Below are 57,671 nucleotides of genomic sequence, written 5' to 3'. Positions count from 1 at the left end.
CGTTGCAAGGATAGACTGCCATTAGCCGTGATCTGCCACGGATTTGTGGGGAATCGGATTGGCGTAGACCGGATTTTTGTGAAGGCGGCTCGTGAGCTGGCACAAGAGGGATATATGGTTATTCGTTTTGATTATGCGGGCTGCGGCGAGAGCAGCGGGAATTATGGCGGCGAAGACATGGAATCGATGATCGCTCAGACTAGAGCAGTACTGGATTACGGAATTAGCTCTACTGATGTGGACCCACAGCGCGTGACGCTGATTGGCCATAGCCTGGGTGGCGCGGTGGCGCTGCTGACAAGTATTCGCGATCGCCGCGTGAAGAATCTCGTGTTATGGGCCTCTGTTGGTTATCCTTTCAATGATATTGTGAAAATTGTAGGGCGGGAGGCTTATGATCGTGCTGTGAAGAATGGATCAGCCGATTATGTGGGCTACTCGTTTACGCCGGTATATTTTAATTCTTTGGCGGCTTTTCAGCCCTTCCAAGAAGCGAGCAAATTTAGCGGCGATGTACTCGTCATTCATGGCACCTCTGATGATGTCATTCCGGTGGATTACGCTTTTCTTTACCAGAAGCTGTTCTGGACACGTCCCGAAGGACGTTGCGATAAAGAGATCATTTTTCAAGGGGATCACACCTTTTCTTCTGGACCGGCACAGCAGCAGCTGCTTAAGCGGACTATAGAATGGATGAACGAACAAGAGCATCTGCAGACAGAGTGGCAGAATTGGATGATTTAGGAGAAGGTTTTTATTCGCATTAACTTGCAATAAGCGGTAAAATAAAGATGCACACCATATACTGGGTTATGGAGGTTGGCATCCTATGAAATTACCGTCATTTTTTATTGCGCACGGTTCTCCGCTCCTCGCACTGGAGGATAACGAGTATACCCGTTTTCTGGAGCGGCTTGGTCAAGAACTTGAAGCGCCACGCGGTATAGTAGTTTTCTCAGCGCATTGGGATAGCCCTGAACAGCTACTTACCGTTGATGAACTGCACGAGACACAGCATGACTTCTACGGATTCCCTGAAGAAGTTTACACGCTGACCTATCCGGCCCCGGGCGATCCGGCCCTAACAAGACGGATTTCTGAGCTCTTCAAGGATAACAATCTATCACATCAGCCCGTTCTGGGGCGAGGACTCGATCATGGAGTCTGGGTGATACTGAAAAAAATGTTCCCCAACGCCGACATTCCGGTAGTCGCTTTATCCGTCGATTCCCTGCGCTCTCCCAAGGAGCAGTATAATATCGGGCGGATGTTAGCACCGCTTCGTGACGAAGGCATACTGCTGATTGGAAGCGGTGGACTTGTTCACAATTTGCGGATGCTAAGTGAAAGTGAGCAGCCTGAGGATTGGGCACTTGAATTCGATGCCTGGATTGCCAAGGGACTAGAAGCCTGGGATTTGCCTTCACTTTTTGCGTATGAGAAAAAAGCTCCACATGTACGCGATGCGGTTCCTTCTTATGGAAGAGAGCATTTTGCACCTCTCTTTTACGCGATGGGAACAGCGGATGGCAGCAGGAAGGCAGAGCGGATTTTTCAGGCTTATCAGTATGGGACATTAAGTCTGAATTGCTGGAAGCTAGACTAACTGAATGAATAAGAGACCCGCAGGGTGCAGCCGCAATGGCTGTACCCTTTTTTTAATATAAGAATTTATCTATTCCATGCTATAAAATTTCCTTATGCTTGCTATGAAAAAAGGGAGAAGGTGATCAAGACAAATGGGACTGACTGTGATTAAATGGAAGGAATCAGTGAGTTTCATAAAACGTTTAGGAGGAACTACAAGCTTATGAAAGTAAATTGCTCTTCTTCCCGTCTGTTATCTGCCATTGTACTGACCACACTATTGCTCTCCGCTTGCGGAACACAGAGTGCAAATAATGAGATCACCCCGACACAGCAGCCTACCGCAGAGCCCACGCCTATCGAAACGATTCAACCCTCACCTACTATTGATCCCGCTGCTGAGCTCGTATCCGGATTAACAGGTCTTCCAGTTTCTGAAGACAGTCTTCCACGTCCCTTGGCCGTAATGATAAATAATGCTCCTGCCGCCCGGCCGCAATCGGGGGTTAGTGAAGCAGATATTTTGTATGAGATTCTTGCCGAAGGTGGCATTACGCGGTTGATTGGTATTTTTCAGAGCCATACAGGTGTGGTGAAAATCGGACCGATTCGCAGCATCCGCCCCTATCTACTGGATATTGGCGAGAGCTATGGTGGTGTGACGGTTCATGCCGGTGGGAGTCCGGCGGCTTATGCCATTTTGCAAAAAGAGAAAAAAGAAGATATGGACGAGATCGGCCGTGCCGGAGCTTATTTTTGGCGGGATAAAGCGCGAAAAGCACCTCATAACCTGTACAGCAACGCAGCCAAACTGCGGGAAGGTGCCGAGAAGCTTGGGTTTGCGCAAAGTGTGAAGGTGCCCGGGTATCTTTTTAATAATCCAGACTACATACCGGCAGACGGAGAGAAAGCCGCTGAATTTAGCATAAACTATCTGCTCAAAAGTTATAAAGTTGACTATAAATATGATCCTAAACGTCAGACCTATCAGCGTTATGTGAATGACAAACCTCATTTAGATCTAAATAACGATAATCCGGTGGAAGCGGCCAATGTGATGGTTATAGGAGCCGATCATAAAGTGCTTGATGATGTCGGAAGACTTCAGATTGATGTGGAGCTTGGCGGGGAAGCGTTGCTTTTTCAGCGGGGACAGGTCACCAAAGGCAGATGGTCGCGTGAACCAGGGGATGTGATCCGCTTTGTGAGGGATGGAAAAGAAGAGCTGATGTATCCAGGAATTACCCATATTTTGGTGGTCCCTAATGCGCCTTCATTTAGCAGTCATGTGGTATATGGCGGGGCGGATGGTACAACATAAGAAAGTCGGAATATCCAGTGTTATACAGATTTGTGTTCGGAATAATGGGTATGTGTTAATAGAGTGTAAAAAAGTTCATTTCTATAGCTTCTATACCTTGTACGGATATGATAAGATAACAAGGGTTGTCATTCATTTTCATGCTTTTTACATATGAATGGCTCTGTATTCACGGTAATTTTATGTAAAGGGGTTTAAAACAATGAAGTTGAGAAAAAAGGACATATTCTTTGAGACGCTGGAAAATATGGCCGATACTATTGTCCAAGCTGCAGATTATTTTGCTCAGAATATCACTGATCTCCGGAATAATGTCGATAATTTCGCTGCAGAGATGAAAAAGTACGAATCCCAATGTGATACTTACACGCACACCGTCATCAAAGAATTGAACAAGACGTTTATTACGCCGCTTGAACGTGACGACATTATGGACTTGATCACAAGCATGGATGATGTCATCGATGGTCTGGAGGCATCCGCCTCACGTTTCTATATGTACAACCTTCTTGACCCGGATGAATACATTGTACAATTCGCCGAAATCCTTCGTCAGTGTGCTTATGAAATCCAAAAAGCGGTTCATTTGCTCTCCCAGAAGAAATTGTTGGCGATCCGTGAATATACAATCCGTCTGAATGACCTTGAGAATCAAGGGGACGAAGTGCTTCGTATTTGTACTAAGGTCCTGTTCGAAACTGTAAAAGACCCGATTGAGCTGATTAAACGCAAGGAACTGTATGAGCGGCTCGAGACCACTACAGACAAATGTGAAGATGTAGCCAACATGTTGGAATCGATCATCATGCGCAACTCATAAGGGGTACTAGAATATGGAAACATCTATATGGATTCTTGGAATTGTTATATTTCTCGCGCTTGCGTTTGACTTTATCAATGGATTCCATGATACGGCCAACGCAATTGCTACCTCTGTCTCAACACGTGCCTTAAAACCGCGAACAGCAATTATTATGGCAGCACTGATGAACTTTGTTGGGGCCTTGATGTTTACAGGTGTGGCCAAAAAAATCGGCGGAAGTATCACCGACCCGACCTTGCTTGAAAATGGGTTGGATATCATAATCGCCACGCTGATTGCTTCGATTATTTGGAATTTGATTACTTGGTGGCTCGGGATTCCATCCTCATCGTCTCACGCACTGATCGGCGCTTTAGCGGGTGCAGTATACGTGGGAGCAGGCTCAGCACACATCAATTGGGGCGGGTTTGTGGAAATTGTCGAAGGACTGATTTTCTCCCCAATCATTGCGTTTGTTATCGGTTATATTATCATGACCATCCTGAAATGGATCTTTGCTAAGCGTAGTCCACATACGGTCAACAAGGGCTTCCGCTCTATGCAGGTCCTTACGGCAGCGTTACAGTCGTTCACACATGGTACAAATGATGCGCAAAAAGCGATGGGGATCATTACTTTTGCACTCGTTACCTCAGGACGTCAAGAAACTATGGATGTTATCCCTTTGTGGGTTAAGATAGCTGCAGCTACGGCTATGGCGCTCGGTACCTCCATTGGCGGTTGGAAAATTATTAAGACTATGGGCACGAAGATTTTCAAAATCGAACCTATTAACGGTTTCGCGGCTGATATTTCCGCGGCATCTGTTATTTTCTCAGCAACGCTGCTGCATTTGCCAGTAAGCTCAACGCATGCGATCACATCAGCGATCCTCGGGGTTGGCTCTGCCAAACGTTTCTCTGCAGTGAAATGGGGAGTAGCCGGACGTATTGTGGTCACTTGGTTCATCACGATTCCAATCAGTGCGGTATTAGCAGGTCTGATTTTCAAAATCATTTTTTAAACACCCTTTAATAAAGATGTCAGTTAGCCATTGGGCTGCGGACATCTTTTTTTGTTGTTTGGACATGAGGAGAATGAAGAATATACGGTATAAATCCCGTAGAAATGGTGGAATTCGGCGAGGGGGAGGAATATACGGTATAAATCCCGCAGAAATGACGGAGTTTGGCGTCGGAGGGAGAATGTACGGTATAAATCCCGTAGAAGTGACGAAGTTTGGCGTTGGAGGGAGAATGTAAGGTATAAATCCCGTAGAAATGACGAAGTTTGGCGTTGGAGCGAAAATGTACGGTATAAATCCCGTAGAAATGACGAAGTTTGGCGTTAGAGGGGAATGTACGGTATAAATCCCGTAGAAATGACGAAGTTTGGCGATGGATGGGGAATGTACGGTATAAATCCCGTTGAATTTACCAAATTCGGGGATGGTGACAAAAAGAAGAGCATTATTGCCCTAGAATTGGAGACACTTCGTCGAAGAAGCAGAAAGAAAGGCATAAATGCCTTAGAATTGGTGAACTAGCGTCGAAGAAGCAAAAAGAAAGGCATAAATGCCTTAGAATTAGTGGAACAGCGTCGAAGAAGCAGAAAGAAAGGCATAAATGCCTTAGAATTAGTGGAATAGCGTCGAAGAAGCAAAAAGAAAGGCATAAATGCCTTAGAATTGGTGAACTAGCGTCGAAGAAGCAGAAAGAAGGGCATATATGTCTTAGAATGACGGAACCTGAATTGTATGAAGTTGGACCAGCCCAACTTAACACATTTCAAGGGAACCCAGCGCGTCTTTATCCAGTTCATCGTAACGTAACCTAGCCTAGCCCAGTCCAACTTACCTTATTTCAGCAAAAATCCAGCGCACCGAAGTCCAACTCTGCACAAAGTAACCTAGCCCAAATTAACTCAGCCTAGCCCCACGTAACACATTTCAACGGAACCCTGCGCACCTAAATCCAGTTCATCGTAACGTAACCTAGCACAAATTAAATCAGCACAGTCCAACGTAACACATTTCAACGGAACCCTGCGCACCTAAATCCAGCTCATTGAAAAGTAACCTAGATCCAACTAACTCAACGCAGCCCAAATTAACTCAACCCAGCCCCACGTAACACATTTCAAAGGAACCCTGCGCACCTAAATCCAGTCCATTGTAAAGTAACCTAGATCCAACTAACTCAACGCAGCCCAAATTAACTCAGTCCAGCCCCGCGTAACACATTTCAACGGAACCCAGTCCAACCCAACCCAACCCAACCCAACCCAACCCAACCTCTTCCTTTCTCCCTGCTTTTCTGCCGCCAATGAGTACCGATATATTCACAATTCCTGCCCGGAACTTCACAGTTCCGATGCAAGGATTGCATCCCAATCCCACAAATCTACTACCAGCCCAAAGTAAAACATATGTTACTTACGGTAAATGAACGCTAGGCGATGGATTCAACCTTTTACGAATTCAAGTTCAGTCTGCTTACGATCGAAGGGTTATTTACCATCCCTAATGAGCACTTTTTCACCAACTAATTAGTAAAAATAGCGATAGTAATTCACAGCTATGAATTCATCTCACTCATAAACCCGATACCGACAGCAGAGAATAAGGACAGCTCGCCCCCAGCGCAACCAACCTTACACAAATGAATCGAGCATTAACGAACGACGTAGCACCAAATGTTTCTTAGTCTAGCTTGAGCGGTGCTGCTGGCTATGTTTTTTGCTTTTTGGAAGACTTGTCTTCTTGCTGTACAATAGAGGCGTGGAAGAAGATGAAGCGGAGGAACATTTATGATACGTACACTTGTTGTCACACATAAAGGTGAGGTGCTGACAGAGATCCCTCTGCAAAATATCCGGCTGGAGGATTATGCTTGGATATGGGCAGATTTTGCTACGCCTACGCCAGAAGAAACGCTTTTGCTGGATCAATATTTTCATTTTCACCCCTTGGCGATAGAGGACTGTATGCATGTATTGCAGCGGCCGAAGCTGGATCATTACGAGAATGTGCAGTTTTTTGTGCTGCATGCGCTGAATGAGCGGACGTTGGATGCTGAGGAGGTTGACCTATTTTTAAGCGCGAACTTTCTTGTCTCCTATCACCATCAGGAAAAAGCAGAGATGAATGAAGCGTGGGAACAAGTGAAGAGCGAAATACATAGTCGAAAAGGCTGGTCGGGTGGGCCGATGGCAGCTGCGTATACGGTGATGGACAAGCTGGTGGATAAATATTTTCCATGTCTCTACAGTTTAGAGGACGAGCTTGCGGATCTGGAGAGCAGCGGTAGCAGTGAGTCGGTGGAGGAATTGATGAGCCAAGTGTTTGGCGTGCGCGGAAGGCTGCTCAAAATGCGGCGGACGATTGTGCCAATGCGCGATTTGATGTACCGGATCGTGAATTCACAGCATGTCCAGAGCAACGGCGAGGAACGGATTTATTTTGGCGACATTTATGATCATCTGCTAAAGCTCTCCGATATGATTGAGGCTGATCGGGAAATGACCGCGGATTTGCGTGACAGCTACATTTCACTCAATTCCAACCGGATGAATTCGATTATGAAAACACTAACGGTAATCACGACCGTATTCATGCCGCTGACGCTTATCGCCGGGATCTACGGGATGAACTTTGTGAAGATGCCTGAACTAGAGTGGAAGTATGGTTATTTTGGTGTGCTGCTGTTTATGCTGGTAGTTGGTTTTGGGATGTTCCGATGGTTCCGACGGAGTGGCTGGTTTAAGTAAGAATAGAGCAGAAAGCGCCAACAGCAAATCTCTTTCCCGCGAGAATTGCTGTTTTTCTGGTGCATAGCTAGAAAACGTCACCGCTATTTGCGGCGACGTTTTCCGGTGGAAGAAGTAGAGCGCCGGCGAGTAGTTGTAGTAGATTTGCGACGGGGTGAGGTGGAACGCTTTTTTTTGCGGCGATTAGGACTGTACAGGGCGGCATCCTCTTCGGCGGCTAGTGCGCCTGCTGCGCCTTTGTTTTTACCGAAGCTACCCATGAACAGCTTAACCATTGGAGCCATCTGCTGGAAGCCGGACATCACCTTTTGTACTTTACCCATAGAGTTTACGATCCCGTCAATGCCGCCCATACGATCGATGATACCTTTGATTTGCTCCATATTCCCACCAATTCCGCCACCGCCTCCTAAGCCGCTGAGCAGTCCGGCAAGCCCGCCGCTTGCCTTTGTTGCAGCTTCAGCTGCAGGGAGCGCCAGCGCAGTTTCGGTGGCAGCTTCTGCTCCTAAAGCAGGAAGGATTCCGGTCTCACCTGGGAGAGCTGAGGGCGCATATGAACTGAGGCCAGGGTAGGCAGAGGCATTATACGAATCGCTCAGTGAACGCTGATTCCGGCGGGAATGATTATAGTAATGATCAGGCATAATATCACATTCCTTTGTTAGTGGTCTGCTATACTGTATGTCATGGGCGAACATACGGTATAGACGAATGCCCGGGTAATAGGGATAGGAGCGGAAAAGGGCGTATGCCTATAAACAGGCTAAAGTAGTGAAGAAACCGTGTACGAGCTTGATTTTCGGCGCTTTTGTAGTACTATAGTGTAGGCGATAATTCTTATGTAGAGAAAAATACTTGTATTGGGGTACATAAATGGTGTGCGCGTGGGGTGGACGTTTGTCCATCATTTTCGTTCTTTACAGCGTGAAATCGTTAATGCTTGAAAAATGCGCTCCAGTGCAATATAGTAAAGGCAGGATAGTGACATTAGGTTGATGTTTCCGGAGCTAGTTTTGTACGGAGCTTAATCAGAGAAACTAATGCTGATAGAACTTTTAGGGGATGAAAAATTGATGCAACTTAAGAAGTTAAATGATAAAAGTATAGACCAATTATTTGAAGCCATTTTAACATTAAAGAATATGGAAGAATGTTATGTTTTCTTTGATGACTTGTGCACCGTGAACGAGATTCAATCGCTGTCGCAACGACTGGAAGTAGCGCGTATGCTCGGCAAAGGCTCGACCTACAATCAGATCGAAGCAGAGACAGGAGCAAGTACAGCTACTATTTCCCGTGTAAAACGTTGCTTGAACTACGGAAATGATGGTTATAAATTAACGCTGGAACGTTTGGGACGCTAATTTATGGTACCGGGCGTACTTATTATCAGTCACGGCTCCCGCGACGAGGTTTGGGTGTCGATCGTGGAAGAGGCCGTAAGCGAATTATCGCTAGATGAAGAGATGCCAGTGGTGGTCTCTTTTTTAGAGCTGGTAGAGGGCCGTCTGATTCAAGATGGAATAAATGAACTGGAACATGCAGGGGTCACAGATATAATTGTGATCCCATTGTTCGTTTCCTCGGGAAGCACACATGTCGATGAAATAGAATATGCACTTGGGGCTAAACCTGAACCTGAACGTGAGACCGATTTAGAGCCGTTCCACGTGAAGGCTAAGGTTCACTATGGTTATCCTGTCGACGATGACCCGGACATCGCTGTGATGATCTGGGACAAGCTTCGTAAGCTGTCTACGGAACCTGAACGTGAGACAATTCTGCTGGTGGGTCATGGCAGCATCTATGAGGGCTTCCGCCAGCGTTGGCAGCAGGGTATCTCTTCACTGGCAGGACGTGTACGTGAGGTGAGCGGCGTAGCGGCGGCCGATTACGGTCTGCTGAATCCGGACAGTGTAAGAAGCAAAGTGGAGTATTGGCAGGAGCAGGGTCACGAGGTGTTGGTGGCGCCGCTTTTTTTGAGTGAAGGTTATTTCACTAAACATGTGGTTCCGAACAGACTTAAAGGGTTAACCTATAAGTATTCTGGCCAGACGCTTTTGCCGCATCCGCTTCTTCCGCATTGGATTGAGAGACAGGTAGAGACACTCCTCGAACAGATTCGAAAAAAGAGTTAAAAAGCTTCCTTTTTAGTCCACTTAATCATGAAAAATAGTGCCCATTTCCGTGGATAATACGGGATTTGCTGCATAGACATATATATAGTTGTTTTTGCCTAATAAGGTGTCGTGAATTGTTGTATAATGGAATATTTACGATTAATGTCCTCTGACATTGATTGTAGTGGTCCGAATTAGGTATAATCAATTAGGTTATTCTATTATAAAAAACAGGTGGCGTTCCGGTAATGAAAACTGCGAGATTGATTTATAATCCCACTTCTGGACGGGAAGAAATGAAGAAGCGGCTCGCCGACATTTTGGACCGGCTGGATACGGGTGGCATTGAAGCCTCCTGCCATGCAACGACCGGAGAAGGCGATGCTATGTTAGCTGCTGCGGATGCAGTAGAGCGCGGTTATGATCTAATCATAGCAGCCGGTGGGGATGGCACTTTAAATGAGGTTATCAATGGTATGGCGGAGAAACCTAATCTCCCCCCGCTTGGCGTATTGCCGCTTGGGACTACCAATGATTTTGCACGTGCGATGGGGATTCCGAAGAATTGGGAAGATTCCGTTGATTTGATCCTTCGTCAAGAGTCGCGTCCGATTGATATCGGTAAAGCCAATGATCGTTATTTCATTAATATAGCAGGCGGTGGCAGTCTAACCGAACTGACCTATGAAGTTCCCAGTAAGCTGAAGACCATGATAGGACAGCTTGCGTACTATTTAAAAGGTATTGAAAAAATGGTCAGCCTATCTCCTCAGGAACTAATCATTCGTGCCAATGGGCAGGAGGTTATTCATGATGAGTTCATGCTGTTCCTGATTGCAAATACGAATTCTGTCGGCGGCTTTGAAAAGCTTGCTCCCGGCGCTCGAATCGATGACGGTCTGTTAGATGTTATTGCGGTTAAAAAATGCAACCTGGCAGAGTTTGTCCGTTTGGTTAGATTGGCCCTTCGTGGCGAGCATTTGCAGGATAAAAAGGTTGTGTATTTCCGTACGGATGCAATGGATGTAATTTCTCCAGGGCATGTCCAATTGAACTTGGATGGAGAACTTGGCGGAGAGCTGCCGGGTCGTTTTCGGATTTTGCCGCAGCATCTGCGGATTTTTGCTCAGAATAATTAGGTTATTTGAAAGTAAGAGTGTGGGATTATACAGTGATGATAATGAAAGAAGTGAACAATAAATAATGAGTAAACACCGCAGTGGACGCAGCACCAGCCGCCCAGCCGGCAAGGCGCCTGTCGCCGGACTGCCTGTGAATAAAAATGATGAGGTTATGCTCGATATTATCGGCATGACCCATGAAGGTGAAGGGGTAGGCCGCGTAGAAGGCTTTACCCTTTTTGTGCAGGGAGCCCTTCCCGGAGAGAAAGTCTGGGCAAGGGTGCTCAAGACCAAAAAGCAGTATGGCTACGCCAAACTGCTGAATATAGTAGAAGCGAGCAGCGCCCGCATCGCGGCGCCTTGCGAGATCTATGACCAATGCGGCGGCTGCCAGCTGCAGCATATGGACTACACCGCACAGCTGGCGTGGAAACGGCAACTGGTGGTGGACAACCTGGAGCGGATTGGGAAGCTTCGGGTGGCTGGTGGCGGGAACAGCGGAAAGAGCAAAGAGAATGAAGCTGGTAGAAGTCAGACGGACAGTGCCAACGATGTTGGCATCGCGGATGGTACGACTGATGGCGCTGGAGTGGCTCACTCGGATGGGATTTTTGTCCGCCCTACACTCGGCATGGACGAGCCTTGGCGCTATCGCAACAAGGCTCAGGTGCCGATTGGCGTAACAGAAGGCGGCCTTGTGGGCGGCTTCTACGCACGCGGAAGTCACCGTATCATCGATATGGAAACCTGCTTGATTCAGCATGAAGATAATGATGACGTTGTGCGCAAGGTGAAAGATATCGGCAGAGAACTTGGCATCTCTGCTTATAGTGAAGAAACCGGCCGCGGCCTGCTGCGCCATGTCGTCGTGAAGAAAGCTTTTCGCACCGGTGAAATGATGGTCGTTCTTGTAACCAACGGCCGCGACATCCCACACCTGGACGCCTGGATCGGCAGCATCCGCGAACAGCTACCGGATGTAGTCAGCATCTGCCAGAACGTCAACACTCAGCGTACGAATGTCATCTTCGGTGGCGAAACCCGCGTCCTGTGGGGCAGAGATGTTATCTATGACTACATCGGCGATGTACAGTTCGCTATCTCAGCGCGTTCGTTCTATCAAGTGAACCCGGCACAGACCGAAGTGCTGTACGGTAAAACCGTTGAATATGCCGGACTGACTGGCAATGAAACGGTTATCGATGCCTATTGCGGCATCGGTACGATCTCCCTCTTCCTGGCGCAGCATGCAGCTAAGGTATATGGTGTGGAGATTGTACCGGAAGCTATTGAGGATGCCCGGGCGAATGCGAAGTTAAATGAGATGAAGAATGTAGTGTTCGAGGTTGGTGCCTCTGAAGATGTCATTCCGAATTGGAAAGAGCAAGGGATTACGGCGGATGTTATCGTGGTCGATCCACCGCGGAAGGGCTGCGACCCGCGGTTACTTGAAACGATCCTTGCAATGAAGCCGGAGCGTGTGGTGTATGTGTCGTGTAATCCATCGACACTAGCAAGAGACTTGCGGGTGCTCGAAGATGGCGGATACAAGACAGTGGAGGTAACTCCGGTGGATATGTTCCCGCATACGGTGCATGTGGAGTCGGTGGCAGTGTTGGTGAGGAACCCTTGTCAAGTAGACACTAAATAATTGCTATAGTTTTAGTGATAGTACCAGAAAAGAAATGGGCAATTTTAATTCCACTAACAGAGAACTATAAAAGAGCCGCGAGTTAGACGAGCGTAGCCCCTAGGCTCCACCATAAATAAACCGCCCTGTTCGCAATGTTGCTAACAGGGCGGTTTGCTATGTCATAGAGGGCAGCATGAAAGTTAGCAGTCAACCGGCACTCTACAAGTTATCTTGCACGTTTTTAAGGCTAACTTATTAATAGAGCAGTTACACAAAATTACTCTGCTACAACTTGTTTGCCTGCAATCCGGCCGAATGTGAAGATATCAGCGATGGCATTACCGCCAAGACGGTTTGCACCATGAATGACCCCTGTTACTTCACCTGCAGCGAACAGCCCAGGGATGACCTCGCCTTTTTCATTCAATACGCGAGTCTTCTCGTCGATCACCAAGCCGCCCATTGTATGGTGAACGGAGGGTACAGCTTTTTCGATGTAGTAAGGGCCTTTTTCAAGAGATTTCAATCCTCCGCGATGTTTGAAATCAAGGTCTTTACCTGTTTTCGCATAATCATTTACTTTATTAATCGTTTCTTTCAAAGTGTTCACGTCAATTTTGAAAAAATCAGCCGCCTCTTCAATCGTATCGGCTTTAAAGAGCAAGCCTTGTTTAACGAGTTGATCGTATTCGTCTTGATGAACTTCGATCGTTTTACCAATATCCTCAATGCCTTGATTCCATAATTGATACGTATATCCACCCGTTTGGGCAAGAATTGCTTTAGAAATAACGTCACGACGTTCTAATTCCTCAACGAAGCGCTTGCCTTCTTGGTTAATCAGGATCGCACCATCGAAGCGGGAGTCTGCAACCAGGGAAATAACACCTGTCTCAGGATTACAGATTGGATACGTTTGAATACTCTCCATGTTTGTCAGTTTGGCGCCAATCGTTTCTGCCATAACGATACCGTCACCTGTAGATCCTGGTGTATCGGTAGTCATATATTTTTCATCCATTGTAGGGTTATACTTCTTACGCATCTCTACATTGGATCCAAAACCACCGGTAGCGATGATGACGCCTTTGTTCGCATGGAATGTGATCTTGTCGCCAGTACCCGAAGTCGCAGTTACACCTGTTACTTTGCCGCTTTCGTCCTTCAGCAAGGTTTCGGCTTTCATATTCGTTTTGATCGTGATTTGATCAGCGTCTGTTTTGGCTTTTAACTTAGTAATCAATTCAACACCTGTATGACCTACAGGAATCAACGCACGTTTTCTGGAATGGCCTCCAAATTGGAACAGATGATCAGGCAAGAACTCTACCTTGATATCATCGCGCAGCCATTCGGCAGATGCTAGAGCATTGTCGGCAAGAATACGAACCATCTTTGGATCCCCGAGGTTGTCTCCGCCTTTCATCGTATCATTATAGAACAAGTCAGCCGTGTCATCTGTGATGCCAAGAGCACGTTCAACCCAGTTGTCAGGCGCATTCATCTCACCACCGGAAATCAATGTGTTGCCGCCAACAGCTGGCATTTTCTCGAGCAGAACTACATTAGCTCCAGCGCTCTTCGCTTCGATAGCCGCACTAAAGCCAGCACCCCCGGCACCGATGACGACAACATCATAGGTTTGCTCGACTTCTTCTTTGTCTTTGCTTCCACTGACTGCAGCGCCAGCGACAAGGGTAAGTCCAGACTTCGTAATTGCATCTTGAATGGCTTCGAGATATCCTTTGCTTGTAACTGTAGATCCGCTAATGGCATCAACTTTTGCGCTGTTAGTTGCCATGACATCTTGCTTGAGCTGCGTATAAACAGGTTCTGCAAGTACTTCATTTTCCTTATGCTCTGTCACTTTAATGTCAGTGATCTTGTTATCTAATAAGGAGACTTGTACTTTAATATCGCCATGTTTACCTTGCCCAACTCCTTCAAAGACTTGAACTCCGTTTGCATCTGAAGCGGGCTCTGCATCTTTACTGCCGCAAGCAGCAAGCGTGAACATAAGACTGAGGACTAGTAGAATAGATAACAGCTTTTTCGTGTGAGTTCGCATAATATCTCCTTCATTCTGTTGTGGATTGGTTACATACACTAGGGAGAGGAAGATTTGCTAGGCAAATCCTTTATCTCTAGCCTAGACATGAATGTTATTTCATGTGAAAATATGCACAAGACTTATTATAGATTTAGTACAGCATTATGTATTTGCACAGATTAGTGTTTTTTTGTCTTTTTCGGGCATGTAAGAAACGGATATTGTGAAGGGCTATGATTACAATGAAATCAATTCACTTAAAAATTACGTTAATCGCAGGAGGCTGCTTCTTGCTGCTGTTCGTTGCATTGCTTGTAACAATATATTTGGAGATGAACCATACGGTTGTCCCTTTGAATAAGAACTTAACGCAGCAAGTGGTTACTGCACGCAGCGACCAGATTGATTATTGGTTTAATCAGCGCATTGGAGAGATAGACATGCTTGCTTCTCTAGCTTCGGACCATCAGTGGACACGAGATGAATTGCTGCAAGAGTTCGATAAGTTCGAGGCGAAGAAGAAAGTAGAGTACGAATCCATACGCGTGGTGGATATTCACGGAAATTCCTGGTCAGCAAGGGACAAGCCTTTTTCGATACTAAACCGACCCTACTATCGAAAACTGCTGAATTCAGATTCCAATTATGTGGTGAGCAATCCGATCGTATCCAAAGCGAATGCAGCCGAAATCGTCGTCATTCTTTATCGCGTGAATCCATCGGTGAATGATGAGGTAGCTTATATTGCCGCAGCCGTCTCCGTCAAGAAGATGAGGGAGATTGCTCAAGATGTAATGCTATATGACCAGTCAGGCCAGCTTATCGTCGATTGCAGAGAGCTGGGTGAAGGAGATGGAGCGGAGGATGCAGCAGATAAGAAGAACATGAGTGTGTTTGAGGCTCCAATTCAAAATGTGGAGGGCTGGAAGTTAGTACTCAAAGTACCGAATTCAAGTCTATCGCTCGCGGTGATCAAAACCCAGCGGACTGCATTGCTGGTAGGCGTTCTTATCGGTAGTGCGTTTATCGTCTTTCTGATGCTGCTTGCTTCTTCCATTATTCGTCCAATTCAGTCGCTTCGCCAGGTAATGGAAAATGTGCAGAACGGCAACCAAACCATACGAGCAGATGTTACGCGCTCGGATGAGATCGGCGATCTTGGACGAAGCTTCAATGACATGCTTGTTCAATTATACGCTGTGGAGCAGGACCGAAAGGAGATGGAACTCAGACTGATTCATGAGCAGATCAAGCCGCACTTTTTATACAACACATTGGATACGATCCAGTGGATGGCAACGGAACATGGAGCAGACAATGTGGTGGAGATGGTGGAAGCGCTTAGCGCGTATTTCCGATTAGGGCTTGGCACAGGCAGTCCCTACATTCTACTTGATCAGGAGTTGTACCATGTCGAGAGTTATCTTCATATTCAAGGTGTGCGATATGAGGAGATTCTGGACTACGAGCTACGATATGATGAAAAGCTTGCTCAGTGCCAAGTCGTTCGCTTCATGCTGCAGCCTTTGGTGGAAAATGCGATTTATCACGGGATTAAGCCACTTGGGGATCAAAAGTGCAAAATTTCGATCACAGCATATAAACAGGTAGATTATTTGGTCATTAAGGTTGTAAATAATGGGGTTATGATTCCTGAAGAGAAGCTTGAACAGATAAATCAAGCCCTAATTGATGATAAATATGATCGTTCTGCCACAGGCTTTGGGCTATACAGTGTAAACCATCGCATTCGACTAGCTTACGGGGTGCCATATGGCCTTGCAGTAAAGAGTGAAGATGGCATTACCGTTATGGTCATTCGAATACCTTTGGACGGGGAGTGGAATGAAGATGTGGAAGATTGTCATCGTCGATGATGAAACGATCATTCGCAAAGGCTTGCGACAATACATTGAGGAGAGTCCGTATCTTTTTGAGGTTGCAGGAGAAGCGAAAAGTGCAAACGAAGCATTGAATATGGTGGAGGAAGCCCCACCACATGTATGTCTTGTGGACATCAACATGCCGAATATGAATGGGCTCGATCTGATGAATATATTGCGCGAACGCTGCCCGTCGGTTCTGGTTGTCATCATCAGCGGGTACGATAACTTTGAATATGCGCGTCAAGCCGTGCAACTGCAAGCATTCGATTATGTATTGAAACCTGTGCCGAAGAGTGATCTGAACAAGCTGCTTCATCGGATCGATGAGCATCTTCAGGTAAAATATCCTTTGCATTCACATGAAGGCAGGGTGGATAAGGAGCGGGAGCTTCCCGGGTATACAGGGGATGGAACAGTGCTTATCCAAAAAGTGACCGAGTATATTGACAGTCATTATCAGGATCCGGAGCTGTCTATTACTCGAGTAGCAGCACTATTTCATATCAACCAAACCTATCTTAGCAAGCGTATGAAGCAAGAAATCGGTGCTTCATTCCTTGACTATGTCACCGAGCTTCGGATATCGAAGGCGAAGGAGATTCTGGATGACGTAATGCCGAATATCAAAATCGGGGATCTGGCCGTGAAGGTAGGGTATAAGAGCCAGTACTATTTTAGTCGTGTGTTTAAAAATAGAGTCGGCTCAAGCCCCTTAGAGTACAAAAAGCATCCGTTCGGTTATGGATAGGAGGGCTATTCTCGTCCCTCTGCTGCATGCCATAGATGGACAAGTATGAGAAAAAATCGTTATTGAAGAGATGGCATCATTGCCGTCTCTTTTTTGTTTCACTTTTTTAGTATTGCACTGACTCTGGTTACCGCTACCGAATCCTATGATCACAAGCATAAACGACTGCACGAAAATTAACGTTGATACTTATGTTTAAGCCCTCTCTACTCTGCTGGGTGACGGGAATCATAGACGTACTTGCGTGATGTTGCTACGATGTTCCATGGAAATTAAGTGAAAGTGATCACAAGAAATTACAGAAGGAGTTATTTTATCGTGAAAAGAATTGTAACACTGAGCACACGCAAACTGATGGATACCGCAAAACACGGCGGATGCGGCGCATGCCAGACCTCTTGCCAGTCCGCTTGTAAAACTTCCTGCGGCGTTGCAAACCAGAAGTGTGAAAATGCAATGAACAGATAGGATTCGGAATTTTACCGCCCATTGCTCTGCTGATGGGCGGCTATTTTTAAGAAATGGATGCTACCTCTAAAGGAAGGCAAAGCCGTTTCTACTTGTGTGCAAAAGGAGCTTGATTAGCAAGTATGATTCATCAATATAAACTAAATGGATACAATATCGTGCTCGACACTTACAGCGGCTCAGTACATGTTGTTGATGACCTAGCATATGAAATTATAGCGCTTTATGAGAAAACTTCTGTCGACCAAATCGTGACAATGATGTTGGAGAAATATAAGCATGATTCCACCATTTCTGAGAGTGACATTCGAGAAACCATCGTGGATATCGAGGAGCTTATAAATGATGGACAGCTCTTTACAAAAGATGAGTATGAGAACCTCTCGCTTGATTTAAAAAAACGAAAAACTTATGTTAAGGCGCTCTGTCTTAATGTTGCGCATACCTGTAATCTATCATGCGACTATTGCTTCGCCAGCCAAGGGAAATACAACGGAGATCGAGCGATCATGAGCTATGAGGTTGGACAAAAAGCTATCGATTACCTGCTTGAAAATTCGGGTCATCATCGCAACCTGGACATCGACTTTTTCGGCGGCGAGCCGCTTTTGGCCTGGAAAGTAGTTAAACAGATCGTAGCTTATGCAAGAAGCAAAGAACAAGAATACAAAAAGAAGTTCCGCTTCACCTTCACGACGAACGGGATGCTGCTGAACGATGAGGTCACCGAGTTTTTAAATCAGGAAATGTACAATGTCGTATTAAGCCTGGATGGAAGAAAAGAGGTTCATGACCGGCTTCGCCAAACGGTTAACGGAAAAGGCAGCTACGATCATATTCTTCCGAAGTTCCAGGAATTCGTTCGAAAGCGCGGAGACCAAGAGTACTATGTACGGGGAACTTACACTCGTAACAATGTCGATTTCACCAACGATATATTTCATATCGCAGACCTTGGTTTTGACAAAATCTCTATGGAACCAGTCATCTGTGATCCAAAGGAACCCTATGCACTTACCGAGGAGGATCTCCCGGAGATATACAACCAGTACGAAATTCTTGCCAAGGAAATGATCGGTCGCGGTGAACAAGGCAAGGGGTTTACCTTTTATCATTACATGCTTGACCTCTCGGAAGGACCTTGCATCCAGAAGAGAATCACTGGCTGTGGTTCGGGAACCGAATATCTTGCTGTCACCCCTTGGGGAGAGCTTTTTCCTTGCCACCAGTTCGTAGGGGATGAAGAGTATAGCATGGGGAACCTCTGGGATGGCATCACAAAGCCAGAGCTGCAATGTCAATTTAAAGAGAGCAACTGCTACTCGAAGCCGGAATGCAAGGACTGCTGGGCGAAACTCTACTGCAGCGGTGGTTGTCCTGCCAATGCACTGCACGCGACGGGTTCCTTGGTCGGAACCTATGACTTCAGCTGTGACGTCTTCCGCAAAAGAGTCGAATGTTCCATGATGGTAAAGGTGGATGAATCCATTAGAGCGATGGAAGAACAACCTAACTAATTAAAATAACGTATCAATAAACCATAACCGAGAAATAGACACTTTTAAATAAAGTGCTCTTTCTCGGTTTTTTTGTACGGAGAAGAAGGACTGTAAGACAAGAGAGACGATCAGTTTCTGCAAATTGCAGATTACTGATCGTCTTTTAATATGAATCTATGGAATAAATTCCGTGCGATAGGTTGGTATATCGTTGTTTTAGCAGTTGAGAACATTGCTAGCCGTGTTTTAGTATAGTTATAATGAGCTGTTTGAAAAGGAATGGCCGCGTTGTTAACCACTCATAATGAAATCGACAGCTTCGGGAGGGGCGATTTGGGGGAAGTGTTGAAGTTATACAATTTTCAGAACGAAGGCTTTGCTACACAGTTCGATTATTTGACGCTAATCAAAACCTATATGCCGTCGGGAGATACGCCAGTGAAATTTCCAGAAGTATTTGAGAATGAGATGAAAATGAACAGGTGTTTGGAGGATGAATCATGAGGGTTAAAATATTTCTTATCGTGACTATATTGTCTGCCTATTTGGTTGGATGTAGTAATTTATCGGTATTAAAAAATCAAGATGATGGAATTGCAAAGAATATCCCTACGATTGAACCATCAATGCATGCCGGAAAAGAAAATAATCTTATTCCAAGTAATACATCTGAACCTTTTGTAGGGAGTAAGGATTTGGATAGTGAAACTGAGAAGTTCTTCTATGGAACTTGGAAAGTTGAAAACCTTTTAGGATTTGCGAATTCTTACAATGATGCTTCAGAATATTCAATAGGCAAAACGTTATTGGTGATGAAATTATAATCAATAAAGATTCCTTTTCATCAAAAGGATTTGAACACTATCCTGTTTGTCAATATGAACTAGAAGCACCACTCTATAACATTACAGAAATACATTATAATAATGACTCTTTTTATAGAGTTGATAAAATGGATATGCCGAGTTTAAGCATAAATGATGAAGTGAAAGTATTAAGTGTCTCCGACTCTTCTACAGGACTTGCTATACCCGTGAGTTTTTTGGATGTGAATAATGACAGACTTATCTTGATATTAGAGGCAACACAATTTGAATGAAAAGAGTCACGGAGTAAAGGTCATGCAATGTTTGTCATTGATGAAAAATATTTTTAATTCCTTTTATGTGAGCTATTCTAAAATAAACGAGATATTTATACTAATGATATAAAGTTATAAACAGCGCACAAGGGAGTGTTTTTGTGAATCATGCATTTACGTTAAATGATATTAGAAATAACATAAAGGAGTATCAAGAGTCAGTTAAAGCCATTGGAATATTGATTGCAAGACCGAATATTCAATTTGTTAAAGAACAAATTTTATGTGACATTAACTATTTTTATCATAGGTCTGGAAAATATATTGACTTCTTTTTGCCTGGGTATGGTGCATATTGGTATGGGCACTATCCAGATGAACAGAATATTTGTAAAGTAGACGGGGTTAATTGGTCATACAGTGATAAAATGTTCTGCATATTTATTGATGAATTAGAGCGTCAAACCAAATGGAAGTATAAAGGTGAAACTGAATTAATAATTATTAATGCTGTGAATGGAGAATTCGATTTTACTAATACATTTTCAATCTGGTTAGACTCAGCTGTTAAAGATGAAGCCATCTATTCAGTAAGAACATTTATGGAAGATATAATTAGAACTTCAAGGATAAAGATTGAAACAGCCGATTTGAGAAACACAGCCTTGATTCAAACGATTGGAACAGAAGCTTTGGATTATATTATAGAAAAGCTTCCTTTTGAATCAGGTAAAAAAATAAAGAAAACCAAATACTTCATCAAGAGAAACCTCTCTCTTAATTAACTTCTAGGCGATGATCAAAAATCATTGTAGTTATTCACTTTTATTATCCTAGCTCTAAAGATGGGGGATTCTATGCTTATTAAGGCAAGATTCTTGATAAAATGAATGCAAGAATTGTGGTGAAGTTAAGAGAGAAGAAAATCTTCATCATTATAATGAAATTATTGATAGTAAAGTTAAAAGAATGTAGCCACTTTCCTAATAAAAGTAGTGTTTACATTCTTTGTATTTGAGTATTGAAATTCAAATATATAGCTGATTATCTAATTACAAAATGTAATCAGAGTTATGATATTTATAGGTTGTTGGATGTCGGATGTTAATGAATGTCTCAATTCATTAACAAAGAATATTTATTTTTAATTAACACTCTGTTGTTGTGTTCGATTAATTTTTATTAAACTACTGTTACTTCAGACGTCTACTGTTTCAAAATTTGAAGTTGATGATAGAACTCTTCAAGAAAAGTCAGAGCAAGTTTAACTGGCACTGCATTGCCTATTTGTGTAGCTATATTTTCACTCGATCCCTCATTTGCTCCCCCCCCTAATTTTCCGGTGAACTTATAATCTATTGGAAAGGTTTGAATAAGTGCAGCTTCTCTCATACTGATAGCTCGATTTTGTTCAGGATGACCAAATCTACCTTTAGTATAGGCCAAGCAGCCACATGTAATAGTAGGAGCATAATCATTAAAATTCATTCTCCCATAAACATCGCCGAAGTTTACATTCTCTTTCGTATGACATTCTAATCCAAGTTCTAAGTTAGAAGGCCAATCAGATCTGCTACCTCCGTTTTTAGGGGTATTCTGAATACGTTTCAAATTAGTTTGTGAAAGGTTTCTACATTTATGAAGCTTATCAATCGGATCTATAGCTCCCGCTGCAAGAGGCGCAAGATTATAAAAACTTAAATAATCACCCAGTTTGGGAGTAGTTATCTTTGCCGGCCAAATATTCAAAGGCACCTTAATAGAAGGAATACCTTTTGAGGAGTAAATGATACTTGCTTCTGAATTTGGAAAAGTAGAAATCTTTTTGCCGATCAAAATAAGTCTCTTTCTACGTTGGGGGACTCCATAATTAACAGCGTCTATCACTTCGAATCTTAGATGATATGAAGGTCTTCTAATATCCTTTTTATTACCTAAAGAATCCAGATTTGTAAGTAATTCAAGAAAAATATGAAATATTCTATAGTTCAATATGTTATCAACATTCTCAAAAAAAATAAACTCTGGTTCAAATAAATTTGTTACTCGGATAATTTCAAGTGTGAGTTTGTTTCTTTCGTCAGAGTTATTTATACTTTTTTTTCTATTATGTCTTGAAAATCCTTGACATGGTGGAGTAGCAATAAGCAAATCAAGAGTTTGGTTATTTAACTGTTTCTTCTTAATAGCTTTCCATTGTTTTTTTTTAATTTTTTTTATATCTTTTATAATTAAATGTTCTTTCCCGTGATTTAGTGTATATGTACTTGCAATGATAGGGTCATATTCTACTGCACACTTAATTTCAAATAGGTCCTTAGATGCTTCAGAAACGCCGCCTGCTCCAGAAAATAAATCAATTGCTGAGAATTTCAAATCGTAAACCTCCAAATATATTTCCGTATAACTTATTATTTTATAGAAACAATGTCTTTATGAAAAGAGCTACTGTGAAATTAAACAAATAATCTCAATACTAATTGTTGATCATTAATCATATATTACAAGATTGGACAAAAATAACTTATTTATTATTTCTAAACTATAAGTTAGATGTTAGAATAAAGTGGAAAATAGGCTTAATGGCCTAATGTTTTCATTAACAAATAGGGAGGCTGCTGTGCAATATGACATTAAATAAGTTTAGAACTAAAGCCAGAGCCGTCGAATTATTAGGTCGAAAGCAAATTAGGGATGATATCACTGCTTTAATTGAATTAATGAAAAATTCATACGATGCTGACGCTGAAATGGTAGTGGTAGATTTTACTCTAAATGAGGATTCTCCATATCTAATTATATATGATGACGGCCAGGGAATGACTGAGAGTGAGCTTCTTAATAAGTGGCTTGTTATTGGTACTGACTCTAAAAAAAAGGAGAAACACCTTCAACGCTCTAGAAAAAAAGGTAGAAAATTAATGGGGGAGAAAGGAATTGGCAGACTTGCTTCAGCTGCATTAGGAGAAGAACTCTTGATGTTTACTAAGGCTTTAGATAATAACTGGAGTACTCTATTTTTAAATTGGAATGTATTTGAAAATACTAATCTATTTCTTGACGATGTATCAATTCCTGTAGTTTTGAATGAAAGCAGAGAGGATGTACTTTCACAAGATAATATTCAAAGTTTGATAGATGCACAGAAAGAGAATCTTAAATTAAATGGTTGGTTTGAAAAAAATGATATTAATAATAAAACTATTCAAGATTTATTCAACAGAATCGAGTTTCAAATTAATGACTTTAAACTCCCTATAGATCATCTTGATTCTATTGTACAACTTCTAAATGATATAGGTCAGGGTACAATTATTATTGTGAAAAATTTAAGACAACGTTGGAATGATATATTTGATACATTAAATGAAGATTCAGATGTGATTTCTAAAACTAAGAGAACTAAATTAGGTTCATTTATAGACACATTTAAAGATGTGACAAAAGACTTTGATGTTCATTTTTATGTGGATAATAAAACAATAGAATTTAGTAATGGATTTAATGAAGAGCTCTATGAAATATATGATTTAAAAATAAAAGGAACTATAAACAAAGGTAAATTCTATGGGATGATCCATTCTCCGACTGCAGATGAAACTGTCTTAGAAGAATGTAATCAGATTTTGAAAAACGGTATTGAGGTTACTAATGGAATAGCAAACTGGCAGGAAAAAGATTGCGGTCCTTTTGAATTGGAACTTTGTCACGTGGAAATGATCAAAAAAAATAGTTCAATTAGTGAAGAAGATAGGGAGAAAATAGAAGTTCGACTTGATAATTCCGGAGGGATAATGGTTTTCAGAGATGACGTACGAGTTCTTCCGTATGGTGAGCTTGAAAATGATTTTCTAAATCTAGAAATGCGGCGTTCTAAAAACGCTGGTGCATATCTATTTAGTCATAGAAATATGTTTGGAAGAATTTTATTAGATTCTGAACGTAACCCGAAACTTGAAGATAAGTCAAGTAGAGAGGGATTATTAGAAAATGAGGAGTATCATTATTTTATTAAAACATTACAAAATCTCTTAGTTAAAATAGCATTTGAATTTGTTTCTGATTCTAGAAATGAATCAAAGAAGCTTAGAGAGACCTATAAAGCCAAAAATAACATTGAATTTGAGAAAAAGAAAATAGAAATTGAAGCTATAAAAAAAGAAGAAACAGTGGCGAAAAAAGAGATTTCAAGATTGAAAAATGAGTATAAATTAAAAACAAAGCAATTTATTAACGATAGAGATAAGAAAATTGAGATTAGCTTTGATAATGTACCTATGGAATTAAAATATAAATTATTGACAAAAAGTCGAACGGAGTTAAAACACAAATATGATCATTACATAAAAAGCTTTGAAGAGAAAAAAAGAAATTTAAAAGTTAGTATTAACCCTAGATTTCTAAGCTATATAGATCCGGAATTTTTGGAACAAATATATATTCATAACGCTGAGGTTGAAGATTATTGTACTCATTTAATAAAATTAACCGATGAAAGCTATGGAATATTAGAAAAACAATACAATTTCAAATTAGATAAATGGCAAAAATCAGTTTCTAGCTATTTGGAACAAGATTTTGATAAATATGAATCATTTACGAAATCGAGAATTGAGTATTTGAGAAATGTATTATCCTCCAAAGATCGAGAGCTTGCTGAGTACTTGGACAAAAAGATTAACCGTAAGAAAAGCGAACTTATTCATTTATCTTCTTTTAATCAAACATTGACTGACTCTAAAGGGAAAATAATAAAAAAAGAGAGTATTCAAAAAAGTGAACTAAACAGAAAACTTGAGAATTCCTTACATTTGTTAGATGAACTTCGTCTAATCGTACCTAGTGAATTGAAGAGATATGCAAGGTCATTAGAAGAAGAGATTAATAATGTTGAATCCATTCTTCGCAAATCATATTCGGAATCAATGATAGATAATCAATTGAATAATTTGGTTAACGAAGGGTTGAATCAGATTGTTAAAGAGTTAAATGAAAAGAATATAGGAGATAATGAGGACACTCTTCTAATAAGTGCTTTATCTGAGAAAGTTGCATCTCTAGAAAAAGAAAATGAAGTTTATTCTGATCTTGCAAATATAGGAATGGCGGCTGAAATAGTTAATCATGAGTTTAATCAATTGTTCACTAATGTCAATGATGCAATTAAGAATCTTAAGGGTATCTCGGGAAGCTCAGAAAAGTATTGGGTTGAACAAATAGAAACAGGATTTAAAGCAATTTCTGCTAGACATACACAATTGTCACCGATGTATAGAAGTTTTAATCTTAGAAAGAGACCAATAAATATTTATGATATGGTTGAAGATATGCTTACATTTTTTGAATCAAGAATTATAAAAAATAATATAAAAATAATAAATGAAATAGAAGATGATATTAAATTAATTCTTTCACCATCAAAAATGTATCCTGTATTTTCGAATCTTATAGATAATGCAATTTATTGGGTTTTAAATCAAGAGGAAAAAGTTATTTTATTTCATTTCGATAAAATAGAGAACGCTATATATATTGAAGATAGCGGACCCGGCATATCAGCGCGAGTCGTGCAAAAAATATTCACACCATTTTATTCTGGACGGCCTGAGGGTAGGGGATTAGGTTTGACTATAGTGAAAAAAGTTCTCGAATCTCAAAAAAATGAAATACTTGTAATAACTGATGCTACTCAAAAGCGGCTTAATGGGGCTTGTTTTAAAATTACTCTTAACAATGATGATAAAGTGGGGATTTAAAGAATGACTACAATAATAACTGACAGCGTAAGAGAAATTGCATTAAAGTATTTTAGCGATATTGTATATATTGATGACGCCTTAATAAATCCTAATAATTTTTTGCCTATAAACCAAACAGCAGTCGAACAAGCAAGTAGTGTGGAAAAAACGAGAGAAGATTCTTCAGTTCCGTATCGGCGTTTGCCACCAACTAGAACAATAAAAGATAGGGAAGAGGTTGCTGACCAAATAAACAACACAGGAGAGGACAGAATAAGACAGACAAATGCTATAGGAGCTCAGGATTATTCTAAGGCGTTTAGTCTTTTGTATGAGTTTCAACAGCTTGGTTGTAAAGCAAGTCCTTTTTATTTTGAATCTGAAGATTCTGTTGATTTAGCTGTTAAATTAATTGAAACTTCTCACTTAACGATTCTTGATTGGGAATTAGACTCAAAAGGTGGAGAAGTAACCTTAAGATTATTAGAGAAATCCCTCAATAAAAAAAATAGAATGAAGATGATAGTTGTTTATACTAGATCGCCAGAAAAAGCTAGAGATAGCTTACATGGAAAATATCCAAATTCGCCCCCTGAGCAAATAAAGAGTGAGTCGGGGGAATACTATTTGGTGAAATTAGAAAATGCATTTTTATTAGTTTGCAATAAAGAAACTTTTAATGCTAAAGGAATCATGGAAACATTTACTGATCAAATTATTTCAAATTATGGGTATTTTGTGTTTGGCTTTTTTGATTCAATTAATAAAATGAATGATCAAACAGCCCTAATTCTACAAAGATTTTCCTATCCATTTGACAATGCACTCATTTTACAACTTTGCTCATCAGGCTTTTCTCAGAATGACTATGCACAGATAGTTTCGAAAATGATTTCAAATCATTTTAATAAGACAACTTATGTGAATTCTGAAATATTAGAGGGTATAATTCTAAATTGGAAGAGAGAAGTTAGTAAACTACTTGATAAATCTAATGAAGATTTATTAAGTTTAATAAAAAATTATATTGTAGAAATTTGCAAATTGCATAACAGTGGGACAAACGGCAAAAGAAATATTGATAATATAGGCTTATTAAAGGAGATCTCAGCGGATAGATGGCGAGAGTATTTAAATGCCTTGGATACAATAGATCTTAATAGGAATAAACCATTTAAAGAAATTAATACAATGGTTATTAATGATGTCCTTAGCATTAAATCAGAGAAAAAGATGAAAAGAAGCCTAATTGAAGAATTAGAAAAACTAAAAAAAGAAACAAAAAATGACATTATAGTTATGCATAAAAATAAATATAAAAGAGAAGTTAGTGAGGTTTTGAATCCCTTAATACCTGTCTTGTTTGCATTCCTCTTATCTTCCAATGCGACCGCACCGAATATTAAGCGTTCAGTTAGAGAACTTGTTGAGATTATGAAGGTCGTACCTTATGACGAAAGCTCAATTGAAAACGTCGCAAAACTTAATGATAATGAACTAATTAACTTCTTCTCATCTGGTGATATTTTATTTAAAAATGATACAGAAGCACTTATTTGTATAAGTCCAAGTTGTGATGCATTTAATCCTGCTGAAAAAGTTATGCATCATTTGAAGTTTATTCGAGGCTCTATCATAAAAAAGGATTCAGAGTTCCAACAATTAAAAGAGGGGCAACACCTTTCGGTATTGCCTAATCCTGAAAATTTAGAGTTATTGTGTATTAAATGGGAATTTTATAAGACGGAAGTGATTGATATCAAGAATAATTTTGAGCAGTATAAAAGTTATAAGAGACCTTATAGATTTGAGCAATCATACTGTCAACAAATAATAAACTCCTATTTAGCTTATCATTCGCGCTCAGGTGTAGATGAATTATTTTTTAAAAAGGATTCTAGTATGAGGAACTTCTTTGTTTTTCCTAGCGCTCTCGAATAAAATCTTAATAAGGGGAATATTATGAGAGACACTATAGTAAGGAAAATTAAAATTCATGCACTTAAAAGAGTGGAAAAGTATACAAGAGCTTTGACTGTTAGAGAACAACAATTATTAATTAATGAAGTTATTCGTTACTACGATCTACTGTATGATTCTTCACTTCAAAAATCTAGTGGGAACGATCGGGATATTAGCAATTTCATAGATTTTTCTTTTCCGATAGCATTCCGGTATCTTTACAAAAGTTATACCGACGTTGAAGGATTTCCATTGATACCCTCAACTTCTAAATCTATTAAAGATGTTGAGGTTTTTTTAAATATTTGTTTCAAAGCAGGACTCATGGAAAACTATGAAGAACTACTTCTGAAAAAAATATTAAGTTACGGGACAATCGATGAGAAAAGTGCACGATTATCACATTTAAATAAGTACTATTATATTGAAAAGTATGAAAAAACAAAAAGTGTAGTACATTCTCATAGGATATTAAATGCTTTAGAAGACAACTACATTAAAGGTTTTAGTCAATTGCCCAGGATCATTAAAAAGATGGAGAAGATGGTCTACCTATGGAATAATAATTTTATTGGATATGATGCCAATCCCGAAGTAGACCATTTTTTTATTCGTAATGCACAGTTAGATATTGCACAAGCTACAGAATGGGATGGATTTCCTCAATCATCTACGTTTGGTGGCATAGAGTATCATTACTTTCTAGATGCGGTTGTTGCCATCGAGTCGATATGCTTAAAACATTTACAGTTCGTTGAAGTCGCAACGAAAAAGTATCCTAATTTAGAGAAAAGAAATATTTTACCTCTTGTTTTAGATTATGATGGTTTCGTTGAAACGTTAAAATACATTTTAGGTGTATCAAGTGAAATGGCTAGTGAAATATTTGACATTTTTATATTAGATGATCAAAAAAAGGAGTACTATAATCATATAGGTGCCCCAACCCCATTATTTATAAGAATATCCTCCACACAATTGCTTAGATCCTTTACTGGCTGTATTTACAAACCAATTGAATTTATGTTATCTGAAATAAAGAGGCAATACTCGAAAGACTGGGACCGCAATACTAATGAAAGAGAGCTATTGTTTAGAAAAGAACTTTATGCATGGTTTAATGAAAAGAGATTTATGACATTCGATAGGAGTATAGATATTTATGAAAATGGTAGAATTATTACTGACATAGATGGTTGTATTTTTGATAAAAAAACTAACGATATTGCATTTATTCAATTAAAATGGCAAGACTCAATATATGATTCGACAAGGTCTTTTACAAGTAAAAAGAAGAACTACATAGAGAAGTCAACAAAATGGGTGAAGGATATTGAAGAATGGGTTAATAAAGCTTCTGAAAAACAAATAGCTGACTTTTTACATTTAAGTCCTCAACTCATCCAAAAGGATAAGATTAAATTTTTTGTAATTGGTAGACACAATGGAAACTATTCAGGAGATGAAAAGCCACCAAGCAATGCAGCTTGGTGCCAGTGGTATAATTTGTTAGAAATATTTAGAACACAAGTTAATGAAGAAATTAACATCTCAAAACTTTTTGACTTAATTCAAAAAGAGAGCCCTTATGATCAAAAATACGAATTTGAAACTTTAGAGATTAGATATGGAAACTTTTTCGTTGAATTGATAGCACCTCCATATAATCAAGCTTAAGGATTTTGTTGTTTTTAAAAGCACAACTAGACTTAAACCTCTTCCCAATGGGGGAAGGGAGTTTAAGTCAGGTCTGGAGAATTCCTTTAGATCAATTTTATGAATTAGCTGTAGTCCTTCTACAGCAAAGGCCTCTTCGCCATTTCGGCAGAAGGGGCCTTTGTGAATATAGGTGAAGGTCTAATTCAATGAGTATTAGAGGGACTCACACATCACTATAAGTTCTTGAGTGCAATTTATATAGATCTTTGAGCCCGAATAGATAGTGGAAATTAAATTCTTGAAAGTTCCTACTCCTCATCTTTACCCAACCCAATAGCAGTAATTACTTCCCGGGTCACCCGAGTGAGCGCTGTTATTTCTTCTGCACTCTTACTGCTTAGCAAAGCCATATGTTCATCCAGTGCCTTGCGGCGCTGCGTCTCATCTTCGAAGCGAAATAATTCTTTAGCGGGTACATCAAACGCCGCTATTATTTTCCCCAGTGTTTCTAATGAGATGTTTCGATCTCCTCGTTCGACGCCGCCTATGTAACTGTAGTGAAGCGAAGCTGCTTCGGCAAGTTGTTCTTGTGTCCATCCTTTTGCTTTTCTAAGCTCGCGGATACGATTGCCGACGCTTTCTGGTAAATTCATGGGATCACCTCTACATTAAGGTTAGAAGAGGAATGTTAACCGTTACAGACTATTAAAGGCGAATTTATGATTTCGTAAAAAGTACTTATAAGTACTTTTTATATTGACCCTCTATAAGAGAAAATATACAATGAAGGTATAAATGGATAAAAAAGGGGATTTACAAGTGCATCTCTCCATCCTAAAAGCCTTCAACCCGGATTTTCTTATCGAAATGCTAGAAACTGCGCATTATTTCGAACAATGGGACAAGCTGTTATACACTGCAGATATTTTGTATAGCTATGCCCAGCGTATCTATGAAGAGCGGCAGTACTGTAAGGCGATGGGGATGACGATCCCCTTAGTTAGGATGAAGCGCCCTCTCGTTTATTATTTTGGATTCAGTCAACAGATGCGGGGGGTTGCATGTCAGCATCTGGGGGATTACGAGCAGGCCAGGGATAGTATTTACAGAGAACTTGGGTGGTTAGAGGATTTAGGGACGGACGGGCAAGAAATTGCTCGTGAATTTCGACATTTGGCAAAAGTGAATTTATATGCCGTAGAAATTTCATCTGGAAAAATAGAACTCTTGGATGATTATGTCCGTTTTCTTCAGACCTATCCAGAGGGAATGCTTGATGGACTGGTAGTAATTATGCAAACTGCACTTTGTTATGGATTGAACGTGGATGAGCAGTTGAGCCACTTAACTGATGGTATAAGTGAAATTAAGTCAGAACATGATAATAACGCGCAGTCGAAGTATAGAAAGTTTTGCTATCTAGTGAATTTGTATAATATGCGGAGAGCCTAATATACTAGTCTACCTTATTTAGTTTGACTATTCCTGGTCTCCATAATATTCTTAATTAAGAAGCATATAACAAGGCCAAAGCATGGCCATGAGTGACCATTCAGAGGCGTATCCCAGGCAAAGGGAGAACTGCCTCTTTTTGCGTCGTTTACTTACTTATCATGACAGGAGCGTACAGATGAATGAAGAGCTCGTAAAACAAATCTTAGTCTTTCGAGAGAATAGGAACTGGGAACAGTTCCATAATCCGAAGGATTTGGCGATTTCGTTAAGTATTGAGGCGTCTGAGTTGCTGGAGAACTTTCAATGGAAGTCTTCGGGGGAGGCAGTTCAGTCCAAAAAGGAACAGATCGCCGATGAACTGGCAGATGTGTTAGTGTACGCAGTGTACTTGGCTCAATCGTTAGGTCTAGATCTTGAGGACATAATCTTCGCTAAGCTCAAAAAGAATGAAGCTAAATATCCAATTGAGAAGGCATTTGGGAAGAAAGACAAATATACTGACCTATAGAGGAGCATCCATGATCATTTACAGCAGCAGTGCGCTAGCTTTCCGAGAGAAAGTCGATAGTAACCAGTTAACAGTGGAAATTGAGAATGCTTTTATCAGCAAGATGGGCATGCGGCCCAGTCCCGGGGAAAGAAGAGCCTGGAACAACTCTATGCAGTTCATGGAACGTGTAGTACGTAATTCTAAAATCGCTGATGATTGCGGCGTTATGATTGAATATAATATCCCGGCTAGTAGTAAGCGGGTAGATTTTATAGTTGCTGGTCAGGACAAGGAAGGTAAAGATAATTTTGTGATCGTAGAATTAAAACAGTGGGATGCGGCCAGCGAAACAGACCGTGAGGATGTAGTAGTCGCTTATATCGGTGGCAGAGAACGTGAAACTACGCACCCTTCGTATCAGGCATGGTCTTATCGGCAGCAGTTAGAGGACATGAATGAAGCTGTGCATTCCAGTGATCTCACCAGCTACTCGTGCGCATATTTACATAATTATCGGACTCCTCAGCCTGACCCGTTAAAGAGTAAGCAATATCAGAGGTATATACGTAAAGCACCGTTATTCATGGCGGAGGATACACTTAAACTTCAGGAGTTCCTACATAAGTATATTGGCAAAGGAAATGGAGTGAACCTGCTCTATCTAATTGAAAACGGAAAGATTCGTCCATCAAAGAAGTTGATTGATCATGTGGACGGGTTATTTAAGGGGAACTCCGAGTTCATCCTGCTGGATGAGCAAAAGGTGGCTTACGAGAACATAATGAGTTTAGCTAAAGACACGAGCAAGAAACGTACAATCCTCATTAAAGGTGGCCCCGGTACAGGGAAGTCGGTGATATCCATGAACGCGTTCGGAGCACTGCTAAAGCATAAATTAAACGTGAGATTTATTGCCCCCAATGCATCTTTTCGGACGGTAATGGTAGAGACCTTGGCGAAGCAGCAGGCGAAGAATAAAGCACGGGCAAGATCGCTTTTTGCTGGGTCAAGTCAATTTTACGATACTCTGGAGAACTTTTATGATGTTATGGTCGTAGATGAAGCTCACAGGCTGAAAGGGAAAGGCGCTTATCAATACCGTGGTGAGAATCAGATAGAAGATATCATCAAGGCTTCTAAGGTAAATGTGTTTTTTATTGATGATTTTCAACGGATTCGTCCGGATGATATTGGATCAGTGGCAGAGATTAAGCGGGTAGCTGATCTGTATGATTCGGAAGTTCATGAATATACTCTCTCTGCCCAGTTTCGCTGTTCAGGTGCAGAGGGATTCATTAATTGGATAGATCATGTTTTTCAGATTCGCCAGACTGGTAACTTTAACGGGTGGGATCAGAGTGCTTTTGAGTTTAAACTTATGGATAATCCTCATATGCTCTACCAATCCATCAAGGATAAAGTTAGTGAAGGCGACAAAGCTCGAATGCTGGCCGGATTTGCTTGGAGCTGGACCAAGGATACCGAGGGGAACAGGAATGGCGAGATCGCTGATGTTGCGATTGAAGAGCATGATTTTCTAATGCCGTGGAATGGACGGGCAATCTCCAACACTTGGGCGATTCATGAACAAGGATTAGAGCAAATTGGTTGTGTGCACACCTCACAGGGCTTGGAATTTGACTATGTGGGAGTAATTATTGGCAATGACCTGAAGTTTGATACGCAGAGCATGCAGATTTACGCAGACTATGATGAATACAAGGATACCATGGGAAAGCGCGGACTGAAGAACAACAACCAGCAGCTCACAGCGCTTATCAAAAATATTTACAAGGTGTTAATTTCCCGCGGAATGAAGGGATGTTACCTCTATTGCCGAAATCCTGAACTAAGAGAGTACCTGGAAGGTCAACTCAAGCGAGTAATGGCATAACACCGCAATTATACTAATGGATGATTGAGCTTTATATAGAAAGACTTATTACTGCAAATATCGTTCCTATCCTTGGTGGACCCAATGCCATTATCCTAAACAATTACACAGATTTTCAAGTATAAGCAAAATTCCTATAAGATGGTCCTGATCCTATCGCTAATTGAAGAAATGAGAGCAACCAATCAGGAAAGTGTTTCATTCGATAGAGTTAAGGATCGATTTCTTAATTATTTCATAGATGAGCAGGAGAAAGGAAACTGGATAGATAAACCCTCAGGGCGGGAGCTATGGAGAGTTGTTCCTAAAAGCCAGCTGAAAGATATCATTAACAGTCCTGTTAATGCTCTTTCGCAGGTTTTTATATATGTGCATTCGGAAGATAACACTATAGGGTTTCATAACCAGATTCAAAGGCAGCTAGGGGATGAAGAACTTACGGAGTTAGAGAAGCTGGCTCATAAGGGGCTTTATTTATATAACACAGTAGGCTATGACGAGGATGTGGAAACATTGCCACAAGAAGCGGAGCCGATGAAGGATGAACAAGTAATAGGTAACCTCCACCAAATCCAATCCCACATCCGCCGCAAAGGCTTCTTCTTCCCTGAGCACCTTATTGAAAACTTTTACCTCTCGCTAAAGACTAAGCCTTTTGTCATCCTGGCAGGAATATCGGGAACAGGAAAGACTCGGTTGGTGAAGCTGTTTGCAGAGGCTCTTGGTGCAACGGGGAATAACGGACAGTTTACCTTGATCCCAGTGCGGCCGGATTGGAGTGATCCTGCGGATCTGCTGGGGTACAAGGATCTTTCGGGCAGGTTCAAACCGGGTCCGCTCACGGAAGTATTAGTAGAGGCGCGGAAACCGGAGAATCAGTATAAACCTTATTTTATCTGTATGGATGAGATGAATCTGGCGCGGGTAGAGCATTATTTCAGTGATCTGCTAAGTGTGCTGGAAACACAGGACTGGCAGGAGGGGAAAATCCAGACACAGGATCTCATATCTTCTATCATGCTGGATACGCCTGAGGATCAAGGGAAGTTTGGCAGCCTCGGTATCCCGGAGAATGTGTTCTTAATCGGGACTGTGAATATGGACGAAACGACACATCCTTTTAGCAAAAAGGTACTGGATCGAGCCAATACACTAGAATTCAATTATATTAATCTGCAGCAGTATCCGGATTTCAATGTGCAGGTAGAGACCAGTGATAGCTCTGACGTTGCCGAACTGAATCATCTTTTTCTGCGCTCCGATTATTTGCAGCTAGTGGATGCCTATGATACCAACAAAGAGCTTGTTGTACGGACGACAGAGAGATTGGTTAAGATCAATGCATTGCTTGAGGATATCCACGCTCATGTAGGTTTTCGGGTACGGGATGCGATTTGCTTCTATATGATCTATAACGAACGGTACAAGCTGATGAGTGAGGAAGAAGCCTTTGACTGGCAACTGCTGCAAAAGATACTGCCGCGCATTCAAGGGAGCCATTCTTCGGTTCGCCGGGTATTATTGAACTTGATGAGTGGGGCTCTTGGTACCGGATCTGGTGTGACGGTAGACTTCCCAGCTTTTATGGATGATGCTTCTCCACTCTACCTGAAATGGGCTGCTGGCCAAACTCCACCTACGGCTAAACATCCACAAAGTGCGCGTAAATTGGCTTTTATGCTTAGGAGGTTAGAGGAAGATGGATTTACCTCTTACTGGCTCTCTTAATCAGACGGTAGAATTGCTCCGTGTAGAAACGGAGCTTTTTACTCTTTTTCTTCAAGGACGGCCTTATCATCCTACGGTGGAGACCTTGCAGCTTCATCGTTCTTCTAGTCAGGAGTGGGTGAATGCGCAGCTTGGGCTTGTTTGCTCCGAACGGCTTGGTAATATTCAGATTAAAGTGTTTTCCCCTGAAGTCCACGGGATGGTGGACTGGCAGCCGGGGGAGTCTGTTTTTCCTTGTTTTTATGAGACACAGTCGTATGAGCTGGTGATCCAGAGGAAGACCGCTGCTAACCTCTCTTTTTATCATGACAATGTGCTGCTTCGGCAGGCAATTAAGCCCCTAGGTGAGTCTATTCTTGCGGGTGTGCTGAACTTTGGGAATGAGGTCGGTTTGACGGAATGGGAGATCCGTAGTTCAGGACAGGCTTTGCTGCGGGTAGAGATGGAGATCTTTCCCTCAAAAATGGATTACAAGCTGGATTACCAGAATATTTTAAATGAAGTGAATGAGCAGATTTATAATTTGGCTTTTGATTTTTTGCGCAAAACCTACCAACTAACAGGCTTGCGGGAGACGCAGCATCAGAGCTTGACGGAGTTTTTTACCATACTTCAGCATGTCTTTAGACAGCTCTTGGATGCCGTTGAGCGGATTAACAAGAATCCCCATTACGCTCTGCTCCAGGACCGCCGACTAGTGGATGCCAATCGGGTCAAAAAGGCAGGAAGAGAGAATATCCGTGAGCTCTCGAAGCATCCCGAACGATTGAGAGAAGATATGAATCATGGATTCTTGACCATCGGCAGCCGAAATTACACAGCCACACATTTAATGGAGACACGAAGACGCCTCGCCTATGATACTAATGAAAACCGGTTCATCCGCTGGATGCTGGAACGCATTCATGGAAAGCTGAAAGAGTTAAAGGGTCGCTGGAAGATTAAAAACCGAACCCCAGATCCATTACTTATAAAAAGGTTAGACACCATGCTCACTCAACTAGAGCGGGTGCTCAAGATGGATTTTTTGCGTGAGGTTGGAGTACTGAGGCAGATGTCCGTTACACTGGTGCTGCAGATGGCCCCTGGATACCGCGAGGTCTATCGCTGTTATCTCATGCTGCTCAAAGGCTTGTCGATCCAAGGTGATCTGCTGCGCCTGTCTATGAAGGATGTCGCGCAGCTCTATGAATACTGGTGCTTCCTCAAGTTGAATCAGCTTCTGGGTCAGAAGTATAAGCTGGTGAAGCAGGATATTATTAAGGTGAATCGGAATGGTATTTTTGTTACACTTGACCGCTCGCAGAGCGCTAAGATGGTGTACGAGAATCCAGTTAACGGAGAGCAGTTCATCCTGTATTATAATGCGATTCCTAGCTCGGATAAGGCACCGACGCTCAATCAGCGTCCGGATAATGTGCTGACACTGAAGAAGAAGGATGCTGGCAAAATCAAAGAGTATAAGTATGTTTTTGATGCGAAATATCGCTTAAATCCGGCTTATGAAGGGACTTCCTATCACCGCACTTATAGGCAGCCTGGGCCTGAAGAGGATGACATCAACACCATGCACCGTTATCGGGATGCCATTGTGTATCAGGAGAAGGGATCGGGAGAATATGAGCGAAGCATGTTTGGCGCCTATGTGTTATTCCCCTACCCGGATGAGGAGCGGTATAAGACCCACCGATTCTACAAGAGCATCGAGCTATTGAATATTGGCGCTTTGCCATTCCTACCGAATTCTACAAGCCTGGTGGAGCGATTCTTGGATGAGATTATTCAGGATAGTCCGGAAAAAGCTTATGAACGCTCGACTCGTCCACGCGGCACGAAAGAATACTATGCCAACCAACTCGCGGGTAAAAATGTTCTTGTTGGTTCTGTCCGGGGACCCGAACAAGTGGAAGTGGCGCTGCAGAAATCTTTTTATCATATGCCGTTAAGGAATCTTGCAAATCAGAAGATCCTAACGCAAATTGAATACGTAGCGATGTGCCAATCCCGTAAAAAGTTCATTGATCCTGCAAAAACGGGGATTCACTGGGTAGGGAAAGTAGCGGATTGGAAGGTGCTGCGGCGTAATGAGATTAAAGAGGTTCCTTGTCGCCCGGGTACTGAAGAAGATCTGTATGTACGATTTACGATTGAGGAATGGAAAGCAATTACGTCTCCTATCATGCTAGGTGGTCAAAGAATACAAACGGTGCTCTATACGAGTAAATATATTCTGGATCGTGCCTTGGAAATCGCGGAGCTTCGCTTAGAAACGGAGGGAGATCTTCGTGAATGGCGTGAGAAGCGCCGAAAGGGCAGAGTGAAGGTGAAGCTGGATCATGAGCAGTATGTGGACTTAGGGAAGGTTGTTGAAGTTCGGAATATTTAAAGTTAGTGAAAATGAAGTAAGGTGAACGAAAACATCATCGAACTCAAGCTGAATCATACAAAAGTGGATTTGGCTATAGTGTAGCTAGCGCGGATACTTTAAGTATTCGTGCTAGCTTCTGGTTTTGAAGTGATGGTGTATAATTCGGAAAATGTGCTAAAAGAGGTATACTCCGGTGAATTATTGTTTTTTTGATTCGTGACAGATTAAATTGGAAGATTAGTGCTGTGAAAATTATAAATGAAATGAAAGAGAATTCCACTTGAACTATTGAAGTACATAAATTATGAAATTAATTTTAGCGCAGAGATTCTCCCTTTTTTACCTCCCTAAATCCACCCCGCAACTCTAGTATCAACGCTTTCGCGGATCACACTCTTTTACCGCCATTGTTTCGTCCACTTGCCTATAAGCTCGCCGAAACATCGGCTGCTCCTTGTTCATAATAGAAATCCCCTTATCCCACAAATTGGGTTCGAAGTTGCTGTATCTTCTATTGAATGAATGTTGAAAAAATCCTCTGGCTTCCCCAATTTTCCTACCCTCCCACAATTATCAAAACATTTTGTTAATGCTCCGCCCGTTTCTCCGTATTAACATATGTAAGTTTCTTCACAACAAATTGCGCAATTTGTTTAGCTTTTCGATGAAGGTGAGGTGGAAGGAGGGTGGAGATGGAGGTTATCCAGGGTAAAGTGGATCGTTACATGAATACCGAAAGATCACGTGAAGCTATCATGTCCAAAGAGGAATTTACCCGGATGTATGATACGTACTACCAACGTGTTTACAAATATATCTGTTATCGGATTAATAACCACCACGCGGCAGAGGACATATGCAGTCAGGTGTTTGAGACTGTGATGTGTAAGTATTACAGTTTTTCACAAGAAAAATCGAATTTTGAGGTGTGGCTGTTTGCCATTGTAAGAAATGCTGTGACGGACTACTTTCGGGCGCAGAAGAAAAGAAGCTATACCTCACTGGATTCGTTGCTGGAGCTTATATTTCCCAAGCCGTCTCCTGAGGAGCTGGCGATCCGTGAGGATAATAATCAGGCACTGTTCAAGGCGCTCTCCAAGCTACGTGAGAAGGAACGCAATATCATTGCAATGAAATATGGGGCTGGGCTGAAAAATTCCGAAATTGCACAGATCATGGGCGTTAGTGAGTCCAATATCGGTGTCGTAGTATATAGAAGCTTGAAAAAACTGCATATTTCCTTAAAGGCAGGAGGGTTCAAAAATGAATAAGAAAGATGATCTCACCAAATTCAGCAAGACCATAGAACGGCTTGAGAATGCCGAACAGGGCAGCACTACCGCCAAAGAAAGAATCTATAACCGCTTGATATACAAATTGGACCATGGGGCTCTTAACCCCCAATCAGAGATAAAGGACGGGATAACGATGAAAAAAAGCAGCTGGAGAAATGCAATAGTGATTGGCAGTGCAGTAATTTGTTTGGGTGGAGCTTTCTCTGCAACCTCCTATGCACAGGATATGTTCCAGTCGATCATGGCAAAGTTTGAAGTGGGAAATCTCGAAATCACGCAATACGATAAGGAAATTCCTTCGGCTGCACAGTCAATGACTCCATCTGAAGATGCCCAAGGCGGGGAGAATGCGGTCATTGAATTGCCGGTTGCAGCTAAGTTGAGCCTAGATGAAGCACGTGCAGCACTTGGCATGAACTTCCCGGCACCCGACTGGATGGGAGACTATGAGTTTGTGAATTGTGTTCTTCAGGGGACCAGCATGGTTGAAGTGCAGTATAACTCCGGGGATAAAGCTGTTAATTTCCTAATCTCCAAGGGCGGAGACAATGGGATCAGCACTACAGAAGAAGTGAAGACAGAAGTAATCAACGGGACTAAAGTTTATTTTGCAAATGGAATTGTAATTTGGGAAGAGGACGGCTATACAGTAGAGTTGTATTCCCAAGTAGATTTTGATCAAGCTACACTAGGGAAAATCATTGATAGCTTTAACATTGGTGCGCCTGTTCAGCCTTTAGAGCAAGGTGAAGTGAAGGAGAACTTGCAAAAGAATGGAGCAGCGGTTGCAGCTCCGGCTCCGGCTGTAGATTCAAAATAAAAGACTTACTCCGGGCAGCAGCAGCCTATAGTTACACACAGAAGACGCGAGGGGATTCGTCCCCTGAGCGTCTTCTTTTTTGAGCACACTTTTATAGAACGTTCCCCAACCATTGCCACCCCCCAAAAACAAAAGTATAATTGATAATGATTATCAATTAATGAATGAATAAAGAGTTAAGTGCATTTATATAAGCAGTAAAGAGGTGACAGCATGCAAAAACAATCGCAAAAGACGGATTTAACTGAGGTTAGAAAATATATAGAAGAGAATTTCACGAAGCACCTGTCTTTAGCACATTTAGCTAATCTTTCTGGTCTTAGCTCCAGTTATTTTTCCTCGGCGTTTAAACAGGAATATATACAAAGTCCAATGGAGTATGTTACCCAGCTGCGGATTCAAAAGGCTAAACAATTATTGCAAAAGGAAGATGTTCGCTTAAAGTTTATAGCAGAGGCTGTTGGATATAGTGATGAGTTTTATTTTAGCCGAGTGTTCAAAAAGGTCGAAGGGATATCCCCAACGATGTATTCCAGCCAGCAAAAATCAAATATCGGTGTTGTAACTGGGAATATGATGGGGTATCTACATGCGGCAGGAATCATCCCGTTTGCTGCACCTTTAAGTGCAAAGTGGACACCGTACTACTATAATTTGTGGGCGCAAGAAATCGAGCATAAGGTAACCTTGACGCAAAACAAAAATTATTGCAGCCCAAATGAGCTATTGCATTTGCCAATTGATCTTCTTATTTCCCCCAAAGATTTGTCGTCAGAGCTGGTAAAACAGATAGAGAATCATTTTCCAATCTATTGGCTGGATGATAAGCAAGATTGTTTAGTAGCCTTAACTGAACTTGCTGCCCGACTAAATAAACAAGAAGAAGCGAAACAGTGGATCACGCAGTATAGGGCAAGATTGGAAGACGTTCGGCGCAGGTTAGACTGGGCCACTAAACCACCCAGAGTTCTAGTTATACGTATCTATCAGCAGCAAATCTTTGCTTATTGTAATACAGGCATTCAGCATCTTTTATTTCAGGATTTGGGAGCGGAATCTAGTTATGAGCAGTCCGGTCTATATAATACTGAGATTACTTTTGATGAATTAGGTAAATTGAAGGTAGATAAGCTGTTTACGATTATCTGCCCCGATGATGAGTCACGAGCAACTTGGCATCATTTGCAGAGAGATGTTGGGTTTAGACAGTTAGAGGCTATCGAACAGGGACAAATCTATGTTATTCACTCCGATCCTTGGTTTGAATACTCTCCGGTGGCTTTAAAACGAATGCTAGAGGAAGTTGCAGTAATGATGATACCTTGAAAATGTACATGTCTAATCATAAGATGTTACATGGTCAATGCGTCCTATCTCTTATACACTCAATACTGAGAATGATTATTATTGAGAATATAGGAAAGAGGGAAGGTCTATCATGAAGGGGTTTAATACAAAAACAATAAGTTATGTTGTAATGGTTGGTTTATTATCCATTCTACTAACAGCTTGCGGGGGCAATAATACAGCGAATCAGCAAGCAACAGATACTCCAGTAACAACCAGTGAAGCGAGCGCAACTGCAACGGATGAACCAGCTGTACAAGAAACGGAAGCAGCGGCTAGAGAGGCGTTTGTAGTAACTGACCAAGTAGGCAATACAGTAAATATTCCGGGGACTGTACAAAAGGTGTATGCCCCTGGTTTAGAGGATTACTTAGTTACGCTTGGTGTAACCCCAGTAGCCCAATGGTCCACGGGTGAAAGACCGCAGCAGTATCTACAGGATACGTTAAGTGGTGTAAAAGAAATCAGCTTCGCTAATGGTGTTCCCTCTCCAGAATCTGTAGTAGATTTGGAGCCAGAATTAATTATATTCCCCACTGCTTTTTATGCACAAAATGGTGTTTATGAAAACTACTCGCAAATTGCTTCAACTTATGTGTTTAAGAATGCACTCGGCAATGTAGTGGAAGCCACAGAAACGATTGCGAAATTGCTAGGTTTAGAGGATAAAGCAACAGAAGCTATTGCTGCTTACAATACAAAGCTGGAAGCAACTAAAGCACAGTTAGCCAGCGTTTCTGCCGGTAAAAAAGCAATTTATATTAATGCGAATGCCCGCGCAATCTTTTTAGTGGGTAACTTCCATTACGGGGGTTATGTGCTGAGTGAGCTAGGTTTTGCCCAAAGTGCTCTTGTAGAAGGTGAAATGTCCGCTGATATTTCGCTGGAGATGCTGTCTGATTTAGACGCGGATTATATCTTTATTAACGATAATGATGGTCTGGGAGATGCCTTCCTGGCAGACATTAAAGCTAGTCCTTTATGGAAGGCGCTGCCGGCAGTTCAAGCAGGTAAAGTGTTCGAGGTGGATGGCGATCACTGGAGATCCAGTGGATTAATTGCTTATCAAAAAACGATGGACGATATTGTAGCGTTCCTGCTGCCATGATTATCAAACCGTACGTAAAACCAAACTATGAAACGATGCTGATCACGAGTAAAGCTAATCATAAGGACTATGAAATTTTTATTGCCAAACCTTTGGATGAGCCTGCAAAAGATGGCTACGGTGTCATTTATGTTCTTGACGGCAATGGACTTTTTGAAACCGCTGCTGAAATTACCCGATTGCTAACACGTAAGCCTAAAGGCTATCCACCCGCGATGGTTGTTGGCATTGGTTATCCTGGAGGTGAGGCGTTTGATACCGTGCGTCGAACCTATGATTTAACCATGCCAGCCGAGCTCGCGAATTTACCGAAACGTCCCAACGGCGAGCCTTGGCCAGCATTTGGCGGGGCAGATGAACTGCTAGCTTTTTTTGAAAAAGAGTTAATGCCAGCCATTGCCCAGCGGTTCGTTATCAATAAGCAGAAGCAAGCATTGTTTGGTCATTCCTTTGGCGGATTATTTGTTCTGCATGCGTTGTTTACACAACCCACCTTGTTCTCACATTATATTGCAAGTAGTGCGTCCATCTGGTGGAATGATTACGCACTTTTAAAGGAGTATGAGAGTTTTAAAGCTGATTTACACAGCAATACGTTAAGTCAGTTACCTAAAACACTTATGATTGCCGGTGGAGAAGAGCTGGATTATATGGTCAAGGATAGCTTGGATTTATGTAACAGCATGATGGCCTTACACCTTCCAAGCTTTGAAGTAAGCTGGGCATTGCTTGCGCAAGAGGAGCATGTAAGTGTAATCTCGGGTGCGATTAGTCGGGCCGTCAAATTTTTGCTTACCACATCCTCTGACTTGCGTTAGAAATCATATTATTTTGCATCTGAGCTGGCCCTTGGCTGGCTCTTTTTGTAAAGTGAAGGGAAAGGGTTGGAAACATTGGCCGCAAATGTTCAGAAATCACCACTAGCAGGAGAAAAAAAATTCTCCTTTTTAGTATTGCTAATCTTCATGCTCCTCCTATTAATAGGCGTATTAGTGCTTGCTATGGCCCTTGGCGCGAAAAAAGTACCCTTCGCAGATGTATTCATGTCGATCATCGCTTTTGATGATAAGGCTTCTACTCACCAGGTGATCCAATCCATTCGTTTGCCCCGGGTACTTGCCGCTATGGCAACGGGCGCTGGATTTGCAGTAAGTGGAGCAATTATTCAAGGGATTAGTCGCAATCCTTTAGCCGATTCGGGGATTCTTGGGTTAAATGCTGGGGCCGGGGTCACGTTAGTTATTGCTATGCTTTTCCTGCCGACGCTTACATTTACAGGTACACTTTGGCTCTGTATTCTAGGTGCGGGATTAGGAGCGGGTTTAGTTTTTAGTGTTGGCCTATTAAGTAAACGAGGCATGACGCCTATTCGGCTTGTACTGGCGGGTGCTGCCATCTCTGCTATGCTAACTGCCCTAAGTGAAGGAATAAGTATCTTTTTTTCAGTGGCTCAGCAGGTGGCTTTTTGGTATGGAGGAGGTTTAAGTGGCATTAGCATGACCCATCTACAGCAAATGTTGCCTTGGATGCTTCTTGCGCTATTACTTGCCATCGTAATTTCAAAGTCGATTACTATACTATCTGTAGGGGATGAGACAGCGGAAGGGTTAGGCGTTAATATTAAACTTATCAAAAATCTTTCGCTTTTAGCCGCATTCATGTTAGCTGGGATTTCATGTGCTATAGCTGGATCTGTAAGCTTTGTGGGCTTAATTGCTCCGCATTTGGTACGTTACATAGTGGGTGTGGATTATCGTTATATTATTCCATTATCCGCGATTCTGGGAGCCACCCTTGTTGTGCTTGCTGATTTAGTGGCACGTATCGTAAATGCCCCTTATGAAATCCCTGTAGGAGCTGTAATTGCGGTTATTGGTGTTCCGTTCTTTCTATATTTGGCACGTAAAGAAAGGCGGGAACTATAGTGAAGCTAAGATGGAAATTTATAATTATAGCAATCATTTTACTGCTAGGCTTTATATATAGTGTATCTACTGGTCAAAGCAGCTTAAGCTTACAAGAGTTATGGCAAACCGTATTGGGAAATGGAACACCGAGGCAGGAGCTTGTACTTTTTCAGTTCCGTATTCCACGTATGATCTTGGGTTTTCTAGTGGGTGGCGCGTTGGCAATAGCAGGAATGCTGCTGCAAGCTATAAGCCGAAATGCTTTAGCAGACCCGGGTATACTGGGGATAAATGCTGGTGCTGGATTATCCATGATGTTATTTTTGCTGTTACAAAATAGCTCAACCGGCTTACATACTTATGTTCAGCCCTTGTACGCCCTATTGGGCGGATTTATCGTTGTCGCTCTATTATTTATGCTTTCCTATGATCGTAATCAAGGCATTATTCCCATTCGATTAATTTATACAGGTATTGCTGTTGCGGCTGCGATTAGTGCATTTATGATTGTGTTAACCTTCGTACTAGATCCTTCGCAATATCAGATGATCAAGGTGTGGCTGGCAGGGAACATAGGGAATAGTAATTGGAGTCACGTGTATGCTATGCTGCCTTGGTTACTTCTTATTGTGCCTTTATTAATTCGGAATCATCTTATATTGGATGTGCTAAGGCTTAACGATCCTGTTGTCATTAGTTTAGGGGTATCTTTAAATAAATATCGCGTTTGGTTTTTAGTATGTAGTGTATTATTGGCGGCACCAGCGGTTGCCGTTAGTGGAAGTATTGGATTCGTAGGTTTAGTAGTTCCACATTTAGTTAGACGACTCTTTCGTGGCCATAAAATAATGATTCCCGCATGTTTATTAATCGGTGGCGGATTAGTTGTTATTGCAGATGCGCTTGGTAAAATGGTGGTAGCCAATACTGAAATACCAGCAGGAGTGATCGTGGCTTTAATCGGTGCTCCATACTTTTTATATTTATTGATTAAAAGTGAATAATTGAAAAAACTTTGCGATTGGTGCTGGATATAAAAAAGAATGCCTTGATTATGCTATAATCCAAGGCATTCTTTTTTATATAGTTTTTGTTTTCAGCTTTTCTAAAAGATCTTTCCACCAGTAAATAGATTGCTCTAGTTGAGAAGCGTAGTAGCTTTCCATGAAATCTACGACGTCACGGGTGGAGCTATCTACATCTATTTGCTGGTAAATTTGATTTAATTGATCTTTTTTTATAAGTGACTGTTCAATTTTCTTCTCGATAATCGGGATCACTTTATCAGTCTCTACAAAACGAAGATTCACAAGAGCAACAATCATATCTGAAATAGATTCTGCATCTTCTATTACCTTATAAATTTTGAGCGGGAGCTGCTTGCGCCCTTTATCGGTAATGGAAAACACCTGTTTGTCTGGGCGATGTTCTTCTTTGATAATCTCTACCTGTTCAACTAAGCCCTGTTTCGTAAGGGATTCAAAATGATAATATAGTTTGCTTTCAGACAGATTTAGCAATGTATCAAATGGAATAGGGGTGGATAGTTCTTTTTTTAATTTATAAGGATAATTATTTTCATCCATTAACTTACTTAAGATATAAATTTGAATTGACATCACAGAACCCACTCCTAATTGTTGGCTAAACTCTATCTTACCAAACCTAGGCGGTTATTTCAGCTGTATTTTTAACTTCAACGGGCAGTATAGTTTCTTTAGTCAGAGGTACAGATTTATGAACAAACCGGACGATAACAATGTTAATCATCATAGCCCCGGCAAATACGCCTGCTAATCCCCATAAGAAGGGTGCTGGACTAATAGAACCAAACATTTGTGCCAAATAAGCTTGCACAGAATAATACATCGGGGTGATGCGGCCGAACCAATCGTATGGTGTATACATCATATCACGAGGCATGGTAGCACCATTGGCGATGGTTTGCATGAGCAGGATCGGAATATTTAAGACCATACCGCCTTCGCCAACTAGGAAGACCATAATCGCACACACGTTAAATGCAGCCATATACATTAGAATTTGCTGAGCAGCAACTGGTAACAGTAAGGATAGGTCTACATCTGCAACAGAGAAGGCAATGGTTAAAGCAACGACTGTTGATAATACAGCGATTAATAAAGCTGTGAGTTGAACGAACATAAACAGTTTTGTCTTGCTTGCCTTCCCGCGGTTCGCTTTAAAAGAAGCAACTAATTGCATGGAGGCAATCATTGCCCCAACATAACCAGCCATAGTTAAGAACATAGGTAGCATGTTGTTGTGCATGCCGTCCGGAACATCATTGATGACAACATAATTCCCGACATAACTATTTTCAATTTGTGTAGCCATTGCGGTGGCTTGTTCTTCTGGTACGTTAAAGTTCATTAACACACCTTTTGCGGTTTGCTCTGAGAAGTTCGCGCTTAATTGTTTGTTAATTTCCCCTACAACGGAAGACATGGCTGAAGATACCATGGTGGCAGAAGCTTCGTTGACTGTGAAATCAATACTTGCGGATACCTTACCGCTTTGAACGTTGGCGGAAAATTCTTCTGGAATATGGACAACTAGAGCTAACTTATTATGTTCTAATTCATCCATCGCCTTTTTATTCGATACATCGGTTTTTATCGTTTTGAATGGTAAGCTCTCTGAGAACTGATTCGAAATCTGAGCCCCATATTGACCGGCATCATCATTGACGATAGCAATTTTTAAATCATCCATGTTCCCTGGAAGTGCTGTATACCCTGGTAAGAAAATACCAAGCATCGCAATGGCATAGAACACACCCATAAAAATAGAACCAATGGCCCCTTTGGACTTCAAAAACTGTGAAAACTTCAACGGTATACCTTCTTTCTTCTGAATAACACTTTTATTTTAGTACTCCAATTAAAGTACTTTTAACTGAGTGAGATTTATAGTACGATAATTCATTATAAATGTCAAATTTAAGATACAATGGGTAAGTAGTGAATGATTAAAAAATGAATAACTGAAGGGACTTCGAATATGAACAAGGTTATTGTAATTGGTGCAGGGATATTAGGGGCTTCAGCAGCTTATCAGCTAAGTAAGTTAGGTGCTGAGGTCATCATTATAGATCGTAAGGATGTTGGACAAGCAACGGATGCAGCAGCAGGGATTATTTGTCCATGGTTATCTCAACGCAGAAACAAAGCATGGTATCGTCTTGCTAAAGCGGGAGCAAGCTTTTATCCGGCACTTATTCAAGAGTTAGAAGAGGCTGGAGAAACCGAGACTGGATACGCAAAAGTTGGAGCGATATGTATCCATGAGGATTTGAAAAAGTTACTCGCGATGAAAGAAAGAGCGGAGCTGCGCAGAGAGGACGCCCCTGAAATAGGGGAACTTACGATGCTGACGGATCTTGAAGCACAAGAGAAGTTTCCCTTATTGTCGGAAGGTTACCATGCGCTTCATGTATCCGGTGCAGCAAGAGTGGACGGTCGTGAATTACGTGATGCTTTGCTAAGAGCGGCACAGCGTAACGGTGCGCAAATGATTGAGGGCGATGCTATTTTAGAGTATGCTGATCATGAAATTAAAGGGGTTCGAGTAGGAGAACAGACATTCACAGCCGATGAAGTGATTGTGTGCGCAGGGGCTTGGTCTAACGCTTTGCTTCATCCGCTTGGGATCATGCTCCAGGTGCGTTATCAAAAAGCTCAAATTATGCATTTGAAGCTTGCTCAACAAGCGAGTACAGAGCAATGGCCTGTGGTAATGCCGCCTACAGATCAATATATCCTTGCGTTTGCGGATCAAAATATCGTTGTAGGTGCTACTCACGAAAATGATGTCGTAGGTTATGATACTGCTGTAACCGCAGGGGGAATGCAAGAAATATTAAATAAAGGTCTGCAAACGGCTTCCGGCCTTGCGGATTGTAGCCTAAATGAGATAAGAGTAGGGTTCCGTCCTTTTACTGCAGATTTTCTTCCCGTGTTAGGCAGGGTCCAAGGATGGAATAAACTAATTGTTGCTAATGGACTAGGGTCATCCGGATTAACGATGGGACCCTTTCTTGGTGAGCAGCTAGCCAAGCTGGCCATGAATCAACAGGTAGATATTCAGCTTGAAGACTATGCATTAGAGCATGCAATAAATTGATGAGTACGAGCACGAATGGAGGGGAAGTCCAAACATTCACCGCAGTCACGCACTTACTTTAATAGAAAAATCTTAACTTCAACTAATATAGCGAAGGTTTTTTTTATCCTTTATACTGAAAAGACCAATTAATCTTCCTAGGAGTTGTCTAACGAATCATGATAAAGAAAGAAGTCGCGCATATACGCAAGCAATTTAAGCTGGATCACGATTTAATGAGTATTTACGATATTCTCAACGTGTATATTATGAAGGAAAGCAACGAGATCTATCATTGGGAGCGCCAGCCGTTTGGAATGGTGGACAGAGAGAAGCAGGAGCTGTATATGGGCAATTTCAAAAAACTCCTGACCGGTGAACTGGATCAGAAATTGTTCGAGTTGAAGTTTCAAGCGGAAGCGGAGGAGCCAGCGCAGGTGATGCTTCATCAAGCTTTGGTGACAGGGGATCCGGATGAATGGCAGGACCTGATGCTGCTGTTGGTGGACAGAATGATGGCGGATACTCATTATGAACGGGATACGGTGATCACTTTCGTTCGCGGACAGTATTTCCGCCCGACTAAAGATAGAAACGATGAAGCCGAGGAAAGTGAGAAAAACGAACTATTCGCGCATCCTTTTATCCTATGCAGCGTGAATTCCACGGAGAAACAACGGAAAGCTCTCTTGTTTGATTACGTGGAGCGGGAGTTCAAGTACAATGTCATTGTAGATCCGATTGTCAAGTTAAGTACGCCGGAGCAAGGTTTCTTTTACCCAAGCGTGACGGACAATTATTCCGATGTGAACCGCATTCTGTATTGTACGGGGAAATCGAACTTCCCGGATCCGCATTTTGTCGGAGAGGTCTTGAATGCCGAAAGATCCAATACGGCTCTGGAAGAGAGAGCTATATTCGAAGACATCGTGAAGGAAGTGGCGGGCGAACAGCTTGATGCAACCACTCTCGCACAGGTGTACGAGGAGATCCATCAGGTCATCGAAACCAACGACGATAAGGAAGAACCTCCAATGCTCGATTATAGAGATCTGGAACGTGTACTGACGGTAAGTGGCGTAGAGAACGTGACAATGGAAAAAGTGGAACGGGCGTTTGAAACGATCGTTGACGATAAGCATTATGAGATGAAGGCGAGCAGCGTAATGCCGAAATTCACTACCAAATCGATTAAGATCGATACAAAGGTAGCTACGATTTCGGTCAGCCCGCAGGATTTAAAATATGTGAAGCAAGTGAATTATCATGGGAGACGCTGCATTTTGATTGAGGTTGACGAAGATGCCGTGATCGAAGGATTCACACTTACTACAGAGAATCTTTAGACCGCTTCAACAATGTTATGGGCTATCCTTAAAGTCTTTGAACAAGACTAAGGATAGCCCAATTTTTTTTGTGTCAAATACGGTGATTAAAGATATATTCGATATATTCTTTTGCGCTAGTATTAATTTCTTCATCGCTGGCTTGGAATGAAGCTCCAAAAACAGCAAAGTACGGTAGGGCTTCTGCGCCTACATGTTTGGCACTGGCGTTAAAGGGTGCGATCACTTCGTCTACGGTAAAAGAAACAGAGCCCTCTGGCTGATAATTTTCTTTTTTATCACCAATGGACAGGGCCAGCCCTAACTTTTTCCCGTTAAGCTTATTCCCGTTTGATCCATAAGCCCACCCGTAAGCCAACACATCGTCAAACCATTTTTTTAATAGCGGCGGATAACTGTACCAATACAACGGGAATTGAAAGATCACATGGTCATATGCTTCCATTAGATTCTGCTCTCTAGGAACATTAATATTCCAGTCAGGGTACTCCTTATAAATCTCATGAAGGGTAATGTCGTTGGGATATAATAGCAGTTCTTCTTTCCAGCGCTGGTTGACCCTCGAATTCTCAAGGCCCGGATGCGCCAAAATCACTAGTGTTTTCATGATGAATCTCCATTCTCAGGCCTATACTATTTATGAATATTATTATTATCTTGCAGGTTGTAAAAAAAGAAAATACACACAATAAAGTAAGATGGTTACTTCGAGGTGTGTACTGGACTCCGAAAAAAATATATGCAACAATGAAGTTTTAAGTAAGCTTAATTTGATCAGCATGAACGAGGTGTTATTCTATGAAACAATATCATCTAGGGATAGAGGCAACACTAGAAATCATCGGCGGAAAGTGGAAAGCTTTGATCATTTGCTTTTTGATGTCCGGTGCCAAAAGAACAAGTGAATTACAGCGTAATATTCAGGGCATCTCACAAAAGGTTCTGATCCAGCAGCTTCGTGAACTTGAGAGGGATGGGCTTGTCAAAAGATTCGTGTACCAGCAGATGCCGCCAAAAGTTGAATACAGCCTCACGGAATATGGCGTTACAGCCAATAAGATCGTGGATGTTATGTGTTCTTGGGGAAAAGAAAATATAAAAATAAGACAAAGACGAGGAGAAGAGATCGTCTTGTTGGAGGATACATGTCCTGGAGCAAATTAAAGCAACAACTGGAAAGTTTTCTCTGTCCTGCGTTATCCGGCAAGGTTGAATATCGTGCAAGCAGTTACCGTTATTTACCTGATAAATCAGGGAGCTGTTATATTTCGGTAGATAAAAAGAACGTACTCAATATGAATGATAGAACTAGCTCAATCAGATGGTATCAGACGGAGCAGGAGATTAAGAATGATTCAGAACTCCAAATTCCAATCCATCCTGAAGACATCGAAGCGGTTAGAAAAGATAGTAAAGGGATCATCCCGGAGGATCGTCTAATAGTCATTGCAAGAAGCAGAAAGATATCAGAAGTTGCAAAGGAGCTTTTGTCAGCACAGACCTCATTAAGTAAATCGAATTTTATCGTTATAGCTAATAATTTTTTATCTACTTCTATAGAGGAAAGCATAGAGAGCGATGATATCTTATTGAATATTCTGGCTTTAGTGGACAGACGGGTTGGGAAAAAGCGGATTTTAAACATGAGCGAGAAGATGCAGTTAAAGCATCCGATTGTGCAATATTTTTATGAACTACGGCGTAGTACATTGTGAATACAGGAGAGGAACCCATAGGATGGAACTCAAAAAAATAAATGACTCTATTTATTATTTGGAAAGTGTCCGAGAAACAGACAGACCTGTTTTGGGATATGTTTTAGGTGACAGCTTTTCAATTATGATTGATTGTGGCAATTCAAAATCGCATTTAGATGCCTTTATAAAGTGTTTGGATGATAACAATCTGCCACGTCCCAAATATGCTTTGATCACGCACGTTTGATAAGATTAAGGTTAGCACAGGAAATATTATTTTCGAGGATGCTTTAACGCTGGATTTAGGGGGCACCACTTGCCAGATTATAAAGGTAGGAGGGCCACATGAAGCGGGAGTTTTATTCGCAGGTGATGCACATAGCGGGGATTATTATCATGGAGAAGGTAAAATTGATCCGATAAAAATGAAAAAATATATTGAGTTTTTATCGACTCTTTCATTTACTACGTATATCCCGGGGCACGACGCCCCTATGAGCAAGGAAGAAATCATTCCCTTGTTAAATAGATTTTGTGAGGTCAAGTAAAGGCTAGCCTTATCACATAACAGCTTATTTTATTAGGTGAATTGTTAGGTATGAATTCGGTAGTGTACCGGACGCATGCCTTTTTGTTGTGCCTGATGGGGCAGTTCATAGGGGGTGGCTTATTTGCGTTTATTGGGAAGCAGCGTTACGATTAATCATAAGCAGCCTTGCTTCAAACCCCTCCTGAGCTATTAGAAATCTTAGACGAATTATACATCGATGGCTGGGGACATGTACAGAAAGGGAAACAGAAATGGATAAGAAAATAAGCGTAGAGAATCTAAAACTGACACCACAAAATGATACTTATTATATTGCTTGGAGTATCGGAGTCGATAAGAAGTATAAAAAGCATATGAAAAAAGAAATAAAGAGCCAACTCACAGACGTTCTAGGATCCATGACTCAAAATAATGCTGTGGAGGATATTTCAGTTTACAGTCATAACAAAACAGCCGAAAAACATGGAGAATTCATTATATGGGATTATCTTATCCTAATGCAGATCAAGGAAAAAGAAGATGCCGAAATCATTTTACCTAACTTGAAAAATGTGAATATACCTTTCGTGCTCGAAACAATCCGTATGGAGTTACTTGTAACTACACCAAACAGTACGTACCCTACACCAGGGGAAGGCGCGAGAAAACGACATGTAAAGCCATTTTATGCAATTGAATATGTCGATGTTCAGCCTAATCATATAGATGAATTCCGGGACATAATGATTAACAATAACGGACCGGCAATGAAGTACATAATGGAGGAAGCGAGATGGTGTCATAATTTTTATGCATTAGAAACGCTGACTGTCTTCTATCATAATTCAAGTTATCCTACTTGGAACCAGATTCATGTTATAGGTTTGTATTTGGAATCAATTTTTCTATATAAAAAAGATTTCTCAAAAGGGCTGGCACTGACCCACAGCATTTCATTTGAAGAAAACTTTGCGCAGTTAAAGAAGATAAGAACCATGTTATATAAAACGATCGGGAGAAAGTTGATCTAGAATAGACCAATGGATCATACCCACCCCGTAAACTCCAAAATAGAAGCTTTAGCGGATTGTGCTTCGGATTGTGCGCCTTTACGCCATTGTTTAGGTGACTCACCCATAAGCTTGGAGAAACATCGGTTGAAGCTGGATATGGACTGAAAACCGACTTGCTCAGAGATGGAGAGAATGGAATCGTCCGTACTTTTTAACTGCTTGCAGGCCTCTTCAATACGGGTACTGTTTAGGAAGTCAAGAGGTGCGGACCCCATAATCTCATGGAATTTCCTGCGGAAATGAGTGGTACTTAGGTGGCACAGATCAGCTAAAAAATCGATGGTAATCGGCATCATGTAGTTTTTAGTGATGTATTCCAGAACGGGTGAGATGACAAAATCGCCCTTCAGGCTATGCTCTGTTTCTTGACTAACCAAGGGCTCATTCCGGGAATGAATTCTAAGAAGCTCTATATAAAGCGATAACAATAAGCCGTAGGCACTTTCTTGATAGTAAGGATTTTTTTGCTTCAATTCCTCTAAGACCGATGTCGCAAGGGTATAAACCTTGGGATGTTCCTCTTTGTTCAAAATACAGTTTGTTCCCTTAATTGCCCACAGATTCGGCTCAAAGTTGCTGTAAGCGCTCTTGAAGGATTGCTGAAAAAGATCCTCAGGCGAAAAAAAGATATAAGACCACAGACTGGCTTCATTCGGCGAACTATAAGTTGTATGAGGGAGATACCTAGGGATGAAGGTCACATCTCCGGCTTTAAAAGGCACAGATTCTCCTTTGATCTCCATGATGCCGCTATCCGAATGGCAAATGCCAATCTCCAAATGATTATGGAAATGCAGATGTTCACTTTTAATATCAGAAATCTTCCAACGTTCACCGCTTAACAGCAAGATAGGAAAGTTTATCGGTAAGCTGTAGTGGCGGTATTCAATGATGGGCTTCTTTTTTCTGGGCATATTCTCAATACTCCCATTCTTATTACGTAGGTTGAGTAGATTATAGGTTAACGTTATATCAAATTCAACTATATAAAGAGAACTTGATATTATACAATTTGGGAAAAAAGTGGCGGAGGAGAAGTTTGGAACTGTAGGAGCGTTAGCGTCCGCCTTTGTCAGCAGATTTCCACCGCGAAGAGCGGTATAAAATCAAGAAATTCTTACGACAACAGCGGCCGGAAGTCCAAACATTCTCTGTAGTCACGGCCAATCCCGAAATATAAGAACTACTAGTTAATGGTTGAAATTGCACAGTTTAGTTATGAATATGCTTAGAATCAGACCATTTTACTACTTACAATAGAGTTAGTAAAGCGTTTACAATGTGGACGGACAGCTCTCAAGCGCCTTTGGGGGCGTGTGCGAAAGAGAGGAGAAACAAGATGCTTCAATTAACTTATGACAGAGAAGAGATTTTAAGGGTCATCGATAAAGTGGTCAGAAAAACAATGGCGATGGATTTAACATGGGACTGGCCTTGTGGTGTGGCTTATTATGGGGTAACCAGAGCTTATGAAACTACAGGAAATAAAGAGTATTTGGATATGCTTGTCCAGTGGGCAGATGAATATATCGAGCTGGGTCTGCCGGATTGGACAGTTAACACCTGTGCTATGGGCCATATGCTGATCACCTTGTATGAAGAAACAGGTAACCAGAAGTATTGGGATATTGTGATGAGCAAAGTGGATTATCTGCAGAACAATGCGCTTAGATTCGGAGATCATGTGTTGCAGCATACCGTCTCTATTTCTAATGATTTTCCAGAACAGGCATGGGCGGATACCTTGTTTATGGCGGCATTTTTCCTGCTCCGTGTAGGAAGCAAATTAAAGGATCAGGAAATGATCCAAGATGCCTTGAATCAATATTATTGGCATATCAAATACCTGCAAGATCCTAGCAGCGGGTTTTGGTACCACGGCTACAATAATGTGAAGCAGGATCACATGTCTGGACTATTCTGGGGCAGAGCGAATGCTTGGGGCGCATACACTATGTCGCAAGTTAAAAAGCTTTTGAAAGAATGGTATTTGTATCCCCAGTGTATGGACGTAGAGTGTTCGCTGCGCGATCAACTGGCCGCACTCAAGCTGGTGCAAACGGAGCACGGCCTGTGGCGGACTGTACTAGATGATGAGGAGTCTTATGAAGAAGTATCCGCGTCTTGCGGCATTGCGGCTGCTATGATCAATAACGGCAACCCGCTGCATACCAAATATGTGCAAAAGGCCCTGAAAGGTATTTTGAACAATATCAGTGATGATGGACGGGTACTAGGTGTTTCTGGCGGAACAGCGGTTATGAAGGATCGGGAAGGATACCGCAATATTCCAAAAGACTGGATTCAAGGCTGGGGTCAAGGCTTAGCATTAGCTTTTCTATCCGATATGCTTAAATAGGAGGGATCCAAGTTGTCCAAAAAAACAACGGGGGCCTTTACACTGCCGGGAGAATCCGGTTATGAGGCATTGACCCTGGAATTAGCTGAACGTTGGGGTGCTGATGTCATCCGTGACAGTGACGGCACACAGTTGTCCGATGAGATTATCAACGCAGGATACGGCATTTATTCTACAATCTGCATCATCAGAGATCACAACGAATGGGCGTCACAGAATTCAGACAAGCTGCAGCAGAGCTTTTTAATAACTAATCCGAAGGTAGCGGTACAAGATTATTTATCCATCTATCTGATGGAGGATTTTTTTGCTGAACAATTCCGAGTGAATGATTCCAAAGAGGCGTTTAAGTACTGGCAGGTTTTTGACCGAACGACGGGCGAAGAGGTTCCAAGAGAACAGTGGAATTATGAGCGGGAATCGGGAAATGTAGTCATTACCGGAATTGCACCTTGGCATAAATACACAGTCAGCTTCATGGTCTACCGGATTTGGGAAGAGATCTCCATGTACAATCACACCACGAATCACTGGGAAAAAGAGCATCTGATGCAGATCGATCCCATCTATGTAGAAACGCAAAAATATTTACTCCATTGGATAGAAGATTGGTGTCATAAGCATAAGGAAACAACAGTGGTTCGGTTTACCTCCCTCTTTTATAATTTCGCCTGGATCTGGGGCAGTGATGAGCGCAATCGCCATTTGTTCTCGGACTGGGGTTCATATGATTTTACGGTAAGCTCAAGAGCGCTTGATCTGTTTGCCAAAAAATATGGGTATTCGCTCACGGCCGAGGATTTTGTGAATGGTGGGAAATATCGGGTCAGTCATATCCCGGCGCAGCAGCGGAAGCTGGACTATATGGCATTTATCAATGATTTTGTCATCGAATTTGGTAAGCAATTAATTGATATTGTGCATAAGCACGATAAGCTGGCGTATGTCTTCTATGATGATAGTTGGGTTGGCATGGAGCCTTACAATGACCGTTTTGAGGAGTTTGGTTTTGACGGGATGATTAAATGTGTGTTCTCAGGGTATGAGGCAAGGCTTTGTTCTGGTGTAAAAGTAGATACCCATGAGATTCGGCTGCATCCCTATTTATTTCCGGTTGGATTGGGAGGGCTCCCTACGTTTATGGAGGGAGGTAACCCTACGCTCGATGCCAAAAAGTATTGGATTAATATCCGGCGCGCCTTGCTCAGAGAGCCTATAGATCGGATTGGACTGGGCGGATATTTGCATCTTGTAGAGCCTTATCCGGATTTTTGTGATTATATCGAAAAGATCGCGGATGAATTCAGAGAAATTAAAGAGCTGCATCATAAAGGCAAACCGTATCACATTAAGACGAAGGTAGCCATTTTACACACTTGGGGTAAATTGAGATCGTGGACTTTGTCCGGGCATTTCCATGAAACGTATATGCATGATCTGATTCATATCAATGAGGCTTTGTCCGGATTGCCGATTGAAGTCCAGTTCATTGATTTTGAAGATATCCGTAAGGGAGTATTACAAGAGTGTGATGTAGTGATTAATGCCGGCTCGGCAGGTTCAGCATGGAGTGGCGGAGAATACTGGAGTGACCATAAGTGCGTGGACTTACTGACAGCGTGGGTTTATGAGGGCGGTACTTTTATAGGTGTCAATCAGCCTTCGGCGCTTGAAGGTTATGACAGCTTTTTCAGAATGGCCCATGTGCTTGGTCTGGATGAGGATACAGGCTCCAAGGTAGCTCATGGAAGATGGACATTTGAGGCTAGAGATGAGCAAGATTTAGTGCCTGAAGGAGCCAGCATAACACCTAAAAATAACATTTATCTTACGGATGGCTCGGCAGCGGTATTGTGTGAAAAGAGTGGGATGATAACATTGTCTGCCCATGCCTTTGGTAAAGGAAAGGGGATCTACCTGCCTTCTTTCACCTTAAGCTTTGAAAATACAAGATTGCTGTTAAATGTGATTCGTTATGCCGGGAATGAGTTAAAGGACACAAAGTATATTACGGATAATTTATATACAGAGTGTGCGTATTATCCAGAAAGTAAAATACTCGTCGTGATTAACAATAGCGACCAGCTTCAAAAAACTACGATTGATACAGAATATGGACAACAAACGTTGGAATTAGATCCGTTTGATACTATTATCCGAACTATTGGCGATTAATTACATTAAAAAAGCTCAAGCCAGCGGCTAACTTGCCGATGCTTGAGCTTTTTGCTGTGAGGCCTATAGTATCTAGTATCTACTTATTTTGCTTTTATGAATTCAGCAGATTTGATCCCAGCTTGACGGCCGAAAATAATGATTTCTGCAACAGAGTTGCCGCCAATCCGGTTTTGTCCGTGTAAGCCGCCTGTAACTTCACCTGCCGCAAACAGACCAGGAATAGCTTCACCATCTTTATTCAGAACTTCTGTGTTCGTATTGATCTTCACACCACCCATGGTGTAGTGAATCCCAGGAGCAATTTTAATAGCGTAGAAAGGACCAGTGGACAGGTCATTGTCCATTCCTGTAGTTCTGCCAAATTCGGCATCCTTTTTATTCTTAACGGCGCTGTTCCAAGTATCAAGCGTTGTTGCCAGCTTATCCTCTGGAACACCGATTTCTTTGGCCAAAGCTTCGATGGAATCCGCCTGAATCACGAAGCCCATTTTGTCATATTGTTCAATAGCCTT

Annotated in this window: 51 protein-coding genes (2 of these 51 running past the window's edge); 42 read left to right on the top strand and 9 right to left on the bottom strand. The window is 41.7% G+C overall.

Annotated elements, in window-relative coordinates; genetic code table 11:
• From MHH60_RS17190 to corA, 8 genes are all read left to right on the top strand, one after another.
• Positions 1-744 carry the 3' portion of an alpha/beta hydrolase family protein gene (locus MHH60_RS17190; protein ID WP_076136901.1) on the top strand. Its footprint begins 87 nt before the window's first position, so 744 of the gene's 831 nt are visible here — the last part of the coding sequence; its start codon lies beyond the left edge, outside the window; its stop codon occupies positions 742-744.
• 85 nt (positions 745-829) lie between these two features.
• Entirely contained in the window at positions 830-1,606 is a 777-nt protein-coding gene (locus tag MHH60_RS17185) for a DODA-type extradiol aromatic ring-opening family dioxygenase (RefSeq protein ID WP_038568677.1), read from the top strand.
• A 204-nt stretch (positions 1,607-1,810) separates the two neighbouring features.
• Positions 1,811-2,908, top strand: a complete 1,098-nt coding sequence (locus tag MHH60_RS17180) for a DUF3048 domain-containing protein (protein WP_076104156.1) — start codon at positions 1,811-1,813, stop codon at positions 2,906-2,908.
• 202 nt (positions 2,909-3,110) lie between these two features.
• Positions 3,111-3,728: a DUF47 domain-containing protein gene (locus MHH60_RS17175; RefSeq protein ID WP_036686871.1), complete on the top strand. Its 618-nt coding sequence runs from the start codon at positions 3,111-3,113 to the stop codon at positions 3,726-3,728.
• Between the two features lie 13 nt (positions 3,729-3,741).
• A complete protein-coding gene (locus MHH60_RS17170) occupies positions 3,742-4,734 on the top strand; it encodes an inorganic phosphate transporter (RefSeq protein ID WP_036686873.1) in 993 nt (330 codons plus the stop codon).
• A 73-nt stretch (positions 4,735-4,807) separates the two neighbouring features.
• On the top strand, positions 4,808-4,972 hold the full coding sequence (locus MHH60_RS17165; protein WP_179088928.1) for a hypothetical protein: 165 nt from the start codon (positions 4,808-4,810) through the stop codon (positions 4,970-4,972).
• Positions 4,973-5,091: 119 nt separating this feature from the next.
• Positions 5,092-5,256: a hypothetical protein gene (locus MHH60_RS17160; protein ID WP_341161150.1), complete on the top strand. Its 165-nt coding sequence runs from the start codon at positions 5,092-5,094 to the stop codon at positions 5,254-5,256.
• A 1,262-nt stretch (positions 5,257-6,518) separates the two neighbouring features.
• Positions 6,519-7,478, top strand: coding sequence for a magnesium/cobalt transporter CorA (gene corA / locus MHH60_RS17155; protein ID WP_076136897.1), 960 nt, complete (start codon positions 6,519-6,521; stop codon positions 7,476-7,478).
• Between the two features lie 83 nt (positions 7,479-7,561).
• Here the strand turns inward: corA and MHH60_RS17150 are convergent, their stop codons facing one another.
• Entirely contained in the window at positions 7,562-8,122 is a 561-nt protein-coding gene (locus MHH60_RS17150) for a hypothetical protein (protein WP_038568686.1), read from the bottom strand.
• A 429-nt stretch (positions 8,123-8,551) separates the two neighbouring features.
• On the opposite strand from MHH60_RS17150, the gene MHH60_RS17145 reads away from it, so the two are divergent.
• The 4 genes from MHH60_RS17145 to rlmD all read left to right on the top strand — a co-directional run bounded on the left by MHH60_RS17145 (position 8,552) and on the right by rlmD (position 12,370).
• Positions 8,552-8,842: a YerC/YecD family TrpR-related protein gene (locus tag MHH60_RS17145; protein WP_019913624.1), complete on the top strand. Its 291-nt coding sequence runs from the start codon at positions 8,552-8,554 to the stop codon at positions 8,840-8,842.
• Positions 8,843-8,845: 3 nt separating this feature from the next.
• Entirely contained in the window at positions 8,846-9,616 is a 771-nt protein-coding gene (locus tag MHH60_RS17140) for a sirohydrochlorin chelatase (RefSeq protein WP_076104152.1), read from the top strand.
• Between the two features lie 230 nt (positions 9,617-9,846).
• Positions 9,847-10,737 carry a diacylglycerol kinase gene (locus MHH60_RS17135; protein ID WP_036680719.1) on the top strand — a complete coding sequence of 297 codons (891 nt, stop codon included), beginning with the start codon at positions 9,847-9,849 and terminating at the stop codon, positions 10,735-10,737.
• Between the two features lie 64 nt (positions 10,738-10,801).
• Positions 10,802-12,370, top strand: coding sequence for a 23S rRNA (uracil(1939)-C(5))-methyltransferase RlmD (rlmD, locus tag MHH60_RS17130; RefSeq protein WP_076136896.1), 1,569 nt, complete (start codon positions 10,802-10,804; stop codon positions 12,368-12,370).
• A gap of 259 nt (positions 12,371-12,629) precedes the next feature.
• On the opposite strand, the gene MHH60_RS17125 is transcribed toward rlmD, so the two are convergent.
• Positions 12,630-14,420 (bottom strand): flavocytochrome c, encoded by a 1,791-nt coding sequence (locus MHH60_RS17125; RefSeq protein ID WP_076136894.1) that lies wholly within the window; start codon positions 14,418-14,420, stop codon positions 12,630-12,632.
• A 272-nt stretch (positions 14,421-14,692) separates the two neighbouring features.
• On the opposite strand from MHH60_RS17125, the gene MHH60_RS17120 reads away from it, so the two are divergent.
• The 7 genes from MHH60_RS17120 (at position 14,693) to MHH60_RS17090 (ending at position 20,869) form a co-directional block, all read left to right on the top strand.
• Positions 14,693-16,279 carry a histidine kinase gene (locus MHH60_RS17120; protein WP_076136893.1) on the top strand — a complete coding sequence of 529 codons (1,587 nt, stop codon included), beginning with the start codon at positions 14,693-14,695 and terminating at the stop codon, positions 16,277-16,279.
• Positions 16,254-17,036 carry a response regulator transcription factor gene (locus tag MHH60_RS17115; protein ID WP_036684791.1) on the top strand — a complete coding sequence of 261 codons (783 nt, stop codon included), beginning with the start codon at positions 16,254-16,256 and terminating at the stop codon, positions 17,034-17,036. The genes MHH60_RS17120 and MHH60_RS17115 overlap by 26 nt, the downstream gene beginning before the upstream one ends.
• A gap of 318 nt (positions 17,037-17,354) precedes the next feature.
• A complete protein-coding gene (gene scfA / locus MHH60_RS17110; RefSeq protein ID WP_076098734.1) occupies positions 17,355-17,504 on the top strand; it encodes a six-cysteine ranthipeptide SCIFF in 150 nt (49 codons plus the stop codon).
• 122 nt (positions 17,505-17,626) lie between these two features.
• Positions 17,627-19,021: a thioether cross-link-forming SCIFF peptide maturase gene (gene scfB, locus MHH60_RS17105; RefSeq protein ID WP_076136891.1), complete on the top strand. Its 1,395-nt coding sequence runs from the start codon at positions 17,627-17,629 to the stop codon at positions 19,019-19,021.
• A gap of 315 nt (positions 19,022-19,336) precedes the next feature.
• Positions 19,337-19,507, top strand: a complete 171-nt coding sequence (locus tag MHH60_RS17100; protein WP_179088926.1) for a hypothetical protein — start codon at positions 19,337-19,339, stop codon at positions 19,505-19,507.
• A complete protein-coding gene (locus MHH60_RS17095) occupies positions 19,504-19,827 on the top strand; it encodes a hypothetical protein (RefSeq protein ID WP_256715179.1) in 324 nt (107 codons plus the stop codon). Before MHH60_RS17100 ends, MHH60_RS17095 begins: the two co-directional genes overlap by 4 nt.
• A gap of 418 nt (positions 19,828-20,245) precedes the next feature.
• Positions 20,246-20,869, top strand: a complete 624-nt coding sequence (locus MHH60_RS17090) for a hypothetical protein (RefSeq protein WP_076136890.1) — start codon at positions 20,246-20,248, stop codon at positions 20,867-20,869.
• A gap of 421 nt (positions 20,870-21,290) precedes the next feature.
• Here the strand turns inward: MHH60_RS17090 and MHH60_RS17085 are convergent, their stop codons facing one another.
• A complete protein-coding gene (locus MHH60_RS17085) occupies positions 21,291-22,460 on the bottom strand; it encodes a DNA cytosine methyltransferase (protein ID WP_076136888.1) in 1,170 nt (389 codons plus the stop codon).
• Positions 22,461-22,711: 251 nt separating this feature from the next.
• Between MHH60_RS17085 and MHH60_RS17080 the strand changes: the two genes are divergently transcribed.
• Genes MHH60_RS17080 through MHH60_RS17070 form a run of 3 tightly spaced genes read left to right on the top strand, consistent with a single transcriptional unit; the run spans position 22,712 to position 29,461 of the window.
• Entirely contained in the window at positions 22,712-25,840 is a 3,129-nt protein-coding gene (locus MHH60_RS17080) for a sensor histidine kinase (RefSeq protein WP_076136887.1), read from the top strand.
• A 3-nt stretch (positions 25,841-25,843) separates the two neighbouring features.
• Positions 25,844-27,763 carry a response regulator receiver domain gene (locus tag MHH60_RS17075; protein WP_076136885.1) on the top strand — a complete coding sequence of 640 codons (1,920 nt, stop codon included), beginning with the start codon at positions 25,844-25,846 and terminating at the stop codon, positions 27,761-27,763.
• A gap of 21 nt (positions 27,764-27,784) precedes the next feature.
• Complete coding sequence (locus MHH60_RS17070) at positions 27,785-29,461, top strand: hypothetical protein (protein ID WP_076136883.1); 1,677 nt, start codon at positions 27,785-27,787, stop codon at positions 29,459-29,461.
• 290 nt (positions 29,462-29,751) lie between these two features.
• Here MHH60_RS17070 and MHH60_RS17065 read toward each other — a convergent pair whose 3' ends face one another.
• Entirely contained in the window at positions 29,752-30,096 is a 345-nt protein-coding gene (locus MHH60_RS17065; RefSeq protein ID WP_076136882.1) for a helix-turn-helix domain-containing protein, read from the bottom strand.
• Between the two features lie 142 nt (positions 30,097-30,238).
• On the opposite strand from MHH60_RS17065, the gene MHH60_RS17060 reads away from it, so the two are divergent.
• The 12 genes from MHH60_RS17060 to MHH60_RS17005 all read left to right on the top strand — a co-directional run bounded on the left by MHH60_RS17060 (position 30,239) and on the right by MHH60_RS17005 (position 44,859).
• A complete protein-coding gene (locus MHH60_RS17060) occupies positions 30,239-30,895 on the top strand; it encodes a hypothetical protein (RefSeq protein ID WP_076136880.1) in 657 nt (218 codons plus the stop codon).
• 178 nt (positions 30,896-31,073) lie between these two features.
• Positions 31,074-31,406: a nucleotide pyrophosphohydrolase gene (locus MHH60_RS17055; RefSeq protein ID WP_076136879.1), complete on the top strand. Its 333-nt coding sequence runs from the start codon at positions 31,074-31,076 to the stop codon at positions 31,404-31,406.
• Between the two features lie 10 nt (positions 31,407-31,416).
• The gene (locus MHH60_RS17050; RefSeq protein WP_076136877.1) at positions 31,417-33,282 is read left to right on the top strand and encodes a DUF2075 domain-containing protein; all 1,866 of its coding nucleotides are present in this window, start codon (positions 31,417-31,419) and stop codon (positions 33,280-33,282) included.
• Positions 33,283-33,453: 171 nt separating this feature from the next.
• Complete coding sequence (locus MHH60_RS17045; RefSeq protein ID WP_256715178.1) at positions 33,454-35,010, top strand: McrB family protein; 1,557 nt, start codon at positions 33,454-33,456, stop codon at positions 35,008-35,010.
• Positions 34,982-37,396, top strand: a complete 2,415-nt coding sequence (locus MHH60_RS17040) for a restriction endonuclease-like protein (protein ID WP_076136874.1) — start codon at positions 34,982-34,984, stop codon at positions 37,394-37,396. Before MHH60_RS17045 ends, MHH60_RS17040 begins: the two co-directional genes overlap by 29 nt.
• A 674-nt stretch (positions 37,397-38,070) precedes the next feature.
• Positions 38,071-38,649, top strand: coding sequence for a sigma-70 family RNA polymerase sigma factor (locus tag MHH60_RS17035; RefSeq protein ID WP_081389069.1), 579 nt, complete (start codon positions 38,071-38,073; stop codon positions 38,647-38,649).
• A complete protein-coding gene (locus tag MHH60_RS17030; RefSeq protein ID WP_076136872.1) occupies positions 38,642-39,493 on the top strand; it encodes a hypothetical protein in 852 nt (283 codons plus the stop codon). The genes MHH60_RS17035 and MHH60_RS17030 overlap by 8 nt, the downstream gene beginning before the upstream one ends.
• A 213-nt stretch (positions 39,494-39,706) precedes the next feature.
• Complete coding sequence (locus MHH60_RS17025; RefSeq protein ID WP_076136870.1) at positions 39,707-40,819, top strand: helix-turn-helix domain-containing protein; 1,113 nt, start codon at positions 39,707-39,709, stop codon at positions 40,817-40,819.
• Between the two features lie 112 nt (positions 40,820-40,931).
• On the top strand, positions 40,932-41,948 hold the full coding sequence (locus MHH60_RS17020; protein ID WP_076136868.1) for an ABC transporter substrate-binding protein: 1,017 nt from the start codon (positions 40,932-40,934) through the stop codon (positions 41,946-41,948).
• Positions 41,945-42,766, top strand: a complete 822-nt coding sequence (locus MHH60_RS17015) for an alpha/beta hydrolase (protein WP_076136866.1) — start codon at positions 41,945-41,947, stop codon at positions 42,764-42,766. The genes MHH60_RS17020 and MHH60_RS17015 overlap by 4 nt, the downstream gene beginning before the upstream one ends.
• A gap of 66 nt (positions 42,767-42,832) precedes the next feature.
• Positions 42,833-43,873: a FecCD family ABC transporter permease gene (locus MHH60_RS17010; protein ID WP_076136864.1), complete on the top strand. Its 1,041-nt coding sequence runs from the start codon at positions 42,833-42,835 to the stop codon at positions 43,871-43,873.
• On the top strand, positions 43,873-44,859 hold the full coding sequence (locus MHH60_RS17005; RefSeq protein ID WP_162164281.1) for a FecCD family ABC transporter permease: 987 nt from the start codon (positions 43,873-43,875) through the stop codon (positions 44,857-44,859). The genes MHH60_RS17010 and MHH60_RS17005 overlap by 1 nt, the downstream gene beginning before the upstream one ends.
• A 75-nt stretch (positions 44,860-44,934) precedes the next feature.
• Here the strand turns inward: MHH60_RS17005 and MHH60_RS17000 are convergent, their stop codons facing one another.
• Both MHH60_RS17000 and MHH60_RS16995 read right to left on the bottom strand, forming a co-directional pair.
• On the bottom strand, positions 44,935-45,474 hold the full coding sequence (locus MHH60_RS17000; protein WP_076098721.1) for a PadR family transcriptional regulator: 540 nt from the start codon (positions 45,472-45,474) through the stop codon (positions 44,935-44,937).
• Between the two features lie 46 nt (positions 45,475-45,520).
• A complete protein-coding gene (locus MHH60_RS16995) occupies positions 45,521-46,708 on the bottom strand; it encodes a YhgE/Pip domain-containing protein (protein WP_076136862.1) in 1,188 nt (395 codons plus the stop codon).
• Between the two features lie 168 nt (positions 46,709-46,876).
• Between MHH60_RS16995 and MHH60_RS16990 the strand changes: the two genes are divergently transcribed.
• Together MHH60_RS16990 and MHH60_RS16985 are read left to right on the top strand one after the other, a co-directional pair.
• Positions 46,877-47,998, top strand: a complete 1,122-nt coding sequence (locus MHH60_RS16990) for an NAD(P)/FAD-dependent oxidoreductase (protein ID WP_076136860.1) — start codon at positions 46,877-46,879, stop codon at positions 47,996-47,998.
• A gap of 158 nt (positions 47,999-48,156) precedes the next feature.
• Entirely contained in the window at positions 48,157-49,323 is a 1,167-nt protein-coding gene (locus MHH60_RS16985) for a DUF4317 domain-containing protein (RefSeq protein WP_036684821.1), read from the top strand.
• A gap of 73 nt (positions 49,324-49,396) precedes the next feature.
• On the opposite strand, the gene MHH60_RS16980 is transcribed toward MHH60_RS16985, so the two are convergent.
• Complete coding sequence (locus MHH60_RS16980) at positions 49,397-49,930, bottom strand: NAD(P)H-dependent oxidoreductase (protein WP_076136859.1); 534 nt, start codon at positions 49,928-49,930, stop codon at positions 49,397-49,399.
• 191 nt (positions 49,931-50,121) lie between these two features.
• Here MHH60_RS16980 and MHH60_RS16975 point away from each other — a divergent pair, with 191 nt between their 5' ends.
• The 4 genes from MHH60_RS16975 to MHH60_RS16960 all read left to right on the top strand — a co-directional run bounded on the left by MHH60_RS16975 (position 50,122) and on the right by MHH60_RS16960 (position 52,580).
• A complete protein-coding gene (locus MHH60_RS16975; protein WP_076128545.1) occupies positions 50,122-50,487 on the top strand; it encodes a winged helix-turn-helix transcriptional regulator in 366 nt (121 codons plus the stop codon).
• On the top strand, positions 50,469-51,038 hold the full coding sequence (locus MHH60_RS16970; protein ID WP_076136857.1) for an SF0329 family protein: 570 nt from the start codon (positions 50,469-50,471) through the stop codon (positions 51,036-51,038). The genes MHH60_RS16975 and MHH60_RS16970 overlap by 19 nt, the downstream gene beginning before the upstream one ends.
• A 22-nt stretch (positions 51,039-51,060) precedes the next feature.
• Positions 51,061-51,267, top strand: coding sequence for a hypothetical protein (locus tag MHH60_RS16965; RefSeq protein WP_076136855.1), 207 nt, complete (start codon positions 51,061-51,063; stop codon positions 51,265-51,267).
• Between the two features lie 554 nt (positions 51,268-51,821).
• On the top strand, positions 51,822-52,580 hold the full coding sequence (locus tag MHH60_RS16960) for a hypothetical protein (protein WP_076136853.1): 759 nt from the start codon (positions 51,822-51,824) through the stop codon (positions 52,578-52,580).
• 14 nt (positions 52,581-52,594) lie between these two features.
• Here the strand turns inward: MHH60_RS16960 and MHH60_RS16955 are convergent, their stop codons facing one another.
• Positions 52,595-53,536, bottom strand: a complete 942-nt coding sequence (locus MHH60_RS16955) for a helix-turn-helix domain-containing protein (RefSeq protein ID WP_076136851.1) — start codon at positions 53,534-53,536, stop codon at positions 52,595-52,597.
• Positions 53,537-53,961: 425 nt separating this feature from the next.
• On the opposite strand from MHH60_RS16955, the gene MHH60_RS16950 reads away from it, so the two are divergent.
• Entirely contained in the window at positions 53,962-54,981 is a 1,020-nt protein-coding gene (locus MHH60_RS16950; protein WP_076136849.1) for a glycoside hydrolase family 88/105 protein, read from the top strand.
• A 12-nt stretch (positions 54,982-54,993) separates the two neighbouring features.
• The gene (gene gnpA / locus MHH60_RS16945; protein ID WP_076136847.1) at positions 54,994-57,156 is read left to right on the top strand and encodes a 1,3-beta-galactosyl-N-acetylhexosamine phosphorylase; all 2,163 of its coding nucleotides are present in this window, start codon (positions 54,994-54,996) and stop codon (positions 57,154-57,156) included.
• A gap of 83 nt (positions 57,157-57,239) precedes the next feature.
• On the opposite strand, the gene MHH60_RS16940 is transcribed toward gnpA, so the two are convergent.
• Positions 57,240-57,671 carry the final stretch of a flavocytochrome c gene (locus tag MHH60_RS16940; protein WP_036684833.1) on the bottom strand. The gene runs 1,092 nt beyond the window's last position, so 432 of the gene's 1,524 nt are visible here — the last part of the coding sequence; the start codon falls outside the window, past its right edge; its stop codon occupies positions 57,240-57,242.

It is taken from the genome of Paenibacillus sp. FSL H7-0716, from assembly GCF_038002705.1.
Lineage (GTDB): Bacteria > Bacillota > Bacilli > Paenibacillales > Paenibacillaceae > Paenibacillus_AQ > Paenibacillus_AQ odorifer.
The sequence above is the reverse complement of the archived record's forward strand: the minus strand, read 5'-3'. Positions and strand labels throughout refer to the sequence as shown.

Bases quoted from the DNA above. Each gene is read 5' to 3' on its own strand.
- MHH60_RS17185 (WP_038568677.1), top strand. From the start codon at position 830: ATGAAATTACCGTCATTTTTTATTGCGCACGGTTCTCCGCTCCTCGCA.
- MHH60_RS17180 (WP_076104156.1), top strand. From the start codon at position 1,811: ATGAAAGTAAATTGCTCTTCTTCCCGTCTGTTATCTGCCATTGTACTG.
- MHH60_RS17175 (WP_036686871.1), top strand. From the start codon at position 3,111: ATGAAGTTGAGAAAAAAGGACATATTCTTTGAGACGCTGGAAAATATG.
- MHH60_RS17170 (WP_036686873.1), top strand. From the start codon at position 3,742: ATGGAAACATCTATATGGATTCTTGGAATTGTTATATTTCTCGCGCTT.
- MHH60_RS17165 (WP_179088928.1), top strand. From the start codon at position 4,808: ATGAAGAATATACGGTATAAATCCCGTAGAAATGGTGGAATTCGGCGA.
- MHH60_RS17160 (WP_341161150.1), top strand. From the start codon at position 5,092: ATGACGAAGTTTGGCGATGGATGGGGAATGTACGGTATAAATCCCGTT.
- corA (WP_076136897.1), top strand. From the start codon at position 6,519: ATGATACGTACACTTGTTGTCACACATAAAGGTGAGGTGCTGACAGAG.
- MHH60_RS17150 (WP_038568686.1), bottom strand. From the start codon at position 8,122: ATGCCTGATCATTACTATAATCATTCCCGCCGGAATCAGCGTTCACTG.
- MHH60_RS17145 (WP_019913624.1), top strand. From the start codon at position 8,552: ATGCAACTTAAGAAGTTAAATGATAAAAGTATAGACCAATTATTTGAA.
- MHH60_RS17140 (WP_076104152.1), top strand. From the start codon at position 8,846: ATGGTACCGGGCGTACTTATTATCAGTCACGGCTCCCGCGACGAGGTT.
- MHH60_RS17135 (WP_036680719.1), top strand. From the start codon at position 9,847: ATGAAAACTGCGAGATTGATTTATAATCCCACTTCTGGACGGGAAGAA.
- rlmD (WP_076136896.1), top strand. From the start codon at position 10,802: ATGAGTAAACACCGCAGTGGACGCAGCACCAGCCGCCCAGCCGGCAAG.
- MHH60_RS17125 (WP_076136894.1), bottom strand. From the start codon at position 14,420: ATGCGAACTCACACGAAAAAGCTGTTATCTATTCTACTAGTCCTCAGT.
- MHH60_RS17115 (WP_036684791.1), top strand. From the start codon at position 16,254: ATGTGGAAGATTGTCATCGTCGATGATGAAACGATCATTCGCAAAGGC.
- scfB (WP_076136891.1), top strand. From the start codon at position 17,627: ATGATTCATCAATATAAACTAAATGGATACAATATCGTGCTCGACACT.
- MHH60_RS17095 (WP_256715179.1), top strand. From the start codon at position 19,504: ATGAGGGTTAAAATATTTCTTATCGTGACTATATTGTCTGCCTATTTG.
- MHH60_RS17080 (WP_076136887.1), top strand. From the start codon at position 22,712: ATGACATTAAATAAGTTTAGAACTAAAGCCAGAGCCGTCGAATTATTA.
- MHH60_RS17075 (WP_076136885.1), top strand. From the start codon at position 25,844: ATGACTACAATAATAACTGACAGCGTAAGAGAAATTGCATTAAAGTAT.
- MHH60_RS17070 (WP_076136883.1), top strand. From the start codon at position 27,785: ATGAGAGACACTATAGTAAGGAAAATTAAAATTCATGCACTTAAAAGA.
- MHH60_RS17065 (WP_076136882.1), bottom strand. From the start codon at position 30,096: ATGAATTTACCAGAAAGCGTCGGCAATCGTATCCGCGAGCTTAGAAAA.
- MHH60_RS17060 (WP_076136880.1), top strand. From the start codon at position 30,239: ATGGATAAAAAAGGGGATTTACAAGTGCATCTCTCCATCCTAAAAGCC.
- MHH60_RS17055 (WP_076136879.1), top strand. From the start codon at position 31,074: ATGAATGAAGAGCTCGTAAAACAAATCTTAGTCTTTCGAGAGAATAGG.
- MHH60_RS17050 (WP_076136877.1), top strand. From the start codon at position 31,417: ATGATCATTTACAGCAGCAGTGCGCTAGCTTTCCGAGAGAAAGTCGAT.
- MHH60_RS17045 (WP_256715178.1), top strand. From the start codon at position 33,454: ATGAGAGCAACCAATCAGGAAAGTGTTTCATTCGATAGAGTTAAGGAT.
- MHH60_RS17040 (WP_076136874.1), top strand. From the start codon at position 34,982: ATGGATTTACCTCTTACTGGCTCTCTTAATCAGACGGTAGAATTGCTC.
- MHH60_RS17035 (WP_081389069.1), top strand. From the start codon at position 38,071: ATGGAGGTTATCCAGGGTAAAGTGGATCGTTACATGAATACCGAAAGA.
- MHH60_RS17030 (WP_076136872.1), top strand. From the start codon at position 38,642: ATGAATAAGAAAGATGATCTCACCAAATTCAGCAAGACCATAGAACGG.
- MHH60_RS17025 (WP_076136870.1), top strand. From the start codon at position 39,707: ATGCAAAAACAATCGCAAAAGACGGATTTAACTGAGGTTAGAAAATAT.
- MHH60_RS17020 (WP_076136868.1), top strand. From the start codon at position 40,932: ATGAAGGGGTTTAATACAAAAACAATAAGTTATGTTGTAATGGTTGGT.
- MHH60_RS17015 (WP_076136866.1), top strand. From the start codon at position 41,945: ATGATTATCAAACCGTACGTAAAACCAAACTATGAAACGATGCTGATC.
- MHH60_RS17000 (WP_076098721.1), bottom strand. From the start codon at position 45,474: ATGTCAATTCAAATTTATATCTTAAGTAAGTTAATGGATGAAAATAAT.
- MHH60_RS16990 (WP_076136860.1), top strand. From the start codon at position 46,877: ATGAACAAGGTTATTGTAATTGGTGCAGGGATATTAGGGGCTTCAGCA.
- MHH60_RS16985 (WP_036684821.1), top strand. From the start codon at position 48,157: ATGATAAAGAAAGAAGTCGCGCATATACGCAAGCAATTTAAGCTGGAT.
- MHH60_RS16980 (WP_076136859.1), bottom strand. From the start codon at position 49,930: ATGAAAACACTAGTGATTTTGGCGCATCCGGGCCTTGAGAATTCGAGG.
- MHH60_RS16975 (WP_076128545.1), top strand. From the start codon at position 50,122: ATGAAACAATATCATCTAGGGATAGAGGCAACACTAGAAATCATCGGC.
- MHH60_RS16970 (WP_076136857.1), top strand. From the start codon at position 50,469: ATGTCCTGGAGCAAATTAAAGCAACAACTGGAAAGTTTTCTCTGTCCT.
- MHH60_RS16965 (WP_076136855.1), top strand. From the start codon at position 51,061: ATGGAACTCAAAAAAATAAATGACTCTATTTATTATTTGGAAAGTGTC.
- MHH60_RS16960 (WP_076136853.1), top strand. From the start codon at position 51,822: ATGGATAAGAAAATAAGCGTAGAGAATCTAAAACTGACACCACAAAAT.
- MHH60_RS16955 (WP_076136851.1), bottom strand. From the start codon at position 53,536: ATGCCCAGAAAAAAGAAGCCCATCATTGAATACCGCCACTACAGCTTA.
- MHH60_RS16950 (WP_076136849.1), top strand. From the start codon at position 53,962: ATGCTTCAATTAACTTATGACAGAGAAGAGATTTTAAGGGTCATCGAT.